The sequence below is a fragment of the Pantoea sp. Lu_F5_004 genome (assembly GCF_051136245.1).
Classification (GTDB): domain Bacteria; phylum Pseudomonadota; class Gammaproteobacteria; order Enterobacterales; family Enterobacteriaceae; genus Pantoea; species Pantoea agglomerans.
This window is the reverse complement of record NZ_CP194946.1, coordinates 1144121-1200949: the sequence shown is the minus strand read 5'-3', so window position 1 is coordinate 1200949 and position 56829 is coordinate 1144121. Positions and strand designations below refer to the sequence as shown.

General features: G+C 55.5%; 51 protein-coding genes, 6 tRNA genes and 2 other RNA genes (2 of these 59 only partly in view). 33 read left to right on the top strand and 26 right to left on the bottom strand.

Annotated features, from left to right (window positions below):
• Both ACR8BN_RS05710 and ypdK read left to right on the top strand, forming a co-directional pair.
• A protein-coding gene (locus ACR8BN_RS05710) for an HlyD family secretion protein (RefSeq protein ID WP_010257869.1) crosses the window boundary here: on the top strand, window positions 1–360 show its 3' end. It extends 669 nt beyond the left edge of the window; 360 of the gene's 1029 nt are visible here — the last part of the coding sequence; its start codon lies off the left edge, out of view; its stop codon occupies window positions 358–360.
• Window positions 361–562: 202 nt separating this feature from the next.
• Window positions 563–637, top strand: coding sequence for a membrane protein YpdK (ypdK, locus tag ACR8BN_RS05705; RefSeq protein WP_099257831.1), 75 nt, complete (start codon window positions 563–565; stop codon window positions 635–637).
• A gap of 51 nt (window positions 638–688) precedes the next feature.
• Here the strand turns inward: ypdK and alaC are convergent, their stop codons facing one another.
• The gene (alaC, locus tag ACR8BN_RS05700; RefSeq protein WP_033758563.1) at window positions 689–1921 is read right to left on the bottom strand and encodes an alanine transaminase; all 1233 of its coding nucleotides are present in this window, start codon (window positions 1919–1921) and stop codon (window positions 689–691) included.
• 117 nt (window positions 1922–2038) lie between these two features.
• Entirely contained in the window at window positions 2039–2563 is a 525-nt protein-coding gene (locus ACR8BN_RS05695; RefSeq protein ID WP_064703373.1) for a GNAT family N-acetyltransferase, read from the bottom strand.
• Between the two features lie 279 nt (window positions 2564–2842).
• Between ACR8BN_RS05695 and ACR8BN_RS05690 the strand changes: the two genes are divergently transcribed.
• Window positions 2843–4513: a sensor histidine kinase gene (locus ACR8BN_RS05690; protein WP_031590542.1), complete on the top strand. Its 1671-nt coding sequence runs from the start codon at window positions 2843–2845 to the stop codon at window positions 4511–4513.
• Entirely contained in the window at window positions 4510–5238 is a 729-nt protein-coding gene (locus tag ACR8BN_RS05685) for a LytR/AlgR family response regulator transcription factor (protein WP_031590540.1), read from the top strand. The genes ACR8BN_RS05690 and ACR8BN_RS05685 overlap by 4 nt, the downstream gene beginning before the upstream one ends.
• A gap of 156 nt (window positions 5239–5394) precedes the next feature.
• Here ACR8BN_RS05685 and glk read toward each other — a convergent pair whose 3' ends face one another.
• Both glk and ipdC read right to left on the bottom strand, forming a co-directional pair.
• Window positions 5395–6360: a glucokinase gene (gene glk, locus ACR8BN_RS05680; protein WP_010257856.1), complete on the bottom strand. Its 966-nt coding sequence runs from the start codon at window positions 6358–6360 to the stop codon at window positions 5395–5397.
• Window positions 6361–6520: 160 nt separating this feature from the next.
• Window positions 6521–8173: an indolepyruvate decarboxylase gene (gene ipdC, locus ACR8BN_RS05675; protein ID WP_434747391.1), complete on the bottom strand. Its 1653-nt coding sequence runs from the start codon at window positions 8171–8173 to the stop codon at window positions 6521–6523.
• A 219-nt stretch (window positions 8174–8392) separates the two neighbouring features.
• Between ipdC and mgrA the strand changes: the two genes are divergently transcribed.
• Entirely contained in the window at window positions 8393–9382 is a 990-nt protein-coding gene (mgrA, locus tag ACR8BN_RS05670) for an L-glyceraldehyde 3-phosphate reductase (protein WP_010257851.1), read from the top strand.
• 171 nt (window positions 9383–9553) lie between these two features.
• Window positions 9554–9949, top strand: coding sequence for a DUF2502 domain-containing protein (locus tag ACR8BN_RS05665; protein WP_010257849.1), 396 nt, complete (start codon window positions 9554–9556; stop codon window positions 9947–9949).
• Window positions 9950–9992: 43 nt separating this feature from the next.
• Here the strand turns inward: ACR8BN_RS05665 and ACR8BN_RS05660 are convergent, their stop codons facing one another.
• Window positions 9993–11234, bottom strand: coding sequence for an Nramp family divalent metal transporter (locus ACR8BN_RS05660; RefSeq protein WP_031590537.1), 1242 nt, complete (start codon window positions 11232–11234; stop codon window positions 9993–9995).
• Between the two features lie 369 nt (window positions 11235–11603).
• Here ACR8BN_RS05660 and ACR8BN_RS05655 point away from each other — a divergent pair, with 369 nt between their 5' ends.
• The gene (locus ACR8BN_RS05655; RefSeq protein WP_010671371.1) at window positions 11604–12794 is read left to right on the top strand and encodes a NupC/NupG family nucleoside CNT transporter; all 1191 of its coding nucleotides are present in this window, start codon (window positions 11604–11606) and stop codon (window positions 12792–12794) included.
• Window positions 12795–13119: 325 nt separating this feature from the next.
• On the opposite strand, the gene ACR8BN_RS05650 is transcribed toward ACR8BN_RS05655, so the two are convergent.
• Both ACR8BN_RS05650 and ACR8BN_RS05645 read right to left on the bottom strand, forming a co-directional pair.
• Window positions 13120–13195: transfer RNA gene (locus ACR8BN_RS05650), tRNA-Ala, on the bottom strand.
• 44 nt (window positions 13196–13239) lie between these two features.
• Window positions 13240–13315, bottom strand: a tRNA-Ala gene (locus ACR8BN_RS05645).
• A gap of 359 nt (window positions 13316–13674) precedes the next feature.
• Between ACR8BN_RS05645 and ACR8BN_RS05640 the strand changes: the two genes are divergently transcribed.
• From ACR8BN_RS05640 to ACR8BN_RS05630, 3 genes are all read left to right on the top strand, one after another.
• The gene (locus tag ACR8BN_RS05640) at window positions 13675–14463 is read left to right on the top strand and encodes a formate/nitrite transporter family protein (RefSeq protein WP_010257841.1); all 789 of its coding nucleotides are present in this window, start codon (window positions 13675–13677) and stop codon (window positions 14461–14463) included.
• 111 nt (window positions 14464–14574) lie between these two features.
• Window positions 14575–14928 (top strand): YfeC-like transcriptional regulator, encoded by a 354-nt coding sequence (locus ACR8BN_RS05635; protein WP_031590536.1) that lies wholly within the window; start codon window positions 14575–14577, stop codon window positions 14926–14928.
• Window positions 14929–14952: 24 nt separating this feature from the next.
• Complete coding sequence (locus ACR8BN_RS05630) at window positions 14953–15306, top strand: YfeC-like transcriptional regulator (protein WP_109651112.1); 354 nt, start codon at window positions 14953–14955, stop codon at window positions 15304–15306.
• A gap of 34 nt (window positions 15307–15340) precedes the next feature.
• On the opposite strand, the gene gltX is transcribed toward ACR8BN_RS05630, so the two are convergent.
• Window positions 15341–16756, bottom strand: a complete 1416-nt coding sequence (gene gltX, locus ACR8BN_RS05625; protein WP_039390859.1) for a glutamate--tRNA ligase — start codon at window positions 16754–16756, stop codon at window positions 15341–15343.
• Between the two features lie 272 nt (window positions 16757–17028).
• Here gltX and ACR8BN_RS05620 point away from each other — a divergent pair.
• The 7 genes from ACR8BN_RS05620 (at window position 17029) to ACR8BN_RS05590 (ending at window position 18585) form a co-directional block, all read left to right on the top strand.
• Window positions 17029–17104: transfer RNA gene (locus ACR8BN_RS05620), tRNA-Val, on the top strand.
• 41 nt (window positions 17105–17145) lie between these two features.
• Window positions 17146–17221, top strand: a tRNA-Val gene (locus ACR8BN_RS05615).
• A 34-nt stretch (window positions 17222–17255) separates the two neighbouring features.
• A tRNA-Val gene (locus tag ACR8BN_RS05610) sits at window positions 17256–17331 on the top strand.
• Between the two features lie 4 nt (window positions 17332–17335).
• A tRNA-Lys gene (locus ACR8BN_RS05605) sits at window positions 17336–17411 on the top strand.
• Window positions 17412–17454: 43 nt separating this feature from the next.
• Window positions 17455–17590, top strand: a non-coding RNA gene (locus ACR8BN_RS05600) — RtT sRNA.
• Between the two features lie 46 nt (window positions 17591–17636).
• Window positions 17637–17770, top strand: a non-coding RNA gene (locus ACR8BN_RS05595) — RtT sRNA.
• A 473-nt stretch (window positions 17771–18243) separates the two neighbouring features.
• Window positions 18244–18585, top strand: coding sequence for a FlxA-like family protein (locus tag ACR8BN_RS05590; RefSeq protein WP_010259880.1), 342 nt, complete (start codon window positions 18244–18246; stop codon window positions 18583–18585).
• Here the strand turns inward: ACR8BN_RS05590 and ACR8BN_RS05585 are convergent.
• Window positions 18582–19502, bottom strand: coding sequence for a LysR family transcriptional regulator (locus tag ACR8BN_RS05585; protein ID WP_425015670.1), 921 nt, complete (start codon window positions 19500–19502; stop codon window positions 18582–18584). The genes ACR8BN_RS05590 and ACR8BN_RS05585 overlap by 4 nt on opposite strands.
• A gap of 95 nt (window positions 19503–19597) precedes the next feature.
• Here ACR8BN_RS05585 and ACR8BN_RS05580 point away from each other — a divergent pair, with 95 nt between their 5' ends.
• Window positions 19598–20608: a bile acid:sodium symporter family protein gene (locus ACR8BN_RS05580; protein ID WP_031590532.1), complete on the top strand. Its 1011-nt coding sequence runs from the start codon at window positions 19598–19600 to the stop codon at window positions 20606–20608.
• Window positions 20609–20635: 27 nt separating this feature from the next.
• Here ACR8BN_RS05580 and ACR8BN_RS05575 read toward each other — a convergent pair whose 3' ends face one another.
• The 3 genes from ACR8BN_RS05575 to zipA form a co-directional block, all read right to left on the bottom strand.
• Window positions 20636–20854, bottom strand: coding sequence for a DUF3820 family protein (locus tag ACR8BN_RS05575; RefSeq protein WP_003848878.1), 219 nt, complete (start codon window positions 20852–20854; stop codon window positions 20636–20638).
• Complete coding sequence (ligA, locus tag ACR8BN_RS05570) at window positions 20847–22874, bottom strand: NAD-dependent DNA ligase LigA (protein ID WP_069025254.1); 2028 nt, start codon at window positions 22872–22874, stop codon at window positions 20847–20849. Before ligA ends, ACR8BN_RS05575 begins: the two co-directional genes overlap by 8 nt.
• 76 nt (window positions 22875–22950) lie before the next feature.
• Complete coding sequence (gene zipA, locus ACR8BN_RS05565; RefSeq protein ID WP_434747390.1) at window positions 22951–23949, bottom strand: cell division protein ZipA; 999 nt, start codon at window positions 23947–23949, stop codon at window positions 22951–22953.
• Window positions 23950–24167: 218 nt separating this feature from the next.
• Between zipA and cysZ the strand changes: the two genes are divergently transcribed.
• The 5 genes from cysZ to crr all read left to right on the top strand — a co-directional run bounded on the left by cysZ (window position 24168) and on the right by crr (window position 29122).
• Window positions 24168–24935 carry a sulfate transporter CysZ gene (gene cysZ / locus ACR8BN_RS05560; RefSeq protein ID WP_425032877.1) on the top strand — a complete coding sequence of 256 codons (768 nt, stop codon included), beginning with the start codon at window positions 24168–24170 and terminating at the stop codon, window positions 24933–24935.
• 141 nt (window positions 24936–25076) lie between these two features.
• Window positions 25077–26045, top strand: coding sequence for a cysteine synthase A (gene cysK, locus ACR8BN_RS05555; protein WP_010259895.1), 969 nt, complete (start codon window positions 25077–25079; stop codon window positions 26043–26045).
• Window positions 26046–26432: 387 nt separating this feature from the next.
• A complete protein-coding gene (gene ptsH, locus ACR8BN_RS05550; protein WP_003848868.1) occupies window positions 26433–26690 on the top strand; it encodes a phosphocarrier protein Hpr in 258 nt (85 codons plus the stop codon).
• A gap of 161 nt (window positions 26691–26851) precedes the next feature.
• A complete protein-coding gene (ptsI, locus tag ACR8BN_RS05545; RefSeq protein WP_425036362.1) occupies window positions 26852–28579 on the top strand; it encodes a phosphoenolpyruvate-protein phosphotransferase PtsI in 1728 nt (575 codons plus the stop codon).
• 42 nt (window positions 28580–28621) lie between these two features.
• Window positions 28622–29122 carry a PTS glucose transporter subunit IIA gene (gene crr, locus ACR8BN_RS05540; RefSeq protein WP_010259911.1) on the top strand — a complete coding sequence of 167 codons (501 nt, stop codon included), beginning with the start codon at window positions 28622–28624 and terminating at the stop codon, window positions 29120–29122.
• Between the two features lie 61 nt (window positions 29123–29183).
• Here crr and ACR8BN_RS05535 read toward each other — a convergent pair whose 3' ends face one another.
• The 10 genes from ACR8BN_RS05535 to ACR8BN_RS05490 form a co-directional block, all read right to left on the bottom strand.
• On the bottom strand, window positions 29184–30524 hold the full coding sequence (locus ACR8BN_RS05535) for an ATP-binding protein (RefSeq protein ID WP_109650956.1): 1341 nt from the start codon (window positions 30522–30524) through the stop codon (window positions 29184–29186).
• Window positions 30521–31201 (bottom strand): response regulator transcription factor, encoded by a 681-nt coding sequence (locus tag ACR8BN_RS05530; protein WP_010671364.1) that lies wholly within the window; start codon window positions 31199–31201, stop codon window positions 30521–30523. Before ACR8BN_RS05530 ends, ACR8BN_RS05535 begins: the two co-directional genes overlap by 4 nt.
• Before the next feature lie 167 nt (window positions 31202–31368).
• Window positions 31369–32253, bottom strand: coding sequence for a cysteine synthase CysM (gene cysM / locus ACR8BN_RS05525; protein WP_039390845.1), 885 nt, complete (start codon window positions 32251–32253; stop codon window positions 31369–31371).
• An 81-nt stretch (window positions 32254–32334) separates the two neighbouring features.
• Window positions 32335–33423: a sulfate/thiosulfate ABC transporter ATP-binding protein CysA gene (gene cysA, locus ACR8BN_RS05520; protein WP_031590525.1), complete on the bottom strand. Its 1089-nt coding sequence runs from the start codon at window positions 33421–33423 to the stop codon at window positions 32335–32337.
• Window positions 33413–34288, bottom strand: coding sequence for a sulfate/thiosulfate ABC transporter permease CysW (gene cysW, locus ACR8BN_RS05515; RefSeq protein WP_031590524.1), 876 nt, complete (start codon window positions 34286–34288; stop codon window positions 33413–33415). Before cysW ends, cysA begins: the two co-directional genes overlap by 11 nt.
• Complete coding sequence (cysT, locus tag ACR8BN_RS05510) at window positions 34288–35121, bottom strand: sulfate/thiosulfate ABC transporter permease CysT (RefSeq protein WP_010259932.1); 834 nt, start codon at window positions 35119–35121, stop codon at window positions 34288–34290. The genes cysW and cysT overlap by 1 nt, the downstream gene beginning before the upstream one ends.
• On the bottom strand, window positions 35121–36137 hold the full coding sequence (locus tag ACR8BN_RS05505; RefSeq protein WP_010671362.1) for a sulfate ABC transporter substrate-binding protein: 1017 nt from the start codon (window positions 36135–36137) through the stop codon (window positions 35121–35123). The genes cysT and ACR8BN_RS05505 overlap by 1 nt, the downstream gene beginning before the upstream one ends.
• A gap of 253 nt (window positions 36138–36390) precedes the next feature.
• Window positions 36391–37008 (bottom strand): RpoE-regulated lipoprotein, encoded by a 618-nt coding sequence (locus tag ACR8BN_RS05500; RefSeq protein WP_031592580.1) that lies wholly within the window; start codon window positions 37006–37008, stop codon window positions 36391–36393.
• A gap of 65 nt (window positions 37009–37073) precedes the next feature.
• Complete coding sequence (locus ACR8BN_RS05495) at window positions 37074–37541, bottom strand: DUF2919 family protein (RefSeq protein WP_010259942.1); 468 nt, start codon at window positions 37539–37541, stop codon at window positions 37074–37076.
• Window positions 37531–37956 carry a GNAT family acetyltransferase gene (locus ACR8BN_RS05490; RefSeq protein WP_003848834.1) on the bottom strand — a complete coding sequence of 142 codons (426 nt, stop codon included), beginning with the start codon at window positions 37954–37956 and terminating at the stop codon, window positions 37531–37533. The genes ACR8BN_RS05495 and ACR8BN_RS05490 overlap by 11 nt, the downstream gene beginning before the upstream one ends.
• Window positions 37957–38163: 207 nt before the next feature.
• On the opposite strand from ACR8BN_RS05490, the gene amiA reads away from it, so the two are divergent.
• The 5 genes from amiA to ampH all read left to right on the top strand — a co-directional run bounded on the left by amiA (window position 38164) and on the right by ampH (window position 44802).
• The gene (gene amiA, locus ACR8BN_RS05485) at window positions 38164–39012 is read left to right on the top strand and encodes an N-acetylmuramoyl-L-alanine amidase AmiA (protein WP_010259947.1); all 849 of its coding nucleotides are present in this window, start codon (window positions 38164–38166) and stop codon (window positions 39010–39012) included.
• Window positions 39013–39112: 100 nt separating this feature from the next.
• Window positions 39113–40027: an oxygen-dependent coproporphyrinogen oxidase gene (hemF, locus tag ACR8BN_RS05480; RefSeq protein ID WP_010259951.1), complete on the top strand. Its 915-nt coding sequence runs from the start codon at window positions 39113–39115 to the stop codon at window positions 40025–40027.
• Between the two features lie 346 nt (window positions 40028–40373).
• A complete protein-coding gene (gene tal, locus ACR8BN_RS05475) occupies window positions 40374–41324 on the top strand; it encodes a transaldolase (RefSeq protein ID WP_010259954.1) in 951 nt (316 codons plus the stop codon).
• Between the two features lie 57 nt (window positions 41325–41381).
• Window positions 41382–43382 (top strand): transketolase, encoded by a 2001-nt coding sequence (tkt, locus tag ACR8BN_RS05470; RefSeq protein WP_434747389.1) that lies wholly within the window; start codon window positions 41382–41384, stop codon window positions 43380–43382.
• A gap of 256 nt (window positions 43383–43638) precedes the next feature.
• Window positions 43639–44802, top strand: coding sequence for a D-alanyl-D-alanine-carboxypeptidase/endopeptidase AmpH (ampH, locus tag ACR8BN_RS05465; RefSeq protein WP_033772869.1), 1164 nt, complete (start codon window positions 43639–43641; stop codon window positions 44800–44802).
• Here ampH and ACR8BN_RS05460 read toward each other — a convergent pair.
• The 4 genes from ACR8BN_RS05460 to ACR8BN_RS05445 all read right to left on the bottom strand — a co-directional run bounded on the left by ACR8BN_RS05460 (window position 44799) and on the right by ACR8BN_RS05445 (window position 48832).
• Entirely contained in the window at window positions 44799–45872 is a 1074-nt protein-coding gene (locus ACR8BN_RS05460) for a DUF1176 domain-containing protein (RefSeq protein ID WP_022624156.1), read from the bottom strand. The two genes, ampH and ACR8BN_RS05460, sit on opposite strands and share 4 nt — an antisense overlap.
• Before the next feature lie 189 nt (window positions 45873–46061).
• Window positions 46062–46640 (bottom strand): GDP-mannose pyrophosphatase NudK, encoded by a 579-nt coding sequence (nudK, locus tag ACR8BN_RS05455; protein WP_010671358.1) that lies wholly within the window; start codon window positions 46638–46640, stop codon window positions 46062–46064.
• 142 nt (window positions 46641–46782) lie between these two features.
• Window positions 46783–48279 (bottom strand): L-asparagine permease, encoded by a 1497-nt coding sequence (gene ansP / locus ACR8BN_RS05450; RefSeq protein ID WP_010259970.1) that lies wholly within the window; start codon window positions 48277–48279, stop codon window positions 46783–46785.
• Between the two features lie 280 nt (window positions 48280–48559).
• On the bottom strand, window positions 48560–48832 hold the full coding sequence (locus ACR8BN_RS05445) for a YdgH/BhsA/McbA-like domain containing protein (RefSeq protein ID WP_434747388.1): 273 nt from the start codon (window positions 48830–48832) through the stop codon (window positions 48560–48562).
• A gap of 254 nt (window positions 48833–49086) precedes the next feature.
• Here ACR8BN_RS05445 and narQ point away from each other — a divergent pair, with 254 nt between their 5' ends.
• From narQ to dapE, 5 genes are all read left to right on the top strand, one after another.
• Window positions 49087–50775, top strand: coding sequence for a nitrate/nitrite two-component system sensor histidine kinase NarQ (gene narQ / locus ACR8BN_RS05440; RefSeq protein WP_039390917.1), 1689 nt, complete (start codon window positions 49087–49089; stop codon window positions 50773–50775).
• A gap of 136 nt (window positions 50776–50911) precedes the next feature.
• Window positions 50912–51541 carry a two-component system response regulator NarL gene (gene narL / locus ACR8BN_RS05435; protein ID WP_010259976.1) on the top strand — a complete coding sequence of 210 codons (630 nt, stop codon included), beginning with the start codon at window positions 50912–50914 and terminating at the stop codon, window positions 51539–51541.
• Between the two features lie 167 nt (window positions 51542–51708).
• Entirely contained in the window at window positions 51709–54825 is a 3117-nt protein-coding gene (gene acrD / locus ACR8BN_RS05430) for a multidrug efflux RND transporter permease AcrD (RefSeq protein WP_434747387.1), read from the top strand.
• A gap of 581 nt (window positions 54826–55406) precedes the next feature.
• A complete protein-coding gene (locus tag ACR8BN_RS05425; RefSeq protein ID WP_031592574.1) occupies window positions 55407–55775 on the top strand; it encodes an ArsC family reductase in 369 nt (122 codons plus the stop codon).
• A gap of 1 nt (window position 55776) precedes the next feature.
• Window positions 55777–56829, top strand: the 5' portion of a protein-coding gene (gene dapE / locus ACR8BN_RS05420; RefSeq protein ID WP_010671351.1) for a succinyl-diaminopimelate desuccinylase. The gene runs 75 nt beyond the window's last position; 1053 of the gene's 1128 nt are visible here — the first part of the coding sequence; the start codon lies at window positions 55777–55779; its stop codon lies off the right edge, out of view.

Here is a 56829-nt window from a genome sequence, read left to right as displayed (position 1 = left end):
CGCTCGGTGCGGACCGGCGCGTACGTATCAGCCGGCACCCGTCTGCTGGCGGTAGTGCCACTGCAGCAAACCTACATTACTGCTAACTATCTTGAGACGCAGTTAAGCGATGTGCGTCCCGGCCAGCGGGTGCGGATCCGGGTGGACGCCCTGCCGGGCGAGACCTTTACTGGTCATGTGGACAGCATCGCACCGGCCACCGGCGCAACTTTTTCGGCGATCTCTCCCGATAACGCCACCGGCAACTACACTAAAGTCGTTCAGCGTCTGCCGGTGAAAATTGTGCTGGATGGCGACCAACAGCATCTGGCTCAGTTACGTGTAGGCATGTCGGCGATCCCTGAAATCGAAGTGCCGTAAAATTGTGAGCAATATCTCAGAACGGACCTATTTCATTTGGGGAGGATTCCGCGTAAATTAGCGCTCGATCCTGTTCTGAGTTATTCAGATCAACCCGGAAAAGAGCAGACCATGACTGTAAATGGCGATCTCTTTTCCACATCTGTTCGCGTTGCACTGGTTTGGGATCGCCATCATCGTAACCGCTCAGAGGAGTTGCTTTGTGAAATATGCCTTGATGGGAATATCTTTTTTCGCGTTACTTTGGTTCGGAACCTTTGTTCTGCTGCTGAAGTAATGGCGTGACAGTGCCGCCACGGGGCGACCCTTGAGTCGCCCCTGCTGGCTGTCAGCGTTCTTCTTCCATTTTTATGCTGCCTGGCAATATGCCATCGGCACGAAACATCGCTTTAATTCCCCGTACCGCCTGACGAATACGATCGCTGTTCTCTATCAGCGCAAAACGCACGTGCGTGTCACCATAGTCGCCAAACCCGATACCGGGCGAGACACAGACTTTCGCCTCCTGTAGCAGTTGCTTAGCGAACTCCAGCGACCCAAGATGTGCGTAATGATCCGGTATTTTTGCCCAGACGTACATTGAGGCTTTCGGGTTATCCACCATCCAGCCCGCCTCATGCAATCCTTTGACCAGCACATCACGGCGGCGTTTGTACTGCTCTGCGATGTCGCGCACGCACTGTTGATCCCCTTCCAGCGCCGCAATCGCCGCCACCTGCAGTGGCGTAAAGGTGCCGTAGTCATGATAACTTTTGATTCGTGCCAGCGCGGCAACCAGCTCTTTGTTGCCCACCATGAAACCGATGCGCCAGCCTGCCATGTTGTAGCTTTTTGACAGGGTAAAGAATTCGACGGCGACATCACGCGCGCCCGGTACCTGCATAATCGATGGCGCTTTCCAGCCATCGTAGACGATGTCGGCATAGGCCAGATCGTGGATCACCAGCACGTTGTACTGCTTCGCCAGCGCAATCACCCGTTCGAAAAAGTCGAGCTCCACACACTGTGCGGTGGGGTTGGACGGGAAGCCAAGGATCATCATTTTTGGCTTGGGATAGCTCTCGCGGATGGCGCGTTCCAGCTCATTGAAGAAGTCGACACCCGCCACCAGCGGCACCGAGCGTACCTGCGCCCCGGCAATCACCGCACCGTAGATATGAATCGGATAGCTGGGATTGGGCACCAGCACGGTATCACCGTGATCCAGCGTCGCCAGCATCAGGTGCGCCAGGCCTTCTTTGGAACCGATGGTGACAATCGCCTCTGATTCAGGATCGATCTCAACCTGATAGCGATCGGCGTACCAGCGCGAGATCGCCCGGCGCAGACGCGGAATACCGCGCGAGGTGGAATAACCGTGGGTATCGTCACGCTGCGCCACCTGGCATAACTTTTCGACGATGTGTGGCGGAGTCGGGCCATCCGGGTTGCCCATTGAAAAGTCGATGATATCTTCGCCGCGCCGACGCGCAGCCATCTTCAGTTCAGCGGTGATGTTGAAAACGTAAGGGGGTAAGCGTTCGATACGCGAGAAACGACGGGGTGTGCTGTTATCAGCCATGATGTCCTCTGGATTACGTAAGCGCCCGGACCGTCCGAGCGACGCGGGTCACTGTGGTGACCCGTTACGAACATAACGTGGCGAGGATCATTTTGTCGAGGGTGGCGGAAAATATTTTTATTTTTGCGGATTCAGCCGCCCCAGCAGCCAATCGTTCACCCAGCAGCCGTTCAGCAGATAATTATCCCGTAGCGTGCCCTCCAGCTGAAAGCCGTTTTTCTCCAGAATACGGCGTGATGCCCAGTTACCTTCAATCACCATCGCTTTGAGTTTGTGGAAATCGGCTTCAAGCAAAAACTGACACAGCGCCGCAAGGGCTTCGCTGCCATATCCCTGACCGCAGTGGCGATGCAGCAGCATATAGCCCACCTCCGCCTGACGGTATGGCTCCCATTCGGGGCTGCAGCCAAACAGGCCAATCGGCTCACCACTGTCACGACGTCGCGCAACCAGGCAGAGCATATGAAAACTGCTCGCCTGCCAGGGGGCCAGACGCTCGGTGAAGCGCTGGCGGATATCCGCTTCAGCGGGGACTTCGCTCACCCAGGTCATGGTGTCGCGATCTTCATGGACGGCACGAAACAGTTGCCAGTCTTCTGGCTGTAATTTACTCAGGGTTAATCTGGCGGTGACTAGTTGCATCTGCTGCTCCCGATGGGCGCGGTTTTCCAGCGGTCACTGGCGCACCTCATCGCGCAACATAGCAAAACGGCACCTTAGCGACCAGCCTCTGCAGGGCGAAAAAACTGTCCCCCTTTAATGCACTCAACCTTTCCTCTTTTTGCCCATATGCCGTAAAAATTGATCTGAAACACTAACTCCCGCCGTGATTGATCGGGACGCTAGCGGTTAGCGATCACATTTTTTATCATAGAGGCACTTTCCATTGCCGACGAGTCGCCTGTGTCCTCCCACTTCACGATGTTACTGGCAGTATTTGACCGCGCCGCCCTGATGCTGATCTGCCTGTTCTTCCTGACACGCACCCGCCCGTTTCGTCAGCTGCTGCAAAAAGATGAACACACCCGTGCGGAGAAAGTAGCCGTTACTGCCATCTTTTCCCTGTTTGCGCTGTTCAGTACCTGGTCGGGTGTCGATGTCGATGGTTCACTGCTGAATGTGCGGGTCATCGCCGTGATGGCGGGCGGCATTCTGTTTGGTCCCTGGGTCGGGATCGCCACCGGGGTTATCGCCGGTCTGCACCGTTTTCTGATCGATATTCACGGCGTGACCTCCGTGCCCTGCCTGATTACCAGCATCATTGCGGGTGTCGTCGCGGGCGGTATTAATCGCCGGGTACTGAAAGAACACCGCTGGCGTGCCGGAATCGTCGGCGGCATGCTCTGTGAAGCCCTGACGATGCTGTTGATTGTTGTGTGGGCGCGCCCCACCTCACTCGGGCTGGCGATTGTGTCAGAAATTGCTCTGCCGATGATCCTCGGTGCCTCCAGTATCGGCATCATTGTGCTGCTGGTGCAGAGCGTCGAGGGGGAAAAAGAGGCGATTGCCGCCCGCCAGGCCAAGCTGGCGCTGGAGATCGCCAATAAAACTCTGCCGCTGTTTCGTCAGGTGAACAGCGACTCGCTGCGCAACATCTGTGACATTATCCGACGGGAGATCAAAGCCGATGCAGTGGCGATGACCGATAAAAAACAGATTCTGGCCTACGTCGGCTATGGCGAACACAACTATAAACATGGGGATGATGGCATCAGCCCCACCACGGCGCAGTCGATCGCCAGCGGTAAAATTATCATTAAGAACAACGATGAAGCGCATCGCACCAAAGATATTCACTCCATGATCGTGATCCCGCTGTGGGAGAAAGGCAAAGTCACCGGCACGCTGAAAATCTACTATCGCCGCGCACACCGTATTACCGGCTCGCTGAAGGAGATGGCGATCGGCCTGTCACAAATCATCTCAACCCAGCTTGAAGTGTCGCGTGCCGAGCAGCTGCGCGAGATGGCGAATAAAGCGGAACTGCGCGCGCTGCAAAGTAAAATAAATCCTCATTTCCTGTTCAACGCCCTGAATGCTATCTCCTCTTCTATCCGGCTCAATCCCGATACCGCCCGCCAGCTGGTGATTAACCTGTCACGCTATCTGCGCTATAACCTGGAACTGAACGACGATGAGCTAATCGACATCCGTAAAGAGCTGTGGCAGGTGAAAGATTACATCGCCATCGAGCAGGCCCGGTTTGGCGATAAGCTGACGATGATCTATGACGTCGATGAGGATCTCCATTTTCTGCTGCCGAGTCTGCTGATCCAGCCTCTGGTGGAGAATGCCATTGTCCATGGTATCCAGCCCTGTAAAGGCAAAGGCGTGGTGACGCTGAGCGTCCGGGATCTGGGCGATCAGGTGCGGATCTCGGTGCGGGATACCGGCCAGGGCATCAGTGACGAAGTGATAGCACGGGTGGCACGCAACGAGATGCCCGGTAATAAAATCGGCCTGCTCAATGTGCATCATCGGGTAAAACTTTTGTCGGGTCAGGGATTGAATATCGTGCGGCATCAGCCGGGCACCGAGATTTCCTTTACGCTGAGTAAGAATGGCCAGCGCCTGGCGGAGAATCTGTTATGAAAGCCATTATTGTGGAAGATGAATTCCTGGCGCAGCAGGAGCTGAGCTGGATGATTCAGCATCACAGCAAAATCGAGATTGAAGCCTGTTTTGACGATGGTCTGGACGTGCTGAAGTACCTGCAACAGCATCGGGTTGATGTGATTTTCCTCGACATCAACATCCCCTCACTGGATGGCATGCTGCTGGCACAGAATATCCATCAGTTTGCTCACAAGCCACTGATTGTCTTTATTACCGCGTGGAAAGAGCATGCGGTGGAAGCGTTTGAGCTGGAGGCGTTTGACTACATTCTCAAGCCCTATCAGGAGTCGCGAATTGTCACCATGCTGAACAAGCTCGAAGCCACAGCGCAGGCGCAGCAGGCGGTCAGCCATCTCACTGCCACGCCCGCGCCGCAGACGGTCAACCTGATCAAAGATGAGCGCATTATCGTCACTGACGTGAATGATATTTACTACGTTGAGGCGCATGAGAAGCTGACGTTTGTTTATACCCGGCGCGAATCCTACGTGATGTCGATGAATATTACCGAGTTCTGTTCACGCCTGCCGGAACAGCAATTTTTCCGCTGCCACCGCTCTTTCTGTGTCAGCCTCAGCAAGATTCGTGAAATCGAGCCGTGGTTTAACAATACCTATCTGCTGAAGCTGCGCGATCTGGAGTTTCAGGTGCCGGTCAGCCGCAGTAAGGTGAAGCAGTTTCGACAGCTGATGCGCCTGTAGCGCAGTACGGTTAAAGACCTGTTCAGAAAGGGGGATGGCGAAGCAGGAGAGCAGCAAAAAGTCGGGAGGGAATTCCCCGATCCTGCCCCGCTGAAGCAGGCAGATCGGGAAAATCGCTCGCGCGCAGAATGCCAGTGCGCGCGAGGTAAAGCAGAATCAGATTTCGCGACCCAGCGTCTGGCGCAGATGCGCGCCCGCGCCCAGCAGGCCAGGCTGGTCGTGCGTAATCATATAAACCGGGATACTGGCAACATAGTCGCGGAAGCGGCCTTTATCTTCAAACGCCGCACGGAAACCCGACGACTTAAAGAACTCCAGGAAGCGTGGCACGATGCCGCCGGCAATATAGACACCACCAAAGGTGCCGAGATTCAGCGCCAGGTTGCCGCCGAAACGGCCCATGATGACGCAGAACATTGACAGCGCGCGACGGCAGTCGGTGCAGCTGTCATCCAGCGCACGCTGGCTGACATCTTTCGGCTTCAGATTTTCCGGCACGCGATTATCCACTTTAACAATCGCACGATAGAGGTTAACCAGACCGGCACCTGACAGCACACGTTCCGCTGAAACATGGCCCAGTTCTTCGCGCAGCACTTCCAGGATCTGATCTTCTTCTTCACTGTTGGCAGCGAAGTCGACATGACCGCCCTCACCTGGCAGGCTGACCCAGCGCTTGTCCACATGCACCAGATGGCTGACGCCTAATCCGGTGCCGGCACCATAAATCGCGATAGGTTTATCTTTGACTGGCTCTGTACCGCCAAACTGAATCACGTTTTCGGCGGTCAGCATCGGGATCGCCATAGATACCGCAGTGAAGTCGTTAATGATTTCCAGGTGTTCAAAACCGATGTTCTCTTTGAGCTTGCGCGTGGAAAACGCCCAGTCATGGTTGGTCATTTCAACCCAGTCATCGGTAATCGGGCAGGCAATGGCAATACAGCCATCTTTAACGTCCTGCTGTTGTTCATCAAGATAGTGGCGGATGACGGCTTCGAGGCTGTCGTATTCTGATGTTGAGAATGTTTTGGCCTGGGTGATGCTGCCGCTTTCCACCTCACACAGGGCGAGGCGTGCGTTAGTACCGCCGACATCGCCGACCAAGGCATAGGTTGTCATTCTTCTGTTGCTCCGCTTGGGGTCTTAAGAGTTGGAGGACACTATAAAATTCTGCCCATAAAACAACAACGCTCACCGGTGCGATTGGTGAGCGTCTTACTCAGGTGTGCTACAGCCTAACCGCGATAGTCCACCCTGCACAGCGGCAACTATCTGAATCTTAGCCGCCGTTGCGTTGATTCAGGCAGGCGGTGACTTTTCGTAGCAGTGGCGGCAAATCTTCTTTCTGCATGACGACTTCAACCAGAGAGAGCCATTGCGGCTCTGAGAGTCGCGCCATCACTTCCTCTAACTGCACCGTTTCACTGATACGCCAGCTCTGCGCCTGGCCCTGCAGGCTAAGGGCGTGCGGTAAGGCCGTCCAGTTCCACTGGGCAATATCATTGTAACGTTGTGTTGCGCCATGAATCGCCCGTTCGACGGTATAGCCTTCATTATTCAGCAAAAAGAGTATCAGTCGCTGCTGGTCACGCAGCATCGAACCCAGTTCCTGAATTGTCAGCTGCGCCGAACCGTCTCCGATGATCAGGATAACCCGGCGATCAGGATCGGCAGTCTGCGCGCCAAACGCTGCCGGAAGAGTATAGCCGATTGATCCCCATAATGGCTGAACCACCAGCTGCGCCTGCGAGGGCAATCTTAACGCGGCGGCGCCAAAGGCGGCAGTCCCCTGCTCGGCCAGAATAAGGTCACCGGGTTGCAGGAATGCCTGCATCGCCTGCCAGAACGCCTGCTGGCTGATCACTGCCGCCGGTTCTGCAGGCTGCGCAGCGGGCGGCGCGGCGGCGGGTTGCCACTGCCGGCCATAGCGTTCAAATAGCGGCAGCAGTTCGCTCAGCGCCTCCGCCATCGACAGCGGCGCAAAATTTTTACCGCCCACGCTGGCGCTGAAGGGCTGCAGATCAATCAGTCGCTCAGGGTTAAACTGCTGCGTGAAGCCAGCAGTAATGGTGTCGGTAAATCGCACCCCGACGCAGATCGCCACATCCACCTGCTCAATCTGTTCGCACACCTGACCTGCGCTGGCCTCACCGGCATAGGTACCGACGTAACCCGGCTGCTGTTCATCCAGAACCCCCTTGCCCATCAGCAGGCTGGCACAGGGAATCGCACACTGTTCACGCAGCGCGGCCAGGGCGGACTGCTGCTGCCAGCGCAGCGCAAGAAAATCGGCCAGCAGTGAAACCCGCTCTGCCGGTGCCAGTAAGCGTTCCGCCGCATCGCTGAAAGCGCGACGCGCAGCGGGCGAAGAGGATTGATGACTGTTCAGGGGCTGCGCGGGTGGCTGCACCTCCATGGCCGCCACGTCGACGGCCAGCGACAAATAGCCGGGACGACGAGCCTGCAGCGCACTGACGATCACCCGATCGATCTCAGCCGTGGCATTGTCGGCGGTAAGCTGTGCCGTTGCCGCACTGACTTCTGTGGCCATGCGGATAAAATGCTGGAAATCGCCATCGCCCAGCGAATGATGAACACAATCCCCCTGCAACTGGGCCTGTGTCGCAGGCGCGCCAACGATATGGATCACCGGCAGATACTCGGCATAACTGCCCGCAATGCCATTAATCGCGCTGAGCTCGCCCACACCAAACGTGGTCAATAGCGCTCCCGCGCCGTTGCAGCGTGCATAACCGTCTGCCGCATAGGCTGCGTTAAGCTCATTAGCGCAGCCTACCCAACTGATGGCCGGATGGGCGATGACGTGGTCAAGAAATTGCAGGTTATAGTCGCCCGGCACGCCAAACAGATGCTTTACACCAATCTCCTGCAGACGGGTCAGCAGGTAATCTCCAACAGTGAATATGGACATTGCGCATTCCTTTCAGGGAAGAGTCGGGTTAAGTATCTGACAGAGGATGAAATTAGCGAGGCGTGCCGCTATTTTAGCCAGCCGCAATGGCTGGAAAGGCGACGTTACGCTGGCGGAATATTCTGTAAAAATGCGAATTGCAGCGCGCTGTCACTAAGTGTAACCGTATACACTGATACACTTTTGGCACATATCCCCGTTTTTATCCAGGAGCGCTGAATGTCCCTTTTCCCTCATCCCGATCGCTATCAACAGATGGAATATCGCCGCAGCGGCCGCAGCGGCATCAAACTGCCCGCCATTTCGCTGGGACTGTGGCATAACTTTGGTGACAGTACCCGGGTCGATAACAGCCGTGAGCTGCTGCGTCATGCGTTTGACCTTGGCATCACGCACTTCGACTTAGCCAACAATTACGGCCCACCCCCTGGCTCAGCAGAAGAGAACTTCGGGCGTATTCTGCGGGAAGATTTTCGTGCCCATCGTGATGAGCTGATCATCTCCACTAAAGCGGGCTATACCATGTGGCAGGGGCCTTATGGGGATTGGGGTTCGCGTAAATATCTGGTCGCCAGTCTGGATCAGAGCCTGAAGCGAATGGGGCTGGAGTATGTGGATATTTTCTATCATCACCGTCCCGATCCGGAAACCCCGCTGGAAGAGACGATGCGCGCGCTGGATCATGTGGTGCGCCAGGGCAAAGCGCTTTACGCTGCCCTTTCAAACTATCCGGCCGACCTTGCCGCCGAAGCGATAGCTATCCTGCGCGATCTCGGCACCCCTTGTCTGATTCACCAGCCGCGCTATTCGATGTTTGAACGCACACCTGAGCAGGGATTGATTCAGACGCTGGGCGATGCGGGCGTCGGCTGTATCGCCTTCTCTCCGCTGGCAGGCGGCGTGCTCACCGATCGCTATCTGCAGGGCATCCCGGAAGATTCGCGCGCGGCCAGCGGCAGCAAGTTCCTGAATGAGAACCAGCTGACGGATGAGAAGATGGAGAAAGTCCGCAAGCTTAATGCTATTGCGCAGCAGCGCGAACAGAAGCTGGCGCAGATGGCGCTGGCGTGGGTGCTGCGCGATGAGCGTGTGACTTCAGTACTGATCGGAGCCAGCAAAACGGCCCAGATCGATGACGCGGTGGCGATGCTCGCTCGCCGTCAGTTCAGCGACAGCGAGTTAGCTGCGATTGACGCGGCGCTACTGTAACGGTTTTAGCGCCCGGCTGACGCCGGGCGTTTCTGCGCCAGAATAGTCTCAAACCCCTTTCTCTCCCCAATTTCCTCACAATCTTCCGACACAATGATGCGGTAACAACAGCAATACGCAGGCATACTCGCTGCGCCGCAACAGCATCAGACTGTTGATGAGGAGAAGAAAATGAAAAGAGCCCTTATTTTTGCTGCCCTGCTGGCCCTGCTGTCGCCGCTGGCACACCACACAGCCCAGGCCTCCAGTGCCTCTATTACTCTGGCCCCCGGCGTCACCCTGAATCTTGGCGATCGCGATCGCCGTGGCTATTACTGGGATGGTGGCCGCTGGCGTGAACCGCGCTGGTGGAACGACCGCTATTCTTACAACGAACGCCGCTGGTGGCGACATGAAGAGTGGCGTCGTCAGCAGCAGTGGGAGCGCGAACGCCGCTGGCATGAGCGCGACCGCGAGCGTCGCTGGGAACATCAGTATCGCCGCGATCGTGATCGTGGCTGGGATCATCATGACCGTCGTGGGCCTGACCATCGCGGTCCAGACCATCACGGACACGATCGCCATTAATAAAAACGCCCGGCAGAACCGGGCGTTTCAGGTTTCACAGTCGCTACAGCCCCAGCGCTTCACCCACCAGCAGGTAAAGATTCAGCGTAATCACCAGCAGCACGATCAGTCGCCCGGTGTTCTGCATCAGGCGCGAGTTAACCATATCATCGCCCATCAGCTCGCGGTTGCCGGTAAAGGAGAGCAGCGGAATCAACGCCAGCGCAATACCAAAACTCAGCAGCACCTGACTCATTACCAGAACCCTTGTCGGGTCCCAGCCTGCCCAGATGACAATAAAGGAGGGCAGCATGGTGACGGTTCGGCGCACCCACAGGGGAATATGGAAGTGGATAAAGCCCTGCATCACCACCTGCCCCGCCAGCGTACCGACCACCGTTGAAGATAATCCGGCCGCTACCAGGCTCAGACCAAACACTATCGCCGCCGCCTGGCCTAACAGCGGTTGCAGCGTCAGATAGGCCTGATCGAGTTCAGCGATTTTACTGTGGCCGCTGAAGTGAAATGCCGCTGCGGCGGTCGCCATCATCGCCAGGTTAACAAATCCGGCAATGGTCATGGCAATCGCCACATCCAGTTTGGTTGAGGAGTAACGCTGGCCTTTGCTGTCCTCACTTTTACCCTGCGTCAGCGCGGAGTGCAGATAAATCACGTGCGGCATAATAGTCGCCCCCAGCACACCCGCCGCCAGGAATACAGCATCCGACGTCGGTAACGCGGGCAGCGCCATGCCGATTACCAGCTCTTTGACATTGGGCTGGGAGAAGAAGAGTTCGACGATATAGGCCGCCGCCACAAACAGCAGCAGTCCGCCAATCACCAGCTCCAGCGGCTTTTGCCCACGGCTCTGTAACATCAATATCAGGAACGTGGCGATGCCGGTCAGCACCGCGCCCTGCATCAATGAAATACCGAGCAGCAGTTTGAACCCCAGCGCGGCTCCGATAAATTCCGCCAGGTCAGTGGCCATCGCGATAATTTCCGCCTGCACCCAGTAAAACCAGACGGCGGGCCGGGGAAAACGATCGCGAATGTGTTCAGCGAGGTTTTTGCCGGTAGCGATACCCAGCTTGGCTGACATCAGCTGAATCAGCATGGCCATGATGTTGGCCCATACCACCACCCACAGCAATTTGTAGCCGTAAGCAGCGCCCGCCTGAATGTTGGTCGCAAAGTTGCCCGGATCGATATAGCCGATAGCGGCGATAAAAGCGGGCCCCAGCAGTGCGAGTTTGACTTTTCTGACTCCGCGAGCGGCGCGCTCGGCGGTACGACTTTCAAACATATCCGGTACCCTGTCTGAACATTTGCCTGCCCCGGCAGCTTAGGGGTTAGCAGGTGCAAGTGAAATTCGTTTATTGTTATCGGTGTAATAGATGCTGCTATAAAGTATAGCCATTGCTATACATTACAGTAAAGGATGTGATTGCTAAAAATGTGAGCAATAGTGTCACTTTACGCCCGGTGTAAAATTCAGACAATAATTATGTGGTTATCTGAAGTGAAGTATTTGTAAACAGGACGTGATCTCTGGAACTTTTCTGGAAAATATAGCGATAGCGAATACTTATATTGTGGTTCAGATCTCGTTTTTAAGTAACGCGTTACATAGAATACGCAACAAAATACAACTCTCCTCAAATTTGGAGCAACCATGTCCCATATTTTGCAATTTCTTTTAGCACTGGTGGTGGTCGGGATACTCGCCTTGCTGGTCAGTCACGATCGTAAAAGCATTCGCATTCGCTACATTATACAGCTACTGGTGATTGAAATTGTGCTCGCCTGGTTCTTCCTGAACTCAGAAGCGGGACTCGGTTTCGTCAAAGGATTCGCGGGCTTCTTTGACCATCTGCTGAAGTATGCCGCTGAGGGTACCAACTTCGTCTTCGGCAACATGAGCGACAAAGGCCTGGCCTTCTTCTTCCTTAACGTATTGTGCCCTATCGTCTTTATCTCTGCGCTGATCGGTATTCTGCAGCATTTCCGTATCCTGCCATGGGTGATTCGCGGTATCGGAACCGTACTGTCGAAAGTGAATGGCATGGGAAAACTGGAATCTTTCAACGCCGTGAGTTCTCTGATACTGGGACAATCAGAAAACTTCATCGCTTATAAAGATATCCTGGGCCAAATGTCACAGCGCCGCATGTACACCATGGCCGCGACCGCGATGTCGACCGTATCGATGTCGATCGTCGGCGCCTACATGACCATGCTGCAGCCGAAGTATGTGGTCGCCGCGCTGGTGCTCAACATGTTCAGCACCTTTATCGTGCTGTCGCTGATCAACCCTTATCGCGTAGAGAACGAAGAAGATCTGCAGTTGCAGGATCTGCACAAAGGCCAGAGCTTCTTTGAGATGCTGGGCGAATATATCCTGGCTGGTTTCCGTGTCGCGATTATCGTTGCCGCCATGCTGATTGGTTTTATCGCGCTGATTTCAGGTCTGAATGCGCTGTTTGATTTGATCTTCGGCATCTCCTTCCAGGGCGTTCTCGGCTTTGTCTTCTATCCGTTTGCCTGGGTGATGGGCGTGCCTGCTGGTGAAGCGTTGCAGGTCGGCAGTATTATGGCGACCAAGCTGGTATCGAATGAGTTTGTTGCCATGATGGATCTGCAGAAAATCGCGGGTCAGTTGTCGCCACATTCAGAAGGTATTCTTTCTGTGTTCCTGGTCTCGTTCGCCAACTTCTCTTCTATCGGCATCGTGGCCGGTGCGATTAAAGGTCTGAATGAAGAACAGGGCAACGTGGTTTCCCGCTTTGGTCTGAAGCTGCTGTACGGCTCTACGCTGGTCAGCGTGCTTTCCGCCGCTATCGCCGGTCTGGTTCTGGCGTTCTAAGCACGGTTCTGCACACTACTCTAAGCATCAAAGGGCGAGCAGGTCTCGCCCTTCTCTTTCTGCTCTGTTCCTGCTCTGCTTCCCGCTGATTTCCCTTTCCCGCGTTAACTCTTCCATTGCACATGTCACATCTGCATTCAGATCGTGCACAACAGGCGGCACAGCGTCCTGCAAACAGCATCGGATGTTATGGCGGATCATGCCGGTAATAACGTATTTAAGCGTGCGCAGCAGCGTGAATGGCAAAGCAATAGCGTTGGGATCCGCAGCAACTGGCGAATAAGAGATTAATCAGAAAGGATTTTGACAACGGCGTGTCAGAAAATGGTGGAGATAAGCGGGATCGAACCGCTGACCTCTTGCATGCCATGCAAGCGCTCTCCCAGCTGAGCTATACCCCCACATCTGGAATCGTTTTTCAGTGCCAAACTTTTGGGAAGAAGTTTGGTGGAGCTAAGCGGGATCGAACCGCTGACCTCCTGCATGCCATGCAGGCGCTCTCCCAGCTGAGCTATAGCCCCGAACCGAAAAACTGTCGCGTTAAGCGACGGACGGCATAATATGAAACCCCCTCCGGGGTGTCAACGGCAAAATGACATTCTCTGTTTGATCGCTGAAAAAGGCGGCAACCTGCGAAGTTTCAGCAGCATGCTGCAGGGGAAAATCGTGTCTGTTCACACAGGACCGTTTTTTAACTGTTATTCAGTCTGCCGTCAGGTTAATTCACGGTTAAATATGTTATAGGAATTTTCTTGTCTTCGGCTTTTTCGCATGCAAAACTTAGCCCGCTAATTAAGTGGTCGCCGGGACCCTCTCCCGCGTACCACGCGTCCACCAGGCGTTATCGTCCCATTAATCATAAAAAAACTACTGAGATACTATGTCGCTGCATACACCTAAAGAAATCGCACAACTGGCGATCCAGTCAGGCGTGGCTAAAAGCCGTGCACCTGTCAGCATCCTTCTGATTCTCGGCTTTATGGCGGGCGCATTTATTGCGACCGGCTTCCTGCTGGATCTTCACGTGATCAACACCCTGCCCGCTGAATGGGGCTCTTTTGGCGGCCTGTTAGGCGCCGCGGTCTTCCCGGTGGGGATCATCATGACCGTACTGGCGGGTGGTGAGCTGCTGACCGGCAATATGATGACCTTACCGGTGGCCTGGTTCGCCCGTCGCATCAGCTTTATGAGCGTGGCGCGCAACTGGTTCTGGGTTACCCTGGCTAACTTTCTCGGCAGCGTGGCTGTCGCCTGGTTCTTTGGTCATATGCTGGGTATGACCGAGGGCGATTACCTGAAGAAGACCGTTGCTATCGCCTCTGCAAAAGTCCACGCTGATTTCCTGCACGCCTTTATTTCCGGCATCGGCTGTAACTGGCTGGTTTGCCTGGCGGTATGGCTGGCCTTTGCCAGTAAAGATGTGGTCGGCAAGATCTTCGGCATGTGGTTCCCGGTGATGGCATTTGTAGCCATTGGCTTCCAGCACGTTGTCGCCAACATGTTTATTATTCCGGCCGCCATTTTTGCCGGTCAGATGAGCTGGGCAGAGTACTTCCCTAATTTTATTGCCGTCTTCTCAGGCAATGCCGTGGGTGGTGCCGTGTTCGTTGGTCTGGCCTATTTCCTTGCATTCCGTCCTGCCGCTGAACCCGCCAGTAATCCTCAGTAATGATGTTTTGCCTTTTGTCGAGAGACAAAAGGCAATTTCAGCTTCAGTTACTTTCCCCCGTTACGTTTTGCTGTAATATGTCCTGCTAATGTATTAATCAGGGACTGCATCGTGAAAAAGGAATGGCTTACCCCCGAAGAGCTGGCTGCAGAGACGGGTTACAGTCGGCAAACGGTGAATAAATGGATCAAGCGGGAAAACTGGACGACCACGCCGAAGCCCGGTGTGCAAGGCGGTAAAGCCCGATTGATTCACATTGATGAGCGCGTAAAAAGTTTTATTCAGTCGACCCGTAACCTTAACGAGCCGACGGCAATTTACAGCACTCCGTCCAATTCATTACCTGCGTTATTAATAAGTTCCGTCCAGCAAATGACTCAGGACGAGCAGGATCAATTCACTGCACTAATCTTACGCGAAGGTATCAAGGGCGTTTTGCAGCGACTGGGCATCAGCGAAGAGTAAGGTGTATCTATCAGGGAAGGTATAATGAAAAAGGAATGGTTAACACCCGAAGAACTCGCCTCAGAGACGGGCCTGAGCCGACAGACAGTGAACAAATGGATTAAGCGCGAAAACTGGACCACCCTGCCCAGACCCGGTATTCAGGGCGGCAAGGCGCGATTGATTCATGTCGATGATCGCGTAGAAAAATTTATCCATTCGACGCGTAGCCTGCACGAACCCGCTGCAACGTATAGGGTTCCGGCAGATTCACTGACGACACTGTTGGTGAATGCGGTTCCGCAAATGAGTCAGGCTGAACAGGAGCAGCTTTCAGCGCTGATATTACGGATAGGTATTAAAGGCATGTTGCAGCGTCTGGATATCACTGAAGAGTAAAAAACCGGAAGCGCGAAGCTTCCGGTTCTGTTTATTAAGCCTGTGCTTCCCGCTCGCTGATAAAGGCCAGCGCCTGCTCAATACGTGCAACGCTGCGGCTGCGGCCTATCGCTTCCACGGTGACATCCAGTCCGGGTGACTGACCGGCACCGGTCACGGCCACACGCAGCGGCATGCCCACTTTTCCCATCCCGACTTCCAGCTCATCTGCGGTGCTCTGAATAGCCTGATGAACGTTTTCAGCCGTCCACTCTTCTATCGCGGCCAGCTTATCGCGTACTACTTCCAGCGGCTGACGCGCTACCGGACGAAGATGTTTCTTCGCGGCATCGGCATCAAACTCTGCAAAATCTTCATAGAAGTAGCGGCAGGATGCAGCCATCTCTTTCAGCGTTTTGCAGCGCTCGCCTAACAGAGCAACCAGCTTCGCCAGTTCCGGACCCGTGCGGGTATCGATTTTCTGCTCTTCAATATGCCACTGCAGATGTGTCGCCACATATTCTGGCGGCAGCGTATTGATGTAGTGGTGGTTCAGCCACTGCAGTTTCTCAGTGTTGAACGCACTGGCAGACTTACTGACCGCATCCAGGGTAAAGAGCTCAACCATTTCGGCCACACTGAAGATTTCCTGATCGCCATGTGACCAGCCCAGACGAACCAGGTAGTTGAGCAGCGCTTCTGGCAGGTAGCCATCATCACGATACTGCATCACCCCTACCGCGCCATGACGCTTGGAGAGCTTTTTGCCATCATCACCCAGGATCATTGAGACGTGGGCATAGACCGGAACCTGCGCGCCAATCGCTTTGAGGATGTTGATCTGACGTGGCGTGTTGTTAATGTGGTCTTCACCGCGAATCACATGGGTGATGCCCATATCCCAGTCATCCACGACGACGCAGAAGTTGTAGGTTGGCGAACCATCGGTGCGGCGGATGATCAGGTCATCCAGCTCCTGGTTGCTGAACTCAATCGGGCCACGGATCTGGTCGTCAAAGATGACCGAACCTTCCTGCGGATTGCGGAAACGCACAACGCACGGCTCATCATCTGCATGATGTTCATGGCTGTCACGGCAGCGGCCGTCATAACGCGGCTTTTCGTTGTTGGCCATCTGCTCTTCACGCAGCGCTTCCAGACGTTCTTTAGAGCAGTAGCATTTATAGGCTGTGCCCGCTTCCAGCATTTCATCAATGACCGCGTTGTAACGATCAAAACGTTTTGTCTGGTAGTAAGGGCCTTCATTCCAGTCGAGGCTCAGCCAGTTCATGCCATCCATGATGGCTTCGATAGCTTCCGGCGTGGAGCGCTCCAGATCGGTATCTTCAATGCGCAGCACGAACTCGCCCTGGTTGTGACGGGCAAAGAGCCAGGAGTAAAGTGCGGTACGGGCGCCGCCTACATGCAGATAGCCAGTCGGGCTGGGCGCGAAGCGTGTTTTGATTTTCATTGAGTATTGCCTTAGATGCGCGGGTTCTCTGTCTGGATGACAAAAAACAGGTTAGACGCGAAAAAACAGTGGGCACATTCTAGCATCTGACGGTGAATCCTCAATGCATGCCCGCCGGTTGCCGCCCGGGAAAAGGGGCTTTTCTGCCAGTAAAACCAGCACATTGGCTAAAAGCGCGACAGGGTGTTTAAAAATAAACCGAACGCACATTTATGTTTTAAAAAGCGTTGACTCAAAATCAACTATCCCTATAATGCGACTCCACACAGCGGGGGTGATTAGCTCAGTTGGTAGAGCATCTCCCTTACAAGGAGGGGGTCGGCGGTTCGAACCCGTCATCACCCACCACTCTTAACAGCGTGGCCCGCAGTGAACAGGTATGAAGATATGGGTGATTAGCTCAGTTGGTAGAGCATCTCCCTTACAAGGAGGGGGTCGGCGGTTCGAACCCGTCATCACCCACCATATCTTGCCTGTGAGTAGTACTGAAGTACGAAGTGGGTGATTAGCTCAGTTGGTAGAGCATCTCCCTTACAAGGAGGGGGTCGGCGGTTCGAACCCGTCATCACCCACCACTTCGGGTCGTTAGCTCAGTTGGTAGAGCAGTTGACTTTTAATCAATTGGTCGCAGGTTCGAATCCTGCACGACCCACCAATTCAGAATAAAGCGCCTTTATGGCGCTTTTTTCGTTTTCGGAGCACGGACTTTACCGTGCAGGGTGAGAACCTGCTGCAGGTTCGACTGAATCGCCGGGAGCGATTCAGGCTGATGCGACAGCATCACCCGCAGGGCGAGGCCCACGACGGGCCGAGGCTATCCTGCACGACCCACCAATTCAGAATAAAGCGCCTTTATGGCGCTTTTTTCGTTTTCGGAGCACGGACTTTACCGTGCAGCAGGGTGAGAACCTGCAGCAGGTTCGACTGAATCGCCAGGCGATTCAGGCTGATGCGACAGCATCACCCGCAGGGCGAGGCCCACGACGGGCCGAGGCTATCCTGCACGACCCACCAATTCAGAATAAAGCGCCTTTATGGCGCTTTTTTCGTTTCTGCTGCACTGACTTAACCATGCTTAAAGCTGAACTGACCTTTTCTGCGACTTCAGGCTTTAAAAAGCGTGCTGGCTCAGGGAGCACAGGCCTTTCGCAAAGACGCAAAATCGCCATCCATGGCAGGCTCAGCGCGGGCGATTACGCACCTCATCCCTGAGGTGCGCCCGCAGACGGGCCAACGCTTTGCGTTGTTCAAAAACGCTCCCGGCGTTTTTGTCCCTGTCCCGCGATGCTTTGCTACAGGCCTGTGCTCCCCTCGCTTTAAGCTTATCTGCTCTCTTTTAGCCCTTTTTGGTGCCTGTTTTTTTTCTGCTGCACTGACATTGGCTTAACAGATAAGCTCTCGCCTTTTCGCAACCTTAACAATTTCAGCTCTCAAGTCGTTTCACAGCGTGCCGATAACGTATCTGACAACTTACAGGGAGAAAAATGATGTCTTCAATTTCCGGAATTCTAAGCAGTGCAGTCAGTGGCGGTGACAGCGGTGGCGGCAGTGTTGCCTCGCAGGTCGCGGCGCTGAATAAACAGATTCAGAACGTCTTAACGCAAGTCAAAGAGCTGGCCGACAACAAAGAACTGACTGACGAACAGAAGTCTGAAATGCAGCAGATGTACCAGTCACAAATCACCATGCTGCAGGCGCAGATTGCTCAGCTGGAACAGAAGCAGGCCGAGCAGGATCAGCCAAAGAGTGACAGCTCGTCTGTCAGTGAGAGCAAAGCGGACGGGATTAACCGCCCTACCGACACCAACAAAATTGACGTCTACATCTAAAATGCGGGCCTGGCCTCGCGTTGTTGCGCCAGCAGCGTCGCCTGCTGGCGCACCTCCTGCCAGATCGCTTCGGCAGCAGGCGTCAGCGAGCGGTTTTTACGCTTGATCAGCGTGAGGCTGCGATTGATTTCAGGATACAGACGCCGCACGGTTAATGCGCGATCCGCTGGCAACGGTAACGCCAGCGCGGGCAGAATACTGATGCCGATCCCCACCTGTACCATCGGGAACAGCGTAGCGGGATGACCAATCTCCTGAACGACTTCAGCCCTGATATTCTGCTGCTGCATCGCCGCATCAATGAGGACCCGACTGCCGGAAGCGTAGTCCTGAAGCACCATGGTGCGGCCATCCAGCATTGACCATTCTGCCCTTTCCACCAGCGCCAGCGGATCATCATCACGGCATAGCAGCAGGAAAGGCTCATCCAGAATCGCGATGCTGTCAAAATCGCTGTCGCTGAGTGGCCCAATCACAATTCCGAAATCGACTTCGGCGTTACGCACACTTTGCAGCACCCACTGCTGGGCGCGATCGTGCAGTATCACTTTGATATCAGGAAAGTGCTGCTGGCTGGCGGCCAGACATTGCGGCATCAGATGAGCGGAAATGGTCTGGCTGGCTGCCACTCTGACGGTACCACTGCGCTGTTCGCCAAAACTGCGGATATCCAGCAGCGTGGTATGAATCTCCTCCAGCAGGCGCTCCATGCGTGACGCCAGCTGTTTTCCCGCTTCAGTCAGCATCACCTCCCGGGTGGTTCGATCCAGCAATCGCACGCCGGTTTCCGCTTCCAGCTCTTTAATACTGTGGCTGACCGCCGACTGACTCAGACCTATCGCCTGCCCCGCCTGGCTGAATCCGCCATAGTGTGCCACCGCAATAAAGGTTCGTAGCTGACGCAGGGTATAATTCATCGATTCTGCTCATAGATTAATTCAATAAATCAATTTTATTTCTAAACAGGTTTCACGCACAATCGCGCTATTGAAAAATTTACCGGAATTTAACAATGGGATTTTTAAAACTCGATCCGATGATGATTAAACTCATCATCACCGTGCTGCTGGCCTCTTTCCTGCCAGCCAGAGGGATCTACGTTGATATATTCAGCTATCTCGCGACGGCAGCGATAGCACTGCTGTTCTTTATGCATGGTGCCAAGCTGTCGCGTGAAAAGATCATCTCAGGCAGCAGTCACTGGCGGTTGCATCTGTGGATTATGTTCAGCACCTTTGTGCTGTTTCCGGTGCTGGGTCTGTTGCTGGTCTGGTGGCATCCGGTTAATGTCGGCCCGGAAATTTATACCGGCTTTATCTACCTCTGTATCCTGCCTGCGACCGTGCAGTCCGCTATCGCGTTTACCTCCATGGCGGGCGGTAACGTCGCGGCAGCGGTATGCAGCGCCTCTGCATCAAGCCTGCTGGGTGTGTTTATTTCGCCGTTGCTGGTGAACCTGGTGATGGATATTCACAGCAGCGCGCCCAGCGATGGACTGGAGCAGATCGGGAAGATTATGCTGCAACTGATGGTGCCTTTCGTGCTGGGACACCTCTCACGGCGCTGGATCGGTGGCTGGGTTGAGAAGCACCGCAGCCTGATTGGCAAAACCGACCAGACCTCCATTCTGCTGGTGGTCTACTCTGCCTTCAGTGAAGCGGTGGTTAACGGCATCTGGCATCGCGTTGGGTTGATTACGCTGCTGTGGATTGTGGCAGGCTCAATCATCCTGCTGACCGCTGTGCTGATTATCAACCTGCTGGCCTCGCGCCTGTTCCGCTTTAAACGCGCCGATGAGATTGTGGTGCTGTTTTGTGGTTCGAAGAAGAGTCTGGCGAATGGCGTGCCGATGGCGAATATCCTGTTCCCGGCCAGTACCGTGGGGATTATTGTGCTGCCGCTGATGATTTTCCATCAGGTACAGCTGATGGTCTGCTCATTTATTGCCGGACGTTATAAGAAGACCAATGAGAAGCAGCAGGCTGTGCAGGTCAAAGATTCGGTGATGGAGTCTCAGAAATAGATCGGCTGCCCGCCTGTGCGGGCAGCGTTACTTGCGGGTCTGAAGCGGTTTAACTAACCCTTCCAGACCCTCAATTTTTATTGTCAGGGTGAGTTGCATGAGATCGCCCAGCAGACCAGACGGAAAGTCCCCACTGCGGGCAAACCACAGCAGATAAGGCTCAGGCAGATCGATCAGCATCCGCCCCTTATATTTGCCAAACGGCATAGGCGTATTAGCTATCGCCACCAGCTGATGTTCATCCATCTGAGGCTCCCAGCAGGCGGATCATTTCCGCTTCATCAATCACTTCGATGCCAAGCTCCGCTGCTTTCGCCAGCTTTGAACCGGCCGCTTCACCGGCAATCAGCAAATCGGTTTTCTTCGAGACACTGCCGCTGACTTTTGCACCCAGCGCGATCAGCTGCGCTTTGGCATCATCACGGTTCATCTGCGACAGTGAGCCGGTCAGCACCACCGTTTTACCCGCGAACGGACTGTCGATCTCTTCGGCTCTCACCACCACCACCTGCGGCCAGTGAATGCCGATATCCTCGACCAGCTGGCGGATAACCTCACGGTTGCTCTCCTCTTCCATGAAGTTGCGCACGTGTGCCGCAACGACTTTGCCGACATCCGGCACCGCAATCAGCGCCTCAAGATCGGCATCCATGACCTTCTGCAATTCACCAAAATGGTTAGCCAGATTGGCAGCAGTGGCTTCACCCACTTCACGAATGCCCAGTGCATAGAGGAAGCGCGCCAGCGTAGTCGATTTCGCTTTCTCCAGCGCGTCGACAACGTTTTGCGCCGATTTCGGCCCCATGCGATCCAGCCCGGTCAGTTTGCCCGCCGTGAGACGGAACAGATCCGCTGGTGTGTTGACGTACTCTTTCTCCACCAGCTGGTCGATAATCTTATCGCCCATGCCATCAACATCCAGTGCCCGGCGCGAGACAAAATGCTTCAGCGCCTCTTTGCGCTGAGCACCGCAGATTAAACCACCCGTGCAGCGCGTGACCGATTCCCCTTCGACCCGTTCAACTTCGGAACCACAGACCGGACAATGAGCAGGGAACAGGACTTCACGCGTCTGTTCAGGGCGCTCGGCCATCACAACGTTGACCACCTGCGGGATCACATCACCGGCGCGGCGAATGACGACCCGATCCCCGATGCGTAATCCCAGCCGCTCAATTTCATCCGCATTATGCAGCGTGGCATTGCTGACGATCACGCCCGCGACCTGCACCGGCTCAAGGCGAGCCACCGGTGTGATAGCCCCTGTGCGGCCAACCTGAAATTCGACGTCCCGCACCCAGGTCAGTTGTTCCTGTGCCGGGAATTTAAAGGCAATCGCCCAGCGCGGCGCACGCGCCACAAAGCCCAGCTTTTCCTGCAGTTCCTGTGAATCGACTTTGATCACCACGCCATCAATATCAAAACCCAGATTCGGACGCTGTTGTTCGATATCACGATAGAAGGCCAGGGCTTCTTCTGCATTGTGCACCAGCTTAATACGGTCGCTGACAGGCAGGCCCCAGGCTTTAAACTGTTGCAGACGCCCCATGTGACTGTGCGGCATCTCACCGCCTTCCAGCAGGCCAAAACCGTAGCAGAAGAAGGTCAGCGGACGTTTGGCGGTAATGCGCGGATCCAGCTGACGCAGAGAACCGGCTGCTGCATTGCGCGGATTAGCAAAGACTTTGCCATCAGTCCGGCGTGCTTCCTCATTCAGCTTTTCAAAGCCGCGCTGCGTCATAAATATTTCGCCACGCACTTCCAGCCGTGCCGGAATGTTGTCGCCTTTAAGCCGCAGCGGGATAGCGCGAATGGTGCGGACATTAGCGGTAATGTTCTCGCCGGTTGTGCCGTCACCGCGCGTTGCGGCCCGGACCAGCAGACCATTTTCATACATCAGGCTGACCGCAGCGCCATCAAGCTTGAGTTCACAGCAGTAGGTAATGTCGTCACTGCTTTTCAGCCGATCCTGCACCCGCTTGTTGAAGGCCATAAACGTGGCTTCATCAAAGGCGTTATCCAGCGACAGCATCGGGACTTCATGGCGCACCTGCTCGAAGACCGTCAGCGGCGCGGCACCCACGCGTTGTGTCGGCGAGTCCGGCGTAATGAGATCCGGGTGCTCCTCTTCCAGCTGACGCAGTTCACGCATCAGACGATCGTATTCAGCATCCGGCACTTCCGGCGCATCCATAACGTGATAGAGATATTCATGATGGCGCAACGTGGTGCGCAGTTCGGTGATGTGATCCTGGACGGATTTCATAAAGCCCCATCAGATAAAAAACCCCCGACAGGCGGGGGTTTGTTTTTAACAATTCAGATAGCGTTTAGCGCAGGTCTCAGACGCCAACCACATCGCGGATACGCGCTTTGTAAGTTTCCAGCTTCTGTGGCGTCATCATGCGACGCTCATCATCCAGCACCACGCCACCCACATCATCAGCGATACGCTGAGCCGACTGCAGCATCAGCTTGAAGTTCTGATTCGCATCGCCATAAGAAGGCACCATCATAAAGATAGAGATGCCAGGCGTGCTGAAATCGGTCATCAGATCAGGATTGAACGAACCCGGCTTAACCATATTGGCCAGACTGAACAATACCGGGCCGCTGCCAGCCGGACTGAGATGACGATGGAAAATGTTCATTTCACCAAACTGGAAGCCCGCCTGGAGAATACCCTGCAGTAGTGCCTCACCGTTCAGTTCACCGCCCGAGTGTGCGGCAACATGCAGCACCAGTACCGCTTCTTTCGGTTTTTCCGCTGGCGCTTTAGCAGCAGGCTGTGCCGGCGCGGGCGCCGGTGTCACTTCAGGCTGCGGCTCAGGTTCTGCCTGGTACTGCGGTGCTGGTTGTACAGATTCCAGCGGGTCGAGATCCAGCAGCGGGTCGGCCTGAACCGGCGGCGCGACAAAAGTGGGTGCGGGCTGCTGACGAACCGGTTCAGGGCGCGACTGCGGAGCAGGCTGCGGTGCCGTGTTAAAAAGCGGGTCGCTTTCAGATTCGGGTTGCGGTGCGGGTCGTAGCGCAGGCTGACGCACAGGCTCAGCGGGCGCAGGCTTACGCGGCGCTTCTGGCTGTGGCTCGCGAATCTCATCGAAACGCGGTTCCTGATGTACGTTGCGATCAGAACGAACGCGAACCTCGCCGACGCCATCATCCTCGTCGTCAATCAGGTCCTGCTCATCATTTTCATCACGTTGTTTTAGACGTTTGTGCGGGCGATCGCGGAACACTGACGAACGCTCTTTACGGCTGGTCCACAGCCCGTGAAGAAGGAGCGCTATAATGGCGATCGCGCCAACAACGATTAATATCAGACGCAAATCCTGCATCATTGTATTCTCTGTTGTTCCAATACCTTGCCACCGCGGCAAACTTTATCCTCTAACTGTATTTGCCCTGCTACACAAGTGCAAGTCTGTGCACTATTTTCTGACAAATAAGATAGGCAACCCACGCTTTTTCGCTGTTTTTTTACCCAAACGGCACCTGGCCTGGAGAAAAAGCCAGGTTATAGTGGGCACGCCTTAACATCTTCAGGAGAACTGGCTTTATGGCCCTTGAGAATTCCGTCTCAAATTTTAACGGCATGCACTACTTTAGCCAGGGCTGGAAACTGGTACGTCTGCCTGGTATTCGCCGCTTTGTGGTGATGCCGTTGCTGATCAATATTGTGATGCTGGGTGGCGCTTTCATCTGGCTTTTCTATCGTCTCGGTGACTGGATCCCGCGTCTGATGGCTCATATTCCGGACTGGCTGCAGTGGCTGAGCTATCTGTTATGGCCGCTGTCGGTGATTGCGATTGTGCTGGTGTTTAGCTACTTCTTTTCGACCGTGGCAAACTTAATTGCCGCACCCTTTTGCGGTCTGCTGGCAGAACAGCTCGAAGGGCGTCTGACAGGCAAGCCCCTGCCGGACAGCGGCTGGGCTGGGTTGATTAAAGATGTGCCGCGCATCATGAAGCGCGAGTTACAAAAACTGGGTTATTACCTGCCCCGCGCGCTGGGTCTGCTGCTGCTCTATTTTATTCCTGGTTTTGGTCAGACCGTTGCGCCGGTGCTGTGGTTCCTGTTCAGCGCCTGGATGTTGTCCATCCAGTATTGCGACTACCCGTTCGATAACCATAAAGTGCCTTTTCAGCAGATGCGCAACGCCCTGCGTCAGCACAAAACGGCCAATATGCAGTTTGGCGCGCTAATCAGTCTGTTCACCATGATTCCGGTTCTGAACCTCGTGATCATGCCGGTTGCCGTCTGCGGTGCCACCGCCATGTGGGTCGATCGCTACCGGTCACAGCTGGCACGCAGTGAAGTGCGCTAAAATTATCAGCGCGCCTTATGCTCTTTTCAGCAGGGCTTATTGCCGGGTGACATATAGATATGCGATTTCTTTCCTTCCGCCCCCAGGCAGAACAGGTATGCTCATAGGGTTCCCAATAATTCATACAGTTAAGGACAGGCTATGAGTAAGATCTATGAAGACAACTCTTTGACAATTGGTCATACGCCATTGGTTCGACTGAACCGCATCGGTAACGGCCGCATCCTTGCGAAAGTTGAATCCCGTAACCCGAGCTTCAGCGTAAAATGCCGTATCGGTGCCAATATGATTTGGGACGCAGAAAAACGCGGTATTCTGAAACCGGGTGTTGAACTGGTTGAACCGACCAGCGGCAACACCGGTATTGCTCTGGCCTATGTCGCCGCAGCGCGCGGTTATAAATTAACGCTGACGATGCCAGAAACCATGTCAGTGGAACGCCGTAAGTTGCTGAAGGCGCTGGGCGCAACGCTGATATTGACCGAAGGCGCCAAAGGCATGAAAGGTGCCATCAGCAAAGCTGAAGAGGTTGTTGCCAGCAATCCGGATAAATATGTGCTGCTGCAGCAATTCAGCAACCCGGCCAACCCGGAAATCCATGAAAAGACCACCGGCCCGGAAATCTGGGAAGACACGGACGGCGAAGTGGATGTCTTTATTGCCGGTGTCGGCACCGGCGGTACGCTGACCGGCGTGAGCCGCTACATCAAAAACACCAAAGGCAAAAAAGATCTGATTACCGTCGCGGTTGAGCCGACCGATTCACCGGTGATTGCTCAGGCGCTGGCGGGCGATGAGATCAAGCCCGGCCCACACAAAATTCAGGGTATCGGCGCAGGCTTTATCCCGGGCAACCTTGAGCTGAATCTGGTGGACCGCGTTGTGGCCATCACCAATGAAGAAGCGATCAGTACGGCGCGTCGGCTGATGGAAGAGGAAGGTATTCTGGCCGGTATCTCATCCGGTGCTGCCGTTGCCGCGGCGCTGAAGCTGCAGGAAGATGAAGCCTTCGCCAACAAAAATATTGTGGTGATCCTCCCCTCCTCCGGTGAACGCTATCTGAGTACCGCCTTGTTTGCCGATCTCTTCACTGAAAAAGAGCTTCAGTAGCAGAGGCCGATAGTCCGAAAATGGAGAAAAAAGCACCCAATCGGGTGCTTTTTTGTGGTGCAGATCTCACTTTCATCACCCGGCAGATTGATTTCAGTGACGCCGCTCTGGTATTTAGACTGCCAATTATTTCGATGCCTGAAATTAATCCGCGTTTGAAGTGGATCAAGCTGAATCGATTTACAGATTCAGTGAAACGGCGAATCACGGCATAATTAACCGGTGACGTGTAGAATCGGTTTTGAGACGCAACGGACTGTAGATTTGACGCATGCGCGTCTTTGGTCAGCATGAAGCTATACCCGCGCACCTACACAGGCTAAAGTAAAGGCTCCAGGCTAGACTTTAGATCCATAACACTCATCCTGATAACGTTGGGGAAATAGAATGTTCCAGCAAGAAGTTACCATTACTGCACCAAACGGTCTGCACACTCGCCCAGCTGCGCAATTCGTTAAAGAAGCCAAAGCTTTCCAGTCAGAAATTACCGTGACCTCTAACGGTAAATCAGCGAGCGCGAAGAGCCTGTTCAAGCTGCAGACACTGGGTTTAACCCAGGGAACTGTTGTGACCCTTTCCGCGGAAGGTGAAGACGAGCAGAAAGCAGTTGAGCATCTGGTCAAACTGATGGCTGAACTGGAGTAATCTCCGCTCAGCTCTCCAGCAAATCGACTCCTCTGCGCCATTGAGTGCAAACATCTTGATCGCGGACAACCTGTCCGCGTTATTGCTTTCGTAGAGTACGTGTCCCGCGACAATGGCACCGCACAGAGTCCCATCAGCCATCGTGATTAAAAGGTAGCGTTATGATTTCAGGCATTTTAGCATCACCAGGTATCGCTTTCGGCAAAGCACTGCTGCTGAAAGAAGACGAGATCGTCATCAACCGCAATAAAATTTCTGATGACCAGGTTGAGCAGGAAGTCCAGCGCTTCCTCGATGGCCGCAGCAAAGCGGCATTACAACTGGAAGCGATTCGCGTCAAAGCGGGTGAAACCCTCGGTGAAGAGAAAGCAGCAATCTTCGAAGGCCACATTATGTTGCTGGAAGATGAAGAGCTGGAGCAGGAAATCATCGACCTGATCAAAAAAGATCACGCTTCTGCCGATGCTGCTGCTTACTCGGTCATCGATGGCCAGGCGAAAGCACTGGAGGAGTTAGATGACGAATATCTGAAAGAGCGTGCGGCTGACGTACGTGACATCGGTAAGCGTCTGCTGCAAAACATCCTCGGTCTGCATATCGTTGACCTGAGCGCTATTCCGGACGAATCCATTCTGGTGGCAAAAGATTTAACGCCGTCAGAAACCGCACAGCTGAACCTGAAGAAGGTGCTGGGCTTTATCACCGATCTGGGTGGCCGTACCTCACATACCTCAATCATGGCGCGCTCGCTGGAGATCCCAGCCATTGTCGGTACCGGCAATGTGACCGTCACGGTTAAAAATGGCGATTTCCTGATTCTGGATGGCGTTAACAATGCGATTCACGTCAATCCTTCAGAAGCGATTCAGGAAGAGCTGAAAGCCGTACAGAACCAGTATCTGTCGGAAAAACATGAATTAGCCAAGCTGAAAGATCTGCCAGCCGTTACGCTGGATGGTCATCAGGTTGAAGTCTGCGCCAACATCGGTACTGTGCGCGATATCGCCGGTGCTGAACGTAACGGCGCTGAAGGCGTGGGTCTCTACCGCACCGAATTCCTGTTTATGGATCGTGACTCACTGCCAAGCGAAGAAGAGCAGTTCCAGGCGTACAAAGCCGTCGCAGAAGCCATGGGTTCACAGGCCGTTATCGTGCGTACCATGGACATCGGCGGCGACAAAGACCTGCCTTACATGAACCTGCCAAAAGAAGAGAACCCGTTCCTCGGCTGGCGCGCTATCCGTATCGCCATGGACCGCAAAGAGATTCTGCATGCGCAGCTGCGTGCCATCCTGCGCGCTTCCTCTTTCGGTAAACTGCGCATTATGTTCCCGATGATTATTTCGGTTGAAGAAGTACGCAGCCTGAAAGCGGAACTGGAGCTGCTGAAAGCGCAGTTGCGTGAAGAAGGTAAAGCCTTTGATGAGAGCATCGAAGTCGGCATCATGGTGGAAACCCCGGCTTCAGCCGTGATTGCTCATCATCTGGCGAAAGAAGTCGACTTCTTCAGTATTGGGACAAACGATCTGACGCAGTATACTCTGGCGGTCGATCGTGGTAATGATTTGATCTCGCACCTGTACAACCCAATGACGCCGTCTGTGCTTAACTTAATCAAGCAAGTCATTGATGCATCTCACGCTGAAGGTAAATGGACCGGCATGTGTGGTGAGCTGGCAGGTGATGAACGTGCTACACTACTGTTACTGGGAATGGGGCTGGACGAGTTCAGCATGAGTGCCATTTCTATCCCTGGCATCAAGAAAATCATTCGTAATACTAATTTTGAAGATGCGAAGGCATTGGCGGAGCAGGCACTGGCTCAACCGACAGCGGAAGATTTAATGAACCTGGTAAACAAGTTCATTAAGGAAAAAACGCTCTGCTAATCTGCATGATGCTGGCCCCAAATTACTGCTTAGGAGAAGATCATGGGTTTGTTTTCTAAACTTTTTGGCGAAAAAACGGATAGCGCTGGGACAATTGACATCGTAGCGCCTCTGTCAGGCGAAATCGTCAACATTGAAGACGTACCAGATGTGGTGTTTGCAGAAAAAATCGTGGGCGACGGTATTGCGATCAAGCCCAGCGGCAACAAAATGGTTGCCCCTGTTGATGGCACTATCGGTAAGATTTTTGAAACCAATCACGCTTTTTCGATCGAATCAGACAATGGCATTGAGCTGTTCGTCCACTTCGGTATCGATACGGTTGAACTGAAAGGTGAAGGCTTCAAACGCATCGCTGAAGAAGGCCAGAAGGTCAAAAAAGGCGACGTGGTTATCGAGTTCGACCTGCCGTTGCTGGAAGAGAAAGCGAAATCAACCCTGACACCGGTTGTCATCTCCAATATGGATGAAATCAAGGAATTGATTAAGCTGACTGGCCAGGTCACCGTCGGCGAAACGCCGGTGATTCGCATCAGAAAGTAAGCATTCGTTCATAACATAACGGCACCCGCGGGTGCCGTTATCGTTTCTGCTGTATACCTGTTCAGGGCTGCCAGTGCGGCAGACGCAGCGTCAGTTCCAGTCCGCCTTCTGGCCGGTTTCTTGCCTCGACCTCACCATGATGCGCCAGTACAACCTTCCGCACGATAGCCAGTCCCAGACCATAACCTTTGCCCATCAGCGGCGAGTTAACCCGCACAAACGGGTCAAAGATGCTGGAGAGTTTCTCCTCATCGACACCCGGCCCTTGATCGCGCACCTGAATCACCAGCCACTGCTGTTCTGCGCGCAGCTGAACATCAATCCGCTGCCCTGGCAGAGAGAAGCGTAGTGCGTTGCGTAACACATTCTCTGCTCCGCGCCGTATCAGCTCTGCATTGCCCCGCACGGTGTAATCAGCCCGATCGTCGACCTGCAACTCTACCTGCACGCCAGGGATCTGCGCTTCATAACGGACATCGGTAATAACCGCCTGCAGCAAGCCGGTCAGATCAAAATATTGCTCATCCGGGATGCTTTCATGCTCAGCCCGCGATAGTGTAAGTAGTTCACCGATCATCTTGTCCAGCCGACGCGCCTCTTCATCAATGCGATCAAGCGAACTGTTCACACTTTCTGGCGTCTGTCTGGCCAGCCCGGTCGCCAGCTGCAGTCGCGCCAGCGGTGAACGAAGCTCATGTGAGATATCATGCAACAGTTCTTCACGGGCGCGCACCAGGGTATCGAGCCGCTCGACCATGGCGTCAAAGGCTTCAGCGACGTTTGAGATCTCGTCGTGGCGCTTACGCATGATCGGAAACAGCCGCACGCTTAAATCGCCCTCAGCCACGCGGGAAAATCCTTCCCGCAGCTGACGCATAGGTCGCGTCAGATTCCAGGCCAGCAGCAGACTGAACAGCAATCCCACCGAGCCGGCGAAGACAAACATCGGCTCAGGAATATTCAGAAATTTGCGCGGCATCATGTTCAGCGTGCTGTCTTTACGCATGCCATCAAGGTCGTAGCGCAGCTGATAGGCTTTGCCATCCGCGCCGCGAACCCAGCGCACCACCTCTTCAGGAAAGCGCCCTCTGATATCCATGTTGCCGCTGTTTTCTGATTGCGACGGTTTTGTCTGTTGGGTGACGTGGAAGAACTGCCGATCGCTGTTATCCCAGTCTGACAGCATCGCGTTCAGCGCATCAGGCCCGCCCCGCTCCAGCACGGACGCGGCGGAGGTCATCTGCAGATCCACAATACGACGGATAGCCACGAGTTCAGGCGGTTCATGCCGTTTACCGGAGAGCGTAAAGCCGAGCCAGATAAGCTGGCTCATGATGACAAAAACGATCCAGAAGCCGATAAAGATCTTCCAGAACATGCGTCCACGGTAACTCTGTTTCATCGAATACGGTAACCGATGCTGCGAACGGTTTCGATGTTGATGCTGTCAGCGGTTAACGCGCTGAGCTTCTGGCGGATGTTGCTGATATGCACATCGACGCTTCGATCATAGGCTTCACGCGGACGCCCCAGCCCCTTTTCAGAGAGCTCATCTTTTGACACCACTCTGTCCGGCGCACGCAGCAGCAGATCCAGCAGATTAAATTCCGACGCCGTCAGATCAAAGGTTTTACCCTGCCATTCGCTGATGCGGGTGGCGGGATTAAGCATCAGCTCCCCCCAGCGCAGCGGCTCTCTGGCATCTGGCTGCGGTGCCTGCTCTTCAAAACGGCGTAATACGGCGCGCAGTCGCGCCACCAGCTCACGGGGATAGCAGGGCTTGGGCATATAGTCATCCGCGCCCATCTCCAGACCGATCACGCGATCAATATTATCGCCTTTGGCGGTGAGCATAATCACCGGTATCCGGCTGTTCTGGCGCACCTGACGCAACACATCAATGCCGCTCATGTCGGGCAGCATAATGTCCAGAATCATGGCGGTGAACTCTCCCGATAACGCGCCCTGCACGCCGGCGCTGCCGGTCAGGACCAGCTGGGCATCAAACCCTTCCCCGATCAGGTACTGACTTAACATCGTGCCTAATTCAACATCATCATCAACAAGCAAAATTTTCATGGTTATCTCTCTGGAGAATTGCCGCTATTTTGTCCTGTGCTGAACATTCGCGCAGCCTGATTTACGCGATCCTTACAGATTCAGTCTATCTGGCACCGAAAATTGGGTTTAAAAAAGGCCTGTGGGCAGTTAATGCGCGCACAGGCCTGATTCCGCATCAGCAGAGGTTACTGATGATAGAGTCCGGTAGAGAGATAACGGTCACCGCGATCGCAGGCGATCGCCACCACCACGCTGCCAGGATTGGCCTGCGCAATGCGCAGCGCACCCGCCACCGCGCCGCCTGAACTGACGCCACAGAAAATGCCTTCACGGCGTGCCAGCGCGCGCATCGTCTCTTCCGCTTCCTTTTGCGTCATATCGATCACATCATCCACCAGATCGGGGCGGTAGATCCCCGGCAGATAAGCCAGCGGCCAGCGACGAATCCCCGGAATACTGCTGCCTTCGCTGGGCTGCAAACCGATCACCTGCACGCCCGTGTTGAGCTCTTTAAGATAACGTCCCACGCCGGTAATGGTGCCGGTGGTGCCCATGCTGGAGACAAAATGAGTCATGCGCTGGTTCGACTGCTGCCACAGCTCCGGGCCGGTAGTCTGATAGTGGCCCAGCGGATTATCGGGATTATTAAACTGATCCAGCACCCGGCCTTCACCGCGCGCCGCCATCGCCTGGGCCAGATCGCGTGCGCCCTCCATGCCCTGTTCACGTGGCACCAGAATTAACTCTGCGCCATAGGCGCGCATCGCGTCCTGCCGCTCCTGACTCATGTTGTCGGGCATCAGCAGGCGAAGCCGGTAGCCTTTCATCGCCGCGATCATCGCCAGCGCAATCCCGGTGTTGCCGCTGGTAGCTTCAATCAGCTGATCGCCAGGTGCAATATCACCACGCAGCTCCGCCTGATTGATCATCGACCAGGCCGCGCGATCTTTTACCGAACCTGCCGGATTATTGCCTTCCAGCTTGAGCCAGACCTCGCTGCCGTTGGCGGGCGTCAGGCGCTGCAACATAATCAGCGGGGTATTGCCGATGGTATTTTCGAGAGTCGTCACGGTGCGGTTCCTGGCATCTTACAAACCAGATGCGAAAAAAAGGCGGGAGTGACACTCCCGCCCGGTATTGAAGAGAAAATATCAGGCGCTTTGTGCAAAGGCAACTGCACGCAGTGGCGTATCGCCCTTATAGAGACGCGCCTGCTGCAAGCCAACAAACAGACGCTCGCCGCGAATCGGCGCAGCCTGCTCACCTTCAAACACCACCGAGACCGGCTCGCTCTGCCAGCCGACAGGCTGGACGACCAGCTGCCAGAAGTGTCCACGCGGGCTCACCTCCAGCACCTGTACCGGCAGCGGGGTTTCCAGGCTGCTACGGCGTGACACGTCGATTTCCCACGGACGCAGGAACAGCTCAACCGCGCCCTGGTGGGCCGAGGTATAGCCCAGCGGCCAGTGATGCGCGCCAACATGGAACTGTGATCCCTGAATCTCGCCATCAAAGCGGTTCACCTCACCCAGGAATTCCAGCACAAAACGGGTCGCCGGATCGCGCCACACATCATCTGGCGTGCCGACCTGTTCAATGTTGCCCTGGCTCATCACCACCACGCGATCCGCGACTTCCATCGCCTCTTCCTGGTCGTGGGTGACAAACACGCTGGTGAATTTCAGCTCTTCATGCAGCTGACGCAGCCAGCGGCGCAGCTCTTTACGCACCTGAGCATCCAGCGCGCCAAAGGGTTCATCCAGCAGCAGAATTTGTGGTTCAACCGCTAACGCACGCGCCAGCGCCACACGCTGTTTCTGGCCGCCCGACAGCTGCGCCGGGAAGCGATTCGCCAGATGGGCCAGCTGCACCATCTCCAGCAGACGGGTAACACGTTGTTTGATCTCCGCCGTTGAAGGACGCTCACGACGTGGCAGCACGGTCAGGCCAAAGGCGATGTTGTCGAATACCGTCATATGACGGAACAGCGCGTAGTGCTGGAAGACAAAACCGACCTGACGATCGCGCGCATGCAGGCGGCTGACATCGTTACCATGAAAACGGATGTGACCGCTGTTCTGATGCTCCAGCCCGGCAATAATGCGCAGCAGCGTGGTTTTACCCGAGCCTGACGGGCCAAGCAGCGCCACCATTTCACCCGAGGCAATATCCAGAGAGATATCGTTCAGCACCGATGTGCGACCAAAGGATTTGTTGATCTTGTTAATCTCAATGCTCATGATTTCCCTCCTGTTGCAGGCGTTTGTGCTGTTGCTCTAAACGCCACTGCACAATACTTTTCAGAAACAGCGTCACAATTGCCATCAGGGTTAACAGGGCGGCCGCGGTGAACGCGCCAACGGTGTTGTAGTCCTGATGCAATAATTCAACCTGAAGCGGTAACGTGTAGGTCTCACCGCGAATCGATCCCGATACCACCGAGACCGCACCAAATTCACCAATCGCACGGGCGTTGGTCAGCACGATGCCATACAGCAGCGCCCAGCGAATGTTCGGCAGCGTTACGCGGCGGAACATCTGCCAGCCAGAGGCGCCCAGCAACACCGCCGCTTCATCTTCGTGACTGCCCTGACTCAGCATCACCGGGACCAGTTCGCGTACCACAAACGGACAGGTCACAAACACCGTCGCCAGCACCATACCAGGCCAGGCAAACATAATCTGGATGTTATGCGCATCCAGCCAGCCGCCTGCCGGGCCATTAACGCCCCAGAACAGCAGATACATCAGACCGGCCACGACCGGGGACACGGCAAAAGGAATATCAAACAGGGTCAGCAGCAACTGACGACCCGGGAAGGTAAAGCGCGTCACCAGCCAGGCGAGCAGCGTGCCGAACACCAGGTTAACCGGTACGGTGATCAGCGCTACCATCACGGTCAGCCAGATGGCGTGCAGCATGTCCGGGTCTGCCAGATTGCTGAGGGCGACAATCAGCCCCTGATTCAGCGCTTCCCAGAAGATGGAGGCCATCGGCACCACCAGCAGCAGAATTGAGATCAGCGCGCCGATACCAATCAGCAGCCACTTGCCCCAGTTCACTGGCTGACGAGCAGCGTGATTAATTTGTGAAACCTCAGCCATTAGTGACCTCCCAGACGACGGCCAAAGCGGCTCTGTAATGTGTTAATCGCAAATAACAGAATCAGCGATGCCGCCAGGATCACCGAGGCGATGGCGCTGGCCGCCGGATAGTCGAACTCCTGCAGCCGGACAAAAATCATCAGTGAGGTGACTTCCGTTTTCCAGGCGATGTTACCGGCAATAAAGATCACCGCACCAAATTCACCCAGGCTGCGGGTAAAGGAGAGCGCAGTCCCGGCCAGCAGCGCCGGTGCCACTTCCGGCAACACGACGCGGCGGAAGCTCTGCCATGGCGTGGCACCCAGCGTTTCGGCCGCCTCTTCATACTCCGGACCTAACTCTTCCAGCACCGGCTGTACGGTACGCACCACAAACGGAATGCTGGTAAAGGCCATGGCGATGGCGATACCAATCCAGGTGTAGGAAATTTTGATGTCGAACTGAGCGAACCACTGTCCATACCAGCCGTTGACCGAAAAGAGTCCGGCCAGGGTCAGACCTGCCACCGCCGTAGGCAGTGCAAATGGCAGATCCATCAGGCCATCCAGCAACGTCCGGCCCGGAAAACGGTAACGGGTCAGGATCCATGCCATCAGCATGCCGAACACCGCATTAAACAGTGAGGCGACGCCTGCAGAGAGCAGCGTCACTTTATAGGCGGCAATCAGCTGCGGATTGGTCACCACATCCCAGTACTGTTGCAGCGTCATCTGCGACAGCTGCATGATCACCGCGCTGATAGGCAGCAGCAGAATCAGACAGGTAAAGAGCAGACTGGTGCCGAGGCTGAGACCAAAGCCGGGCAACACACGTTTCTGGCTGGCTGCAAACATTATCCGCGCCCCGCCGCTAACAATTTATCGAGTTCACCGCCGCTGACGAAGTGCGTCTTCATCACCTTATCCCAGCCGCCAAACGCCTCTTCCACCCGGAACAGGCTGGTCTGCGGGAAGCGATCTTTCTGCTCCGCCATCAGCTGTGCATTGTTCACGCGATAGTAGTAGTGAGTAATAATATTCTGCGCTTCAGGCGTGTAGAGATAGTTCAGATAAGCGCTGGCCGCATCAGCGGTTTTATTGGTCGCGACGTTTTTATCCACCCATGCCACCGGAAACTCCGCCAGAATGTTGGTTTTCGGCACCACCACTTCATACTCATCTTTGCCGTACTGGTTGCGGATGTTATTCACTTCGGACTCAAAGCTAATTAATACGTCGCCCAGGCCACGCTCAGCAAAGGTCGTGGTCGCACCGCGACCGCCGGTGTCGAACACTTCAACGTTTTTCAGGAATTGCGTCATAAAGGCACGGGTTTTGGCCTGATCGCCCCCGTCCGCTTTATCCGCTGCGCCCCAGGCGGCCAGATAGGTATAGCGGCCATTACCGGAGGTTTTCGGATTCGGGAAAATCAGCTTCACATCACTGCGGGTCAAATCTGACCAGTCGTGAATCTGTTTTGGATTCCCTTTGCGCACCAGAAACGCCATGGTGGAGTAGAAAGGCGAGCTGTTATTCGGCAGACGGCTTTTCCAGTCTGCGGCAATCAGGTTGCCTTTATCGTGCAGCACCTGCACATCCGTAACCTGATTGTACGTGACGACATCCGCGCGCAGTCCCTGCAGGATAGCCAGCGCCTGCTTCGATGAACCGGCGTGCGACATCTTAATGGTCAGTGGATCGCCGGGATGGCTGGCATCCCACTGTTTAACGAAGGGAGCATTCAGGGCGACAAACAGCTCCCGCGAAACATCGTAAGAGCTATTAAGGAGTTCAGTGGCATTGGCTGCGCCGGCCAGGCTCAGCGACAACGCGATACCGCTCACGATTTTTTTCATCGCTTGTAATGTCATTTGGCACCCTGAAAAAGTTTGATGCGGATCTCACCCGCTGAGGCACCAGTTTATTTATAACTCAGTGAAAACCAGTAACGGTTTTATATATCGTTTGATGATTTCAAAGTCGAAAAAAGCATAAGACGACGGCACTGTTTATGCAGAAATCAGCAAAAGCCGATGGGGAGGAGGAACCCCGTGCAGCGGGTGGCGGCAAAGGGTTTGGGAGGCTCAGCGGCCGCCTGACGGGCGGCGCGCTGAAGACGAGGAATTAACGCTGCCAGACAATCTTGCTGATTTTCCAGCTTTTCAGCGTATCGTCAGAGGGCATTAATCCCTCAGGTCCATGCCAGTCACCCTGATAAACATAAGTCAGATGCTGACTTCCAGGCGCACGGCATGCCACGTCACGCGCATCGGTGCCGCTGGCTAAGGTGCAGTTGTCGAAGGCTTTGCTGAACTTATTACTGAAGACATCACCTACTTTGCTGCCATCGCTGCTGGCGATTGCGCTGTCCATGACCTCAATACGTTCGACCTGCGACTGCCCGTAAATCACCAGCTTAACTTTGCCATCATCCAGCGCCTGCCAGAAAGAGACCACCTGACCGTTCTGGCTGCGCATGCCCTGACGCAGGCTATAGTCACCGTTCAGTCCGGCATTAATCGCGTCCTCTTTCATGGCGGTCGAGGCAGTTAACCCACCCACGCCCTGTTCAGTCGCGGTCAGCGAGGAACCGAACCAGTTCCACGGCAGCGCCGAAGACCAGTGATACGTCAGCGGATTCCACCAGCTTGCCTGCTGGCTGCTGTCAGCGCCGGAACCCGAACTGGCACAGCCGCTCAGAACAACGGCGGCGATCAGTAGCGTGGAACGAACAGCTTTCATGAGAACTCCTGTAAATGCGATGCCGGAAAGGCGGAACTGATTGGAGTCGCAAAGCGACAAAAAGTTTAGTGAAGATGATGTTCGGGCAGAAAGCAGTCGCGACAGCGGCGGCTGGATTGCAGCCAGATCAGCGCCAGCAGGTCAAAGAGCGTCAGCAGCAATGGCAGCGGTGAGGTGAGCAGATCGCCCTGCACAAACTGCATTCCCTGCCAGAGCAGATTCACCAGCAGCGACAGCGCCAGCACGCTGCGCCAGTGCTGCCAGAGTCGCGGCAGTCGGGTGCGATAGCCGGTCAGCAGCAGGCCCGCCAGCGCCGGTAAACCCAGCGCAAGGCCGATCCAGAACGCCTGACGATCCGGATAGAACAGCGCCAGCAGATCGTTGCCCTGCTGCCGTGACGCCCCGGCCATTACCAGCAGCAGCCAGGTCCGCGCCTGGAGTAACAGGATCAGCCAAAAAAGAAACGGCAGCCGCAGCTGCCCTCTGGCGTCATACTCGTCCGGCAGATAGCCCGGTGACGGCTTAGTATTCACGATCTTCGATCAGACGTTTACCAAACAGCAGCGCATCGACCGGCTCATAATCAAGCTTCTCATAGAACGCCACCACCTGATCATTCTCTTCACGGATCATCAGATGCAGTTTCGGACAGCCGCGCGCGATAAGCTTCTTCTCCAGACGGTTCATCAGCGCATTCGCAAAGCCGCGTCCCTGATAGTCGGGATGCACGGCCAGATAGTAAGCCGCGCCGCGATGGCCATCATAGCCGCCCATCAGTGTGCCAACGACCACGCCGCCCACTTCAGCGACCAGAAAGAGATCGGGGTCGTGATTCATTTTGCGTTCGATATCCAGCTCAGGATCGTTCCATGGCCGTAACAAATCGCAACGTTCCCATAAGGTGATCACTTCTTCAAAATCTTCCTGGCGGAAGGCGCGGATTTCCATCTTCTTTACCTGCAAATAAGCACAATTTGCTGATTATCACGCATTCTCTGCCGCACGCAACCCTCCATGACGGGCGACAAATAAAAAAGCGCAAATTTACTGTTCGCGACCTGCAATACAAAGTAATGCCCTGAAATGGTTCTGTGATCGCAGGCAGCAGCCCCTTAGGCTATAACACCGGCAAGATTCCTGTTACCGGACCCGCACATGCACCTGCTTAAACGTTTGATTCATCGCCGTCAGTTACTGCTTTCCGGGCTGGCTCTGGCCATTCTATCGCCGCGCGCGGTTCAGGCTAAAGAGCAGTCAGCCCTTACTGGTGCAAATCGTCACTCGCGCCCTGCCCCGCCCGCAAAGAACGGTAAACGTATCGTGATGATCGACCCCGGTCACGGCGGCATCGACTCTGGTGCCGTTGGCGAAGAGGGTTCCGAAGAGAAACACATCGTGCTGGAGATTGCCGGTAACGTGCAGCGTCAGCTACAGAGCCATCCGCGCATAGAAGTGCGTCTGACCCGCGACAGCGACCACTTTATTCCGCTCTATCAGCGGGTGGAGATCGCCCACCAGCACGGCGCAGATCTCTTTATGTCGATTCATGCCGACGGTTTTACCAGTCCCGATGCCAGCGGTGCCTCGGTGTTTGCGCTCTCTAATCGCGGTGCCAGCAGCTCGATGGCGCGTTATCTGTCACAGCGGGAGAACGATGCGGACAAGCTGGGTGGCGTGAAAGCGCAGCAGCAGGATCACTATCTGCAGCAGATCCTCTTCGATCTGGTGCAGACGGACACCATCAAAAACAGCCTGACGCTGGGCAAGCATGTACTGGATCAGATCCGCCCGGTTCATCATCTTCACAGCCAGCACACCGAGCAGGCTGCCTTCGCGGTACTCAAGTCACCGTCGATCCCCTCGGTGCTGGTCGAGACCTCCTTTATTACCAATCCGCGTGAAGAGCAGCTGCTTGGCACCACCGCGTTTCGTCAGAAAATCGCTTCGGCTATTGCCAGCGGCATCGTCAATTACTTTGATGAGTTTGATCGCCGCAACGCCTGATGCGTGTCGCCGGTTCAGGCCGTGCGACTCGCCGCACTCATGCAAGCGGCGCGGTTTTGCGTATAATCGCGTCAGACTTTGACAAACCATAAGCGAAAAAATGGCTGATATTTCCCGCGTAAAAGCGTTCCTGCTCGCATTGCAGGATGAGATTTGTAACCAGCTGGCGGCTGAAGATGGCGGCGCAGCGTTTGCCGAAGATAGCTGGCAGCGTCCCGGCGGCGGCGGCGGTCAGAGCCGCGTCCTGCGTAACGGCGCGGTGTTTGAGCAGGCGGGCGTCAACTTTTCGCACGTGCATGGCGATCAGATGCCGGCATCCGCCACTGCACACCGGCCGGAGCTGGCGGGTCGCAGCTTTGAAGCGATGGGCGTGTCGCTGGTGATCCACCCGAACAATCCCTATGTGCCCACCAGCCACGCTAACGTGCGCTTTTTTATCGCGGAGAAACCGGGTGCCGATCCCGTCTGGTGGTTTGGTGGCGGATTTGACCTGACCCCTTTTTATGGCTTCGAAGAAGATGCGCTGCACTGGCACCAGACCGCCGCTGACCTCTGCCAGCCTTTTGGCGAGGATGTCTATCCGCGCTATAAAAAGTGGTGTGATGACTATTTCTACCTGAAGCATCGTGATGAGCAGCGCGGCATTGGCGGCCTGTTTTTTGACGACCTCAATACGCCCGACTTTGAGCAGAGCTTCAGCTTTATGCAGGCGGTTGGCCGCGGCTTTATGGATGCCTATCGGCCGATTGTGGCGCGCCGTAAAGCGCACCCGTGGGGCGATCGTGAGCGCCAGTTCCAGCTCTATCGCCGTGGTCGCTACGTGGAGTTTAATCTGGTGTGGGACCGCGGCACGCTGTTTGGTCTGCAGACCGGCGGTCGCACTGAGTCGATCCTGATGTCGATGCCCCCGCTGGTGCGCTGGGAATATGATTATCAGCCCGATGCCGACTCACCTGAAGCCGCCCTCTATCGCGATTTCCTGCCGGTGAAGAACTGGCTGAACCTGCCAGTCTGATCGTTTCTGCCGCTGCAGCGCGGGTCTCAACCCGCGCTGCGCTTACCTCTCGCCTGATCGGCCTCTTCTTTTTGACAGGGCACAGATTGCTACAGTGTGGCCTGCGTCATTCCTCCTGACTGCTATGCTTATGGGTGGAATATGGCGCACCCCACGGTTAACACCGCATGACGGCTCCTTCGCACCGCCTCGCAGCGCAACAATCAGAGAAACCGCATGTTCATCAGAAACTCTCTGTTGCAATGTTATGGGTTCGCGTTCCCGGTAGCAGAACATGCCACAGACCGGCTGCGAGGCCTGAGGTGCCCCCTGTTCGCTTTCATTTTTCTTTTCAAGGAGTTTAGAGATGAACCAGCTAGAAGCCCTAAAACAGTTCACCACCGTGGTGGCGGACAGTGGTGATATCGAATCGATTCGTAATTACCACCCGGAAGACGCCACCACCAATCCCTCACTCATTCTGAAAGCGTCCGGTCTCGAAGGGTATAAACACCTGATGGATGACGCGATTGAGTACGCCAAAAAACAGGGCGGCAGCAAAGAGACGCAGATTATCAACGCCAGCGACAAAGTGGCGATCAACCTTGGTATGGAAATCCTGAAAAGCATACCGGGCCGTGTTTCGACCGAAGTGGATGCGCGCCTCTCCTTCGATCGTGGCATGTGTGTGACCAAAGCAGAAAAACTGATTCGGATGTATGAAGAGCACGGTATTGATCGCTCACGCGTACTGATTAAGCTGGCCTCGACCTGGGAAGGCATCCGCGCTGCGGAAGAGCTGGAGAAAAACGGCATTCAGTGCAACCTGACTCTGCTCTTCTCCTTTGCTCAGGCGCGTGCCTGTGCCGAAGCGGGCGTGTTCCTGATCTCCCCGTTCGTTGGCCGCATCTACGACTGGTATAACTCGCGCAAACCCATGGACCCCTACGTGGCGGATGAAGATCCGGGCGTGAAATCCGTGCGTCGCATCTACGATTACTACAAAAAGCACCGTTACAGCACCATCATCATGGGCGCCAGCTTCCGTAAAGTGGAGCAGATTATCGCGCTGGCAGGCTGCGACCGCCTGACCCTGTCACCTAACCTGCTGGAAGAGTTGCAGAACAGTGATGCGCCGCTTGAGCGCAAACTGGAGCCTTCAACTGAAGGCTTCCACCAGCCGTCGCCGCTCTCCGAGGCGGAGTTCCGTTGGGAACATAATCAGGATCCGATGGCAGTTGAAAAACTCTCTGACGGCATCCGCCAGTTCGCGGTTGACCAGCAGAAGCTGGAAGATGTGCTCGCCGCACGCCTGTAGTCTTTATTTTAGTCGGGCGGGACTTTCCCGCCCTGATGCATAACAAGGGAGAACTTTATGTCCTCACGCAGAGAGTTGGCAAACGCGATTCGTGCACTGAGCATGGATGCGGTACAGAAGGCAAATTCAGGCCACCCCGGTGCGCCAATGGGAATGGCCGATATCGCCGAAGTGTTGTGGCGCGACTTCCTCCAGCATAATCCGACCAATCCCGCCTGGCTTGATCGCGACCGCTTTATCCTCTCCAACGGCCACGGCTCGATGCTGCTCTATAGCCTGCTGCATCTGAGCGGTTATGACCTGCCGATTGAAGAGCTGAAAAATTTCCGTCAGCTGCACTCTAAAACGCCAGGTCACCCGGAAATCGGCTACACCCCAGGCGTTGAAACCACCACCGGCCCGCTGGGTCAGGGACTGGCTAACGCCGTGGGCTTAGCGATTGCAGAACGCACGCTGGCCGCACAGTTTAACCGTCCGGATCATGAGATTGTCGATCACCACACCTATGTGTTTATGGGCGATGGCTGTCTGATGGAAGGGATCTCGCACGAAGTCTGTTCACTGGCGGGGACCCTGGGTCTCGGCAAACTGATCGGCTTCTATGACCATAACGGTATCTCGATCGATGGCGAGACCGAAGGCTGGTTTACTGACGACACCCACAAACGCTTTGAGTCCTACAACTGGCATGTGATTGGCGACATTGACGGCCATGATGCTGATGCCATTCGTGAGGCGATCAAAGAAGCGCAGAGCGTCACCGATAAGCCTTCACTGATTATCTGCCGCACCATTATCGGTTTCGGTTCGCCGAACAAAGCCGGTAAAGAGGAGTCGCACGGCGCGGCGCTGGGTGAGGCAGAAGTTGCCCTGACCCGCAAACAGCTCGGCTGGAACTATCCGGCGTTTGAGATCCCGGCTGAAATCTACCAGCAGTGGGATGCTAAAGCGGCGGGTGCTGAACGTGAAAAAGCCTGGGATGCAAAATTTGCGGCTTACAAAGAAGCCCATCCCGAGCTGGCGAAAGAGTATGAGCGCCGGATGAATGGCGAAATGCCCGCCAACTGGGAAACCGAAGCGACCCGGTTCATTCAGGAGTTGCAGGCTAACCCGCAGAAAATCGCCAGCCGTAAAGCGTCACAAAACTCGCTGGAAGCCTACGGCAAAATGCTGCCGGAGTTCCTCGGCGGTTCTGCTGACCTGGCACCGAGTAACCTCACCATCTGGTCCGGTTCTAAATCGATCAAAGAGGATCCGACCGGTAACTACATTCACTACGGCGTGCGTGAATTTGGTATGACGGCGATTGGTAACGGTATCGCGCACCATGGCGGTTTCGTTCCCTACACCGCAACCTTCCTGATGTTTGTCGAATATGCGCGTAACGCCGCGCGTATGGCTGCACTGATGAAGGCACGACAGATTCTGGTTTACACCCATGACTCTATCGGTCTGGGCGAAGATGGCCCGACGCACCAGCCGGTAGAGCAGATCGCCAGCCTGCGTCTGACACCAAACATGAGCGTATGGCGTCCGTGCGATCAGGTCGAAACCGCTGTAGCGTGGAAAGCCGCCGTCGAACGTCATCACGGCCCGACAGCGCTGATCCTCTCGCGTCAGAATCTGCTGCAGCCGGAACGTACCCCGGAGCAGATCGAAAACATCAAACGCGGCGGCTACGTGCTGAAGGATTGCGACGGCACACCAGAAGTGATTCTGATCGCAACCGGTTCAGAGATTGAGATCACCCTGGGTGCAGCGGACAAGCTCACTTCAGGCGGTCACAAGGTGCGGGTGGTTTCACTGCCTTCTACTGACCTGTTTGATGCGCAGGATGCCGCTTACCGCGAATCCGTACTGCCGAGCGGCGTGAAGGCGCGTGTGGCGGTAGAAGCCGGTATTGCTGACTACTGGTTCAAGTATGTCGGTCTGGACGGTGCGATTGTCGGTATGACCACCTTTGGTGAATCGGCCCCGGCCAGTCAGCTGTTCCCGGAGTTTGGCTTCACGGTTGAGAATATCGTCAGCCACGCTGAAGCATTACTCAAGCCAGTTTAATGCTTATGCCCTTCCCGGCTCACCGGGAAGGGCCATTTCCACTTATAGCCTGATACATAAAAAAAACTCCATTCCCCTCTTCCCGCCCTGCGCAAACTCATTACTATAGAGCCGTCATACTTAATGCTGCCTGTGCGCTGACTGTCCGTCTGTTCCTGCTGTTGTTCTGCCGGGATAACGCGGTTCTGTCCTGATGCATCCCGATGAGTGAAGGCAGATTTCCTCCGATTTTATAGCGAAGCCACTTCCGTTGAACATGCGCACACCCTATTTACTGGCCCTGATGGTTTCACTGCTTCCATTAAAAAGCATGGCGCAGGTCGCGCCCGATCCACTGCTGGCCTCTCAGATTGTTGATCGCTATGCGGAACATATCTTTTACGGCAGCGGTGCAACCGGCATGGCACTGGTGGCGATTGATGGCAATCAGCGGGTGTTCGCCAGCTTTGGTGAAACCCGTCCCGGCAACAATATCCGTCCGCAGAAAGATTCGCTGATTCGCATCGCCTCGCTGAGTAAGCTGATGACCAGTGAAGTGATGGTGAAGCTGGCTGAGCGCGGACAGATTCGCCTCGACGATCCCCTGAGTAAATATGCGCCGCCGGGTTCACGCGTGCCCACCTACAATGGTCAGCCCATTCGCCTGATCAACCTCTCGACCCACACCAGCGGACTGCCGCGCGAACAGCCAGGCGGCAAAGCGCAGCGTCCGGTATTTGTCTGGCCGACCCGTGGTGAACGCTGGGCGTGGCTGTCGCGCGCTAACCTCAAAGCGGCACCGGGCAGCAGTGCCGCCTACTCCAACCTGGGCTACGATCTGCTGGGTGATGCGCTGTCGCGCGCCACCGGCAAACCCTATCCGGCGCTGTTTCAGCAGCTGATTACCCGCCCGCTCGGCATGAAGGACACGACGTTTACGCCGTCGCCTGAGCAGTGCGGACGCCTGATGGTGGCGGAAAAAGGGGCCAGTCCGTGCAATAACACCCTGGCGGCGATTGGCAGCGGCGGCGTTTACTCCACGCCGGATGATATGGGCCGCTGGATGCAGCAGTTCCTTAACTCTTCGGTTAACCACCGCACGCCGCAGATCGATCGACTGCAGACGCTGATCTATCGTCGCGATCAGCTGAGCAAAGTAGAAGGCATGGATGTGCCGGGCAAAGCGGATGCGCTGGGAATGGGCTGGGTCTTTATGGGGCCGAAAAATGGTCGCCCTGGCATTATTCAGAAAACCGGCGGCGGCGGCGGTTTCATCACCTATATGGCGATGGTGCCGCAGCATAACGTGGGGGTATTTGTGGTGGTGACACGCTCGCCGCTGACCCGCTTTACGCCAATGAGCGACGGCGTGAATAATATGCTGGCCGAACTGGTCGGTAATCAGCTTGGCTCACCGATGATGGTGCAGGCGATTCGTTAACGCTGCTGTACGCCACCGTCAGACTGGCTGACCCACAGGGTTGGCCAGTCATCACTGCTGTGCCAGGCGTCACAGGTCGACTCTTCCGCATACTCCGCTAACACAAAACGCGTGCCATCAAACTGCCAGCGTGTGGCACTGCCACAGTCACCCAATCCACGCCCTTTACCAAAGGTGTAGAGCTGGCCGCTGGCCGCATCATATTCGGCGTTGATCAGCTCAAGCTGCCGATCGCTGGCACCTGGTGGGGTAAACGGCAGAGTTAAGGTGATGCCGCGCGCGACATACGGCTGGCTGCGCGTCACTTCAAACGCCAGATCGATCACGTTATAAGCCCCCATTTCACAACTCACCAGCAGCAGCGCGCGCTGATCGGTGAGTGGCGCAACGCTGACTTCACGGCGCAGCGGATCGAGTGAGCAGGAGTCGGTATTGACCCGCCAGGTGCCGTAATCAATTAATCCGCTGGTCTCGTCGCGTGTTAATGCCGCGGGTGGCTCCACAGCAGGCGGCAGTGGCGGCAGCGCAGGCGGCGGTGGAACATCCCAGCTGGCGCGATCGCCACGTTTGACCCATGCGCTCATGCTATTGACCCGCCCCTGGGTGTCATCCATCAGCAACAGTGCGGCCTTCATGCCGCGCAGAGAGATCAGCGCATTGGGATCGAAAGTGAGCTGAAGGGTTTTCGCCTCCATCACCAGATCAAAAAACTCATCAATTGCGATGGCATTGCTGGTGGCAAGATGGTGCGGTTCAACCGTCCAGTGTTTGAGGTCGGGTTTCAGACGGCGCTGATCCAGTAGCAGGTTGTCCTGAAGCGAACCGCCCGGCAGCGCGCCACTGTAGGCACTGCCGTAGTCGATTCGCAGCAAGGGGCGATCGTTGACGCCCGCATGCCGCGAAATCGTCATTACTAACCCTTTGTCGCCCGGAATATTGCGCGCCACGCAAAAGGCTTCATTGTTGCAGGTGATTTGCCAGTCGTTGAATGACTTTTGCAACGGTTCCGCCTGAACACAGGCAACCCACAGAGACGGCAACAGCCACAGCGATTTCATCCAATACGACATTAAGAAAATCGATCCCCGAATACCCAGAGTGGAGAGGATAGCGCATCAACGGGCCTGCCAGGGTTCCCATTCTGTGAACCTGTGCAAAAAGCGCAGTTAACTGCTTAAAAAGCGTGCATGAAAAGTGGATTATGCTTCACTTTCCACGCTCAACGCCGTCACGCTGCAACAGGCTAACTGCATGATTTTTTATGGTATCAGCCAGCCAGCAATCTGCGCATGCTGCAACAGCATGACGGTTTTGCCGTCGCGAATGCGGCCATCGGCGACCATCGCCAGCGCATCAGGGAAAGGCAGTTCCAGCACGTCGATCGACTCATCTTCAACGCCGCCGCCCGCATTGTCGCGCAGCGATTCATTATATTCCGCTGCGAAAAAGTGGATCAATTCAGTGACACCGCCCGGCGACATATAGCAGGCATAGAGTTTCTCCACCTCGCCCACCGCATAACCGGTCTCCTCAATCGCCTCTTTGCGAATGCAATCTTCCGGAGAGTCGTTGTCCAGCAAGCCGGCACAGGCTTCAATTAACATGCCGCCCTCGTTACCGTTGACGTAAGTGGCGATACGGAACTGGCGCGTCAGGACCACGCTGTTCTTTTCACGGTTATAGAGCAGGATGGTCGCCCCGTTTCCGCGATCGTAGACTTCGCGTTTATGGCGGATAACCTCGCCACGACGATCGGTAATCTCATAGGTGTAGTTACGCAGCACAAACCAGTTTTCGGACAGGAGCTTATCTTTGATGATGTTGATCTTAAACGACATGAGGACTCCGCTACCGCATAAAGGGAGCCTTTCATCATAGGGGCAAGCTTGCGGGAAAACTATCTTAATTCTCGCGGTGAATGAGGCGGTTTACGCCAAAAAAAAGCCAGCCCGAAGGCTGGCCTGATTGCTGCAGCGCTTATCAGCGCGAGGTGTCGTCAGCCAGTCGGGTCGGCTGAGGCTCCTCTTCGTGATGATCCTGTTCGGTCTCAGCTATGGCGTGAACACGCTTACGCACGCCAAACCATCCCAGCACCAGCAATACCGCGATCAGCGGAATGGAGGCGATGGTGTAAGTCCCGTTCGGGTAGTCAAACGCCATCAGCACCAGCACGCTGAACAGGAACAGCAGCGTCAGCCATGAGGTAAACGGCGCGCCAGGCAGCTTGAAGCTGACATCATCCGCCTTGCCCTCTTTAATCGCTTTGCGCAGACGCAGCTGACAAACCACGATAAAGGCCCAGGAGGAGATAATCCCCAGCGAGGCGACGTTCAGGACGATCTCAAACACCTGAGAAGGCACATAGTAGTTAAGCACCACACCAATCACATAGACGGCGATGGTCACCAGAATACCGGCATAAGGCACCTGCTGACCGTTCATCTTAGACATGAATTTCGGTGCAGAGCCACCCATCGACATGGAGCGCAGAATACGCCCGGTTGAGTAGAGGCCCGAGTTCAGGCTGGAGAGCGCCGCACTCAGCACCACGATATTCATGATGCTGCCAACGTAAGGCACGCCCAGCTTCGAGAAGAAGGTAACAAACGGACTCTGACCCGCCTGATAGGCGTTCCACGGCAGCAGCAGCACCAGCAGGACCACGGAGCCAACGTAGAACAGGCCGATACGCCAGATCACGCTGTTGATCGCTTTCGGCAGCATGGTTTTCGGGTCTTTACATTCTCCCGCCGCCGTACCTACCAGTTCGATAGAGGCAAAGGCGAACACCACACCCTGAATCAGCACCAGCGCAGGCAGTAAGCCGTGTGGAAACATGCCACCGTTATCGGTGATCAGATGGAAGCCGGTGCTGTTGCCATCCAGCGGTTTGCCGGTGCCAAGGAACACCACGCCCACCACCAGGAAGATCACAATCGCCAGCACTTTCACCAGCGCAAACCAGAACTCCATCTCGGCAAACCACTTTACGCCGATCATGTTCATGGTGCCGACAATCGCCAGCGCGCCCAGGGCGAACACCCACTGTGGCACATCACCAAATGCGCCCCAGTAGTGCATGTAGAGCGCGACGGCGGTGATATCGACGATGCCGGTCATTGCCCAGTTGACGAAGTACATCCAGCCCGCCACGTAGGAGGCTTTCTCACCCAGGAATTCACGGGCGTAGGAGACGAAGCTGCCGCTGCTGGGACGGTGTAACACCAGTTCGCCCAGCGCACGCAGAATAAAGAAGGAGAAGATGCCACACACCAGATAGATGATGGCTAAGGCGGGGCCAGCAGCCTGCAAACGGCCACCTGCGCCCAGGAACAAACCGGTACCAATGGCACCGCCGATCGCAATCATCTGTACGTGACGGTTACCCATCGCCTTCTGGTAGCCGGCGTCATGTGAGTTGAGCCAGCGTCGTTTCGCAGCGCGCATCTCGCCTGGGGTTTTGTTTTTAGATTTCATAGCATTCCTGTTTGTCCTGACTATCAGTCGTCGCATCCCTATTTCAGGCGTAATGCCCTGTGAAATGGGGTATTTTCCTCTGTGCGTTTGCCTGTGAGTGAGTGCCAGGCAGCGCGGGAATTTACGGCGATGAATCCTACCCGTTCTGCAAGAACGAAGCAAAATATACCGGGCAGATGCACAGGCTGATTTGTAAGAATCCATCCTGATGCACAAAAACAAAAAAACCGGCCATTTTCAGGCCGGTAAAAGCTACAGGGATGGAAACAGGAGGGTTGGGTTAGCGATAAATCTCTGCGGTGCCGCTCCACAGGCTGGAGTCGCCTGGGTTATCGACACCAATAACGCGGTAATGGCTGGCGCCCATCTCTTCCGCTTTTTGCGACAGCTGGCGATTCGCATCGTCCAGTGAGCCGCGAACGCCGGAGACCGAAACGCTACCGATGCTTTGCATACTCTGCGCCTGCGACTGATCGACCGGCGTGGCGGCGAAAGTGGCAAGTGAGGCGGTAGCCAGTAATGCGCCCGCCAGGACAGCATTCAGCTTTTTCATTGGATGCTCCTTAATCTGTGATCGGGATTGATTTGATGACTGGATGAATTATTAGCGCTGCAATGAAAAGCAACATCGGGACGATGTAAACCTGTTCCTTTTTTAAGCGTGGAATAGCAGCACGTCCTGGGAACTGTCAGTTGCGGTCATTTTATGTGCGATGTGTAACGTCCTGTGCGATAAACAGGGAATGGATCATTTGCGTTACGTTAATGCGCTCTTATAATTCCCGCACTCTCAACAGGGCCATTCATGTGATTGTTAAACGTTCCGTAACTCAAAGCATCGCTCAGGCGCTCAGCGCCATTGTCCTGCTGTCGCTGCTCACCACCGGTCTGGCATTAGTCACGCTCCTGAGCAGCCAGCGCGACGCGGAGGCGATCAATCTGGCGGGTTCACTGCGCATGCAGAGCTATCGCATGGCCTGGGATGCCAGCCGTCAGCCGCAAAATCTGGCTCATCATCTGGCGCGCTATCAGCAAACGCTGGATGCGCCGGTGCTGCAGAAACTTGATAGGCCCTGGGTACCCCGTGAAGTAAGTGTTCGCTATCAACGGCTGCGTGCCGCCTGGCCCTCGCTGCAGCAGCAGTTGCAACAGGGCGATACCGTGGCTTATCAGCAGCAGGTGCCGATCTACGTCGGTGAAATCGATCGCTTTGTGCTGGGTCTGCAGCGCTATACCGAGTTGAAAATGCATCTGGTGGCCGCCAGCAGCCTGGTGGGGGTCATTGCGATTGTGGCGCTGGCACTGATGACGATTCGCTTTACCCGACTGCAGGTGGTGCGCCCGCTTAATGCGCTGGTCACCGCCAGTCGCTATGTTGAGAGCGGCAACTTTGCTTTTCCGCCGCTGCACGTTGAGCAGCAGAATGAACTGCGGGTGCTGTCGCATGCCTTCAGTGGCATGGCGGCACGTCTGCATTCGCACTACCAGTTGCTGGAAAGCACGGTGCGCGCCAAAACGGAAGATTTAACCCAGGCGAATCGCACGCTGTCGCTACTCTATGACAGCTCACAAATGCTGACCGCCAGCCCGCTGCATCCGGCACTGTTTGAAGCCGTGTTAACCAATGTACTGACGCGTGAGAAACTGACGGCGATCCGGCTCGACAGTGACCAGTTTCAGTTTCGCGCCGGTGATGATCAGGCCGCCGGTCAGTGGCAACGTCTGCCGTTACAGCAGGACGAGCAGCAGATCGGCGAGCTGCGCTGGCAGACAGCTGGCGCCCCGCCTCCGGATGAACTGATGCGCAGCCTGGCGGCGATGCTGGGACGAGCTATCTGGATCTGGCAGGCACAGCAGCAGTATCAGCAGATGCTGCTGATTGAAGAGCGCACGACCATTGCCCGGGAATTACATGACTCGCTGGCGCAGTCGCTCTCGTTTTTACGCATTCAGCTGACCCTGCTACGCCGCGCCGTTGATAAAGACGATAGCGCCGCCCATACCATTATCGCGGACTTCGATCAGGCGCTGGCCGAAGCCTATCGTCAGTTGCGCGAACTGCTGACCACCTTCCGTCTGACCATTGAGCAGGCGGATCTGGTGGCGGCCATGCAGGCGATGATCGCCTCGCTGCAGGAGAAGAGCAGCGCAGAGATACACTTTAACTATCAGACCGGCCTGCAGAGTCTGGAAGCACAACAGCAGGTGCATGTGTTGCAGATCGTCCGGGAGGCGCTGCTGAATGCGATTCGTCACGCCAGTGCGCAGGTTATCCGGGTGGATTATCAGCACAGTGAAAAAGGTGAGCACTTACTGACAATTACGGATGATGGCGTGGGGATGAACAGCACTGACGAACCGCCGGGCCATTACGGCCTGACTATTATGGCGGAGCGCGCTCAGCGCCTGAGCGGCCATCTGACCCTCCACGCACAGCCACGGGGAACACGAGTGGAGTTGCGCTTTCCACCGCAACCGGCGCGCCCGCTGGAATAGCAGCCAGAGCGGGTCTTAATTCATTAAAATAATCTATCGGTTTGCGACCGCGGACTATTCGATACAGAACAGGGTGTTGTCCCTGAACAATACCGTCTGATCTGCCGCAGTCTGAAACCGATGAAACGGAGAAAATATGCAACAGCCCGCATTAACATTGATGATTGTGGATGACCATCCGCTGATGCGCCGCGGTGTCCGTCAGTTGCTGGCGCTGGATCCCCGGCTGGAGGTGATCGCCGAAGCCAGCAACGGCACTGAAGCGCTGGCGGAGGCCCGTCATCAGGAACCGGACATCATTCTGCTCGACCTGAATATGAAAGGCATGTCCGGACTGGATACGCTGAAGGCGCTGCGCCATGAAGGGATCAGCTCGCGCATTCTGGTGCTGACCGTCTCTGACGCCCGCAGCGATATTTTTGCCATGGTGGATGCCGGTGCTGACGGCTATCTGCTCAAGGACAGCGAGCCGGAGGTCCTGCTGGCGCATATCCTGCAGGCATCACGGGGCGAAAAGGTCTTCAGCGAGGGCGTCACCCGCTATCTGGCTAATCGCCAGCACAGTGCCGATCCTCTGCGTCAGCTCACCGAGCGCGAACGGGATGTGCTGCAGGAGGTGGCGCGTGGACTGTCGAATAAAGAGGTTGCCGCTATTCTGCATATCTCTGAAGAGACGGTAAAAGTGCACATTCGTAACCTGCTGCGGAAACTGGATGTCCGCTCACGCGTCGCCGCTACGGTGATGTGGCTTGAAAGCCGCAAATAGCCAACGAATTTACATTTTCTCCTCAATTTCTCCACGATTTCCCCCGCTGCCGCACGTAGAGTAAACGGCGGCGGAGAATCATGGCAAAGACCCGCCGATTTTCCTGCCAGAGCGCCCGTTGCTGGTGGGCCTGACCAACGATAAAAGTAGTGAGGAGTGTCGATTTAATGTCGAATTTCTTTATCGACCGCCCTATCTTTGCCTGGGTTCTGGCGATTCTGCTGTGCCTGTGTGGCACGCTTTCGATTATTTCGCTGCCTATTGAACAGTACCCCGATCTGGCACCGCCCAACGTGCGCATCACCGCTAACTATCCGGGCGCATCCGCCCAGACGCTGGAAAACACCGTTACCCAGGTGATCGAGCAGAACATGACCGGCATCGATAATCTGATGTACATGTCCTCTAACAGCAGCAACACCGGCCAGGCACAGATCACCCTCACCTTTACCGCCGGGACCAATCCCGATGAAGCCCGTCAGCAGGTACAGAACCAGCTGCAATCCGCACTGCGCAAATTGCCGCAGGCGGTGCAGTCGCAGGGTGTGACCGTCAATAAAACCGGTGACAGTAATATTCTGATGGTGGCATTCGTTTCAACCGACGGCAGCATGGATAAGCAGGATATTTCAGACTATGTCGCCAGTAATATTCAGGATCCGCTAAGCCGTATTGATGGCGTCGGCCAGGTTGATGCTTACGGCTCGCAATATGCGATGCGTATCTGGCTCGATCCCAATAAACTGATCGCCTACTCGCTGACCACGGAAGATGTGGTCAGCGCAATCCAGTCGCAGAACACCCAGGTTGCCGTGGGTCAGGTGGGTGGCCTGCCGTCGGTGGAGAAACAGGCGCTTAACGCCACGGTCAACGCCCAGTCGATGCTGCAGACCCCTGAGCAGTTCCGGGCGATTACCCTGAAGAACAATCCCGATGGTTCGGTGGTGACGCTGGGCGATGTCGCCAGCGTGGCGCTGGGCGCTGAGAAGTATGATTATCTGAGTCGTTACAACGGCCAGCCCGCGTCAGGCCTGGGGGTGAAACTTGCGTCCGGTGCCAACGAGATGAACACCGATAAGCTGGTGCGGGCGCGCATTGAGGAGCTGTCCCACTACTTCCCACACGGTCTGGAAGCAAAAATCGCCTATGAAACCTCCCCTTTCGTTAAAGCGTCAATCACCGATGTGGTGAAGACGCTGCTGGAGGCGATTGTGCTGGTATTTGGCGTGATGTACCTGTTTATGCAGAACTTCCGCGCTACCTTAATTCCTACTATTGCGGTGCCGGTAGTGCTGTTCGGCACCTTCAGCGTGCTCTATGCCTGCGGGTTCAGCATCAATACACTGACCATGTTTGCCATGGTGCTGGCGATCGGGCTGCTGGTGGATGATGCCATCGTGGTGGTGGAAAACGTTGAACGTATCATGCATGAAGAGGGACTCTCGCCGCGTGCCGCCACCCGAAAATCGATGGGCCAGATTCAGGGCGCGCTGGTGGGCATCGCGCTGGTACTCTCTGCGGTGTTTGTTCCGATGGCGTTTTTCGGCGGCACCGTCGGCGCCATCTACCGTCAGTTCTCAATTACCATTGTGTCGGCGATGGTGCTGTCGGTGCTGGTGGCGATGATCCTGACACCGGCGCTCTGTGCCACGCTGCTCAAACCCGTGGCGCAGGGCGAGCAGCCTGAGCGTCGCGGCTTCTTCGGCTGGTTCAATCGTCACTTTAATCGCAATGCTGACCGCTACGAGCACGGGGTCGCGGGTATCCTGCGCAAGGGCGGTCGCTGGCTGCTGCTCTATCTCGGCATCATCGGCCTGATGGCCTTTCTGTTTCTGCGTCTGCCGACGTCGTTTCTGCCGCTGGAAGATCGCGGCGTATTCCTGACGCAGGTTCAGCTTCCGGCAGGCGCGACGCTTGAGCAAACTGCCAGCGTCGTCGCCAAAGTCGAAAACTATTATCTCACCGAGGAGAAGGCCAATGTGCTGTCGGTCTTCTCCACCATCGGCGCAGGTCCGGGCGGCAATGGACAAAACGTGGCGCGTCTGTTTGTGCGGCTGAAAGACTGGGAAGCGCGGCCCGGTGCGGATCGCACCTCGTTCGCGATTATCGATCGCGCGACGAAGGCATTCCAGAAGATCAAAGAGGGTCGGGTGATTGCCAGCAGCCCGCCAGCCATCACCGGCATGGGCAGCAGCTCCGGCTTTGACCTGCAACTGCAGGATCACGCGGGCGTCGGTCATACCCAACTGATGGCGATGCGTGACAAACTGCTGGAGATGGCGGGCAATGACAACGCGCTGTCGCGGGTACGACACAATGGACTGGATGACAGCCCGCAGCTGCAGATCGATGTTGATGCACGTAAAGCGCAGGCGCTGGGCGTGTCGCTGGATACCATCAACGACACCCTGACCACTGCGTGGGGCTCCAGCTACGTGAATGACTTCCTGGATCGTGGCCGGGTGAAGAAGGTCTATGTGCAGGCCGCCGCTGAATTCCGCATGCTGCCAGACGACATCAACAAATGGTACGTGCGCAATAGCAGCGGCAAAATGGTGCCCTTCTCCGCATTTGCCACCAGCCGCTGGGAGACCGGTTCCCCGCGTCTTGAACGCTACAATGGCTATTCGTCGCTGGAGATTGTCGGTGAAGCGGCCAGCGGCGTCAGCAGCGGCACGGCGATGGATGAGATGGAAAAACTGGTTAATGCCCTGCCGCTTGGCGTCGGGTTTCAGTGGACCGGTGCCTCTTATCAGGAGCGGCTCTCCGGTTCGCAGGCGCCGGCACTTTATGCGACTTCGCTGCTGGTGGTCTTCCTCTGCCTGGCCGCGCTGTATGAAAGCTGGTCGATCCCGTTCTCGGTGATGCTGGTGGTGCCGCTGGGCGTGGTCGGCGCGCTAATCGCCACCTGGATGCGTGGGCTGGAAAATGATGTCTATTTCCAGGTTGGCCTGCTGACGGTAGTGGGGTTATCCGCCAAAAACGCCATCCTGATTGTAGAATTTGCTAATGAGATCAACAGCCGTGGACGCGAGCTGGTGGAATCTACGCTGGAGGCATCGCGTCAGCGTCTGCGGCCGATTCTGATGACCTCGCTGGCCTTTATTTTTGGTGTACTGCCCATGGCGATCAGCAGCGGAGCGGGCTCCGGCAGCCAGCATGCCGTGGGAACCGGTGTGATGGGCGGAATGATTTCTGCCACACTGCTGGCGATCTTTTTTGTGCCGCTGTTCTTTGTGCTGGTACGCCGCCGCTTCCCGCTCAAAGAGAAGCCGCTCGACTAAATAGAGGCGCAAATAAAAAGCGGTCACTGATATCAGTGGCCGCCTTATTTCTGTGTGTGGTAAGAATTCCAGCAAGCGGGATTAACCTGCTTTTTTCTTCGCGCGTTACTTGTTGCGTAACATCGCTTCGATAAATTCTTTCCAGGTTCCCATTTCAGTGTCAATCATAATGCCCTCTCTTATTGTGCTGGCAATATTACGCGCTTTTTTTATACAGGTGAATACGTTTACACCTGTTATATCTATCGGCAACCGTCATAAAAACATGAATGTTGCTGGTTTTGCAAGCTGACGCACACTTCAGCAACTCCTTAACCCCGTTGAAAATAATTTATTTTAAACCCAGCGGTAGACTATTTTATCAACATGGCGAAATTCCTAAGCTCTTATTGATAAGCAGGGTAATGATTAGCTACGAAATTGATAGCGTTTACCCGATGCCAGACGATGACCTCGCTGCCGTGCCCTGCGGCCCGTTTCCCGCGCCGTGGCAGATGCCGCAACAGATCACACTATGGTAAACTCGCACTTTGGCTGCTTTTTTCAGCTTTCACTTCTCACAGGACAATAAGGATCGGGCCATGAGCACGCAGTGGGTGATGTTCGGGATTAAAAATTGCGACACCATAAAAAAAGCCCGGCGCTTTTTGACAGACGCAGGCGTTGACTATCACTTCCACGACTACCGTGCGGATGGCCTGAGCGATGCCCTGCTGCAGGAGTTTATCGATGCACTGGGTTATCAGGCTCTGCTTAACACCCGGGGCACCACCTGGCGTAAATTGCCTGAGAGTGATCGCGACGCGGTTACCGATGCCAGCAGCGCCAAAGCGCTGATGCTGGCGCATCCCGCCATGATTAAGCGTCCGCTGTTGCGCGCCCCGGATGGCTCCCTGCTCGCCGGTTTCAGCGAAGCCACCTATCAGAATGCTATCCAGGAGAAGTCATAATATGTTTTGCCCGGTCATTGAGCTGACGCAGCAGCTTATTCGTCGCCCCTCTCTCAGCCCCGATGATGCCGGATGTCAGGCTCTGCTGATCGCCCGTCTTGAAGCCATTGGCTTTAAGATTGAAACGATGAACATCGACGACACCCTGAATTTCTGGGCCACCCGTGGCGAAGGTGAAACGCTGGCGTTTGCCGGTCACACCGATGTGGTGCCGCCTGGCGATGCCAGCCGCTGGATTAATCCGCCGTTTGAACCCACCATCCGCGACGGTATGCTGTTCGGTCGCGGCGCGGCCGACATGAAAGGATCGCTGGCGGCAATGGTGGTGGCTGCCGAACGTTTTGTTGCAGTGCGTCCCAATCACCGAGGGCGACTCGCCTTTATGATTACCTCTGATGAAGAGGCCAGCGGGGCCAACGGCACGGTTAAAGTGGTTGAGCGGCTGATGGCGCGCCGCGAACGGCTTGACTATTGCCTGGTCGGCGAGCCCTCCAGCACGGAAGTGGTGGGTGATGTGGTAAAAAATGGCCGTCGCGGTTCGATCACCGCTAACCTGATGGTGCATGGCGTGCAGGGCCACGTCGCCTATCCACATCTGGCGGATAACCCGGTTCACCGGGCGATGCCGGCGCTGAACGAGCTGGTCGCGACCGAGTGGGATCAGGGGAATGAGTTCTTCCCGGCGACCAGCATGCAGATTGCCAACGTCCAGGCGGGCACCGGCAGTAACAATGTGATCCCCGGCGAGCTGTTTGTGCAGTTTAACTTCCGCTTCAGCACCGAACTCACCGATGAGATGATTCGTCAGCGGGTCGCAGAGCTGCTGGATCGTCACCAGTTGCGTTACACCATTGAGTGGAAACTCTCTGGCCAGCCCTTCCTGACCACGCGCGGTAAGCTGGTTGATGCCGTCGTGAAAGCTGTAGCGCACTATAATGAAATTAAGCCGCAGCTGCTGACCACGGGCGGAACCTCCGATGGCCGCTTTATTGCCCGGATGGGTGCACAGGTGGTGGAACTGGGGCCAGTGAATGCCACCATTCATAAAATCAAT

What these genes read in the sequence shown, in the direction of transcription:
- hemF (WP_010259951.1), top strand. Translation starts at nt 39,113, where the DNA reads ATGGCTGATATTTCCCGCGTAAAAGCGTTCCTGCTCGCATTGCAGGAT.
- ligA (WP_069025254.1), bottom strand. Translation starts at nt 22,874, where the DNA reads ATGAAATCCGTCCAGGATCACATCACCGAACTGCGCACCACGTTGCGC.
- ACR8BN_RS05640 (WP_010257841.1), top strand. Translation starts at nt 13,675, where the DNA reads ATGTCGCTGCATACACCTAAAGAAATCGCACAACTGGCGATCCAGTCA.
- mgrA (WP_010257851.1), top strand. Translation starts at nt 8,393, where the DNA reads ATGTCCCTTTTCCCTCATCCCGATCGCTATCAACAGATGGAATATCGC.
- ACR8BN_RS05695 (WP_064703373.1), bottom strand. Translation starts at nt 2,563, where the DNA reads ATGCAACTAGTCACCGCCAGATTAACCCTGAGTAAATTACAGCCAGAA.
- ACR8BN_RS05490 (WP_003848834.1), bottom strand. Translation starts at nt 37,956, where the DNA reads ATGGAAATCCGCGCCTTCCGCCAGGAAGATTTTGAAGAAGTGATCACC.
- ACR8BN_RS05460 (WP_022624156.1), bottom strand. Translation starts at nt 45,872, where the DNA reads ATGTCGTATTGGATGAAATCGCTGTGGCTGTTGCCGTCTCTGTGGGTT.
- alaC (WP_033758563.1), bottom strand. Translation starts at nt 1,921, where the DNA reads ATGGCTGATAACAGCACACCCCGTCGTTTCTCGCGTATCGAACGCTTA.
- ACR8BN_RS05425 (WP_031592574.1), top strand. Translation starts at nt 55,407, where the DNA reads ATGAGCACGCAGTGGGTGATGTTCGGGATTAAAAATTGCGACACCATA.
- ansP (WP_010259970.1), bottom strand. Translation starts at nt 48,279, where the DNA reads ATGAAATCTAAAAACAAAACCCCAGGCGAGATGCGCGCTGCGAAACGA.
- cysT (WP_010259932.1), bottom strand. Translation starts at nt 35,121, where the DNA reads ATGTTTGCAGCCAGCCAGAAACGTGTGTTGCCCGGCTTTGGTCTCAGC.
- crr (WP_010259911.1), top strand. Translation starts at nt 28,622, where the DNA reads ATGGGTTTGTTTTCTAAACTTTTTGGCGAAAAAACGGATAGCGCTGGG.
- ACR8BN_RS05685 (WP_031590540.1), top strand. Translation starts at nt 4,510, where the DNA reads ATGAAAGCCATTATTGTGGAAGATGAATTCCTGGCGCAGCAGGAGCTG.
- ACR8BN_RS05445 (WP_434747388.1), bottom strand. Translation starts at nt 48,832, where the DNA reads ATGAAAAAGCTGAATGCTGTCCTGGCGGGCGCATTACTGGCTACCGCC.
- cysW (WP_031590524.1), bottom strand. Translation starts at nt 34,288, where the DNA reads ATGGCTGAGGTTTCACAAATTAATCACGCTGCTCGTCAGCCAGTGAAC.
- ampH (WP_033772869.1), top strand. Translation starts at nt 43,639, where the DNA reads ATGCGCACACCCTATTTACTGGCCCTGATGGTTTCACTGCTTCCATTA.
- ACR8BN_RS05655 (WP_010671371.1), top strand. Translation starts at nt 11,604, where the DNA reads ATGTCCCATATTTTGCAATTTCTTTTAGCACTGGTGGTGGTCGGGATA.
- ptsI (WP_425036362.1), top strand. Translation starts at nt 26,852, where the DNA reads ATGATTTCAGGCATTTTAGCATCACCAGGTATCGCTTTCGGCAAAGCA.
- ptsH (WP_003848868.1), top strand. Translation starts at nt 26,433, where the DNA reads ATGTTCCAGCAAGAAGTTACCATTACTGCACCAAACGGTCTGCACACT.
- ACR8BN_RS05585 (WP_425015670.1), bottom strand. Translation starts at nt 19,502, where the DNA reads ATGAATTATACCCTGCGTCAGCTACGAACCTTTATTGCGGTGGCACAC.
- narL (WP_010259976.1), top strand. Translation starts at nt 50,912, where the DNA reads ATGCAACAGCCCGCATTAACATTGATGATTGTGGATGACCATCCGCTG.
- zipA (WP_434747390.1), bottom strand. Translation starts at nt 23,949, where the DNA reads ATGATGCAGGATTTGCGTCTGATATTAATCGTTGTTGGCGCGATCGCC.
- ACR8BN_RS05530 (WP_010671364.1), bottom strand. Translation starts at nt 31,201, where the DNA reads ATGAAAATTTTGCTTGTTGATGATGATGTTGAATTAGGCACGATGTTA.
- glk (WP_010257856.1), bottom strand. Translation starts at nt 6,360, where the DNA reads ATGACAACCTATGCCTTGGTCGGCGATGTCGGCGGTACTAACGCACGC.
- ACR8BN_RS05500 (WP_031592580.1), bottom strand. Translation starts at nt 37,008, where the DNA reads ATGAAAGCTGTTCGTTCCACGCTACTGATCGCCGCCGTTGTTCTGAGC.
- gltX (WP_039390859.1), bottom strand. Translation starts at nt 16,756, where the DNA reads ATGAAAATCAAAACACGCTTCGCGCCCAGCCCGACTGGCTATCTGCAT.
- ACR8BN_RS05690 (WP_031590542.1), top strand. Translation starts at nt 2,843, where the DNA reads ATGTTACTGGCAGTATTTGACCGCGCCGCCCTGATGCTGATCTGCCTG.
- ACR8BN_RS05630 (WP_109651112.1), top strand. Translation starts at nt 14,953, where the DNA reads ATGAAAAAGGAATGGTTAACACCCGAAGAACTCGCCTCAGAGACGGGC.
- cysK (WP_010259895.1), top strand. Translation starts at nt 25,077, where the DNA reads ATGAGTAAGATCTATGAAGACAACTCTTTGACAATTGGTCATACGCCA.
- ACR8BN_RS05660 (WP_031590537.1), bottom strand. Translation starts at nt 11,234, where the DNA reads ATGTTTGAAAGTCGTACCGCCGAGCGCGCCGCTCGCGGAGTCAGAAAA.
- nudK (WP_010671358.1), bottom strand. Translation starts at nt 46,640, where the DNA reads ATGTCGTTTAAGATCAACATCATCAAAGATAAGCTCCTGTCCGAAAAC.
- ACR8BN_RS05590 (WP_010259880.1), top strand. Translation starts at nt 18,244, where the DNA reads ATGTCTTCAATTTCCGGAATTCTAAGCAGTGCAGTCAGTGGCGGTGAC.
- acrD (WP_434747387.1), top strand. Translation starts at nt 51,709, where the DNA reads ATGTCGAATTTCTTTATCGACCGCCCTATCTTTGCCTGGGTTCTGGCG.
- ACR8BN_RS05575 (WP_003848878.1), bottom strand. Translation starts at nt 20,854, where the DNA reads ATGGATGAACATCAGCTGGTGGCGATAGCTAATACGCCTATGCCGTTT.
- ACR8BN_RS05580 (WP_031590532.1), top strand. Translation starts at nt 19,598, where the DNA reads ATGGGATTTTTAAAACTCGATCCGATGATGATTAAACTCATCATCACC.
- tal (WP_010259954.1), top strand. Translation starts at nt 40,374, where the DNA reads ATGAACCAGCTAGAAGCCCTAAAACAGTTCACCACCGTGGTGGCGGAC.
- tkt (WP_434747389.1), top strand. Translation starts at nt 41,382, where the DNA reads ATGTCCTCACGCAGAGAGTTGGCAAACGCGATTCGTGCACTGAGCATG.
- cysA (WP_031590525.1), bottom strand. Translation starts at nt 33,423, where the DNA reads ATGAGCATTGAGATTAACAAGATCAACAAATCCTTTGGTCGCACATCG.
- amiA (WP_010259947.1), top strand. Translation starts at nt 38,164, where the DNA reads ATGCACCTGCTTAAACGTTTGATTCATCGCCGTCAGTTACTGCTTTCC.
- ACR8BN_RS05505 (WP_010671362.1), bottom strand. Translation starts at nt 36,137, where the DNA reads ATGACATTACAAGCGATGAAAAAAATCGTGAGCGGTATCGCGTTGTCG.
- ipdC (WP_434747391.1), bottom strand. Translation starts at nt 8,173, where the DNA reads ATGTCCATATTCACTGTTGGAGATTACCTGCTGACCCGTCTGCAGGAG.
- ACR8BN_RS05535 (WP_109650956.1), bottom strand. Translation starts at nt 30,524, where the DNA reads ATGAAACAGAGTTACCGTGGACGCATGTTCTGGAAGATCTTTATCGGC.
- ACR8BN_RS05665 (WP_010257849.1), top strand. Translation starts at nt 9,554, where the DNA reads ATGAAAAGAGCCCTTATTTTTGCTGCCCTGCTGGCCCTGCTGTCGCCG.
- cysZ (WP_425032877.1), top strand. Translation starts at nt 24,168, where the DNA reads ATGGCCCTTGAGAATTCCGTCTCAAATTTTAACGGCATGCACTACTTT.